This is a genomic window from Bradyrhizobium sp. CCGB01, from assembly GCF_024199795.1.
GTDB lineage: Bacteria > Pseudomonadota > Alphaproteobacteria > Rhizobiales > Xanthobacteraceae > Bradyrhizobium.
Genome location: NZ_JANADK010000001.1, coordinates 115,344 through 172,568, shown reverse-complemented (window position 1 = coordinate 172,568; position 57,225 = coordinate 115,344). Strand labels below are relative to the sequence as shown.

Below are 57,225 nucleotides of genomic sequence, written 5' to 3'. Positions count from 1 at the left end.
CGAACTGTGTGAGTAGGCCGCTCTTCGCGATGTACGAAACAGTGCGTCCCGGCTCTGCGCGGCAGCGTTCCACGCCGCCGCGCGTCCGGGACATGAAAGCGCATACCCCGTCCACCAATTGACGGCTTGCAATTTCCGCCGGTCTCTGGCGGTAAAGAGCGATGCTCTCGACCCAAAACTCCTCATTCCGCGAGGCGTATCAGGCAGAGGTCGCGTCCGGCGCGATCGAGCCCGATGCTGCGCAGGCCGAAATCGCCGAAGCCTATGCGGCGCTCGACCAGCGGCTCGCGAATTACAAGCCGCAGCGCAAGCAGGGCCTGCTCAGTCGCCTGTTCAGCAGCGACAAGGACGAGGCGCCGCACGGGCTCTACATTCATGGCGAAGTCGGCCGCGGCAAGACCATGCTGATGGACCTGTTCTTCCAGCACTCGACCGTCGAGCACAAGCGCCGCGCGCATTTCCACGAGTTCATGGCTGAAGCGCATGAGCGGATCTACGATTATCGTCAGGGCATCTCGCGCGGCGAGATCGCCGATGGCGACGTCATCGCGCTGACTGCGAACGCGATCTTCGAGGAGAGCTGGCTGCTCTGTTTCGACGAATTCCACGTCACCGACATCGCGGACGCGATGATCCTGGGGCGCCTGTTCGCAAAGCTGTTCGAGCTCGGCACCGTGGTGGTCGCGACCTCCAACGTCGCGCCCGACGATCTCTACAAGGGCGGCCTGAACCGTTCGCTGTTCCTGCCCTTCATCAAGCAGATCACCGACCGCATGGACGTGCTGCGGCTCGATGGGCGCACCGATTTCCGCCTGGAGAAGCTTCAGGGCGTGCCGATGTGGCTGACGCCGGCCGACGGCGATGCGGACGCCGCGCTCAACCGCGCCTGGTCGAAGATGACCGGCAACGCCAGATGCAAGCCGCGCGATATTTCGATCAAGGGCCGCATCCTGCACGTGCCGTGCTCGGCCCATGGCGTGGCGCGCTTTACCTTCGCCGATCTCTGCGAGAAGCCGCTCGGGGCATCCGACTATCTCAGGCTCGCGCACGACTATCACACCATCCTGGTCGACCATATTCCAGTGATGGATCTGTCCCAGCGTAACGCGGCCAAGCGCTTCATCACGCTGATCGATACGCTCTATGACAATGCCGTGAAGCTGATGGCCTCGGCCGATGCCAACCCGATCTCGCTCTACCTCGCGCACGAGGGCAACGAGGCCAACGAGTTCAAGCGGACGGCGTCGCGCCTGATCGAAATGAGCTCGGAATCCTATCTGGCGCTGCCTCACGGCCGCAAGGATTCCACCGCCAGCGGCTCCACCAAGGGCCTGGTGGAGACTTAAGTCCTATTTGCCAGCGCTGTCATTTTGGGACGCGCGAGCCCCGGAATCCATTTCGCCGCCATTGTTGGCGCCCGATGGATTCCGGGTTCGCGACCTTCGTCGCTCCTGGGAATGACAGGGATGCGCTCGAATGCTCGGCAAGCCCGACAATTGGGCATCCGGCGACTTGAACGGGGGAAGCGAAAGGGATAACCACCCGTCTCAGTTTTCCCCTCCTTACGTGTCTAAAGGACAGGTTCACATGGCGCGCGACAAGATTGCTTTGATTGGCTCAGGTCAGATCGGCGGAACGTTGGCTCATCTCATCGGCCTGAAAGAACTGGGCGACGTGGTGATGTTCGACATCGCCGAGGGCGTGCCGCAGGGCAAGGCGCTCGACATCGCGCAGTCCTCGCCGGTCGACGGCTTCGACGCGCACTACACCGGCGCGAACTCCTACGAGGCGCTCGACAACGCCAAGGTCTGCATCGTCACCGCCGGCGTGCCGCGCAAGCCCGGCATGAGCCGCGACGACCTCCTCTCCATCAACCTCAAGGTCATGGAGCAGGTCGGCGCCGGCATCAAGAAATATGCCCCCGACGCGTTCGTCATCTGCATCACCAACCCGCTCGACGCGATGGTCTGGGCGCTGCAGAAGGCTTCGGGCCTGCCGCACAAGAAGGTCGTCGGCATGGCCGGCGTGCTGGATTCGGCGCGCTTCCGCTACTTCCTGGCCGACGAGTTCAACGTCTCGGTCGAGGACGTCACCGCCTTCGTGCTCGGCGGCCACGGCGACACCATGGTGCCGCTGGTGAAGTACTCCACCGTCGCCGGCATTCCGCTGCCCGACCTCGTCAAGATGGGCTGGACCTCGCAGGCGCGCCTCGACGAGATCGTCGACCGCACCCGCAACGGCGGCGCCGAGATCGTCAATCTGCTCAAGACCGGCTCGGCCTTCTACGCCCCGGCCGCTTCGGCAATCGCGATGGCCGAGAGCTATCTGCGTGACAAGAAGCGCGTGCTGCCCTCGGCCGCGTACCTGAACGGCGAATACGGCGTGAAGGACATGTATGTCGGCGTGCCCGTCGTGATCGGCTCCAAGGGCGTCGAGCGCGTCGTCGAGATCGAACTCGCCGGCAAGGACCGCGAGGCCTTCGACAAGTCGGTCGGCGCCGTGCAGGGCCTGGTCGACGCCTGCAAGAAGATCGCACCCGATCTTCTCGGCCGCTAAGGTCAAACAATCCCCGCCGAAGACCGAAACCGGTCTTCGGCGGTTTCACTTCCGGGGCCCGGCCGACCACCAGTTGCAGGCTTGGCGGGCCTCCGGTTCGGCAGTCCAGAGATCGATGTCAAAGAATCCGGGTTGCAGTTCCTGTGGTATATGGTATGCCAGCCACAAGACTGAGGTGGGCCCAAGAGGTCACCGCCCGCGGGTTCAGGGAGCGACCATATGAATATCCATGAATATCAGGCCAAAGCGCTGCTGAGCGAGTTCGGCGTAGCGATCTCCAAGGGCGTGCCGGTCCTGAAGCCCGCCGATGCGGAGGCTGCCGCCAAGGCGCTGCCGGGTCCGGTCTGGGTGGTGAAGAGCCAGATCCACGCCGGCGGCCGCGGCAAGGGCAAGTTCAAGGAAGCCAGCGCCGGCGACAAGGGCGGCGTCCGCATCGCCAAGTCGGCCGCCGAGGTCTCCGAATTCGCCAAGCAGATGCTCGGCGCCACGCTGGTGACGATCCAGACCGGCCCCGCCGGCAAGCAGGTCAACCGCCTCTACGTCGAGGACGGCTCGGACATCGACAAGGAGTTCTATCTCTCGATCCTGGTCGACCGCGAGACCTCGCGCGTCTCGTTCGTCGTCTCGACCGAGGGCGGCGTCAACATCGAGGACGTCGCGCACAACAACCCCGAGAAGATCGTGACCTTCTCGGTCGATCCGGCGACCGGCATCATGGGCCATCACGGCCGCACCGTCGCCAACGCGCTGAAGCTCTCCGGCGATCTCGCCAAGCAGGCCGAGAAGCTCACCGCACAGCTCTACGCGGCGTTCGTCGCCAAGGACATGTCGATGCTGGAGATCAACCCGCTGGTCGTGACCAAGCAGGGCCAGCTCCGCGTGCTCGACGCCAAGGTCTCGTTCGACGACAACGCGCTGTTCCGTCACCCCGAAGTGCTCGCGCTGCGCGACGAGACCGAGGAAGACGCCAAGGAAATCGAGGCGTCGAAATACGACCTCAACTACGTCACGCTCGACGGCAACATCGGCTGCATGGTCAACGGCGCCGGTCTCGCCATGGCGACGATGGACATCATCAAGCTCTACGGCATGGCGCCGGCCAACTTCCTCGACGTTGGCGGCAGCGCCAGCAAGGAGAAGGTCGCGGCCGCCTTCAAGATCATCACCGCCGATCCCAACGTGAAGGGCATCCTGGTCAACATCTTCGGCGGCATCATGAAGTGCGACGTGATCGCCGAAGGCGTCACCGCCGCCGTGCGCGAGGTCGGCCTCAGCGTGCCGCTGGTGGTTCGCCTCGAAGGCACCAATGTCGAGCTCGGCAAGAAGATCATCCGTGAATCCGGCCTGAACGTGGTGCCGGCCGACAATCTCGACGACGCCGCGCAGAAGATCGTGAAGGCCGTCAAGGGAGGCTGAGGCCATGACCCAGGACCATCTCGCCGCATCATCTCCGCTTGCAGAGCATGCGCGCCTCGCCGCGTTCGCCGGCGAATGGAATGGCGAAGAGGTGGTCTTTCCGTCGCGCTGGATGGAGGGTGGCCCTGCCACCTCTCACATCGTCGCGCGCATGGATCTCAATGGCTTCTACCTGATCCAGGACACGGTGCAGACGCGTAACGGCAAGCAGAGCTTCGCCACCCACGGCATCTTCACCTACGACCGCGACGACCGGACCTACAAATTGTTCTGGCACGATTCGCTCGGCTACACGCCGCCCTCGCCCGCTTCCGGCGGGTGGGTCGGCAAGACCCTGACGCTGGTGCGCGGCTCGCTCCGCGGCAATGCGCGCCACGTCTACGAGATCATCGACGACAATTCCTACTCGTTGAAGATCCAGTTCTCGCCGGACGCGGAAGGCTGGGCCGACGTGCTCACCGGCGTCTACCGCCGCATCCACTGACCTCTCACTCGTTAGTTCGCGAAAGCAGACCTCATGTCCATCCTGATCGACAAGAACACCAAGGTCATCTGCCAGGGCTTTACCGGCAAGAACGGCACCTTCCATTCCGAAGCCGCGATTGCCTATGGCACCAAGATGGTCGGCGGCACCTCGCCGGGCAAAGGCGGCTCGACGCATCTGGGCCTGCCGGTGTTCGACACCGTGCGCGATGCGCGTGAGAAGACCGGCGCCGATGCGTCGGTGATCTACGTGCCGCCGCCGGGCGCGGCGGACGCGATCTGCGAAGCCATCGACGCCGAGATCCCGCTGATCGTCTGCATCACCGAAGGTATTCCCGTGGTCGACATGGTGCGCGTGAAGCGCTCGCTGGCCGGCTCCAAGTCGCGCCTGATCGGGCCGAACTGCCCGGGCGTCATGACCGCCGGCGAGTGCAAGATCGGCATCATGCCGGCCAACATCTTCAAGACCGGCAGCGTCGGCATCGTCTCCCGCTCCGGCACGCTCACTTACGAAGCTGTGTTCCAGACCTCCCAGGAGGGCCTCGGCCAGACCACCGCGGTCGGCATCGGCGGCGACCCGGTCAAGGGCACCGAGTTCATCGACGTGCTGGAGATGCTGCTGGGCGACCCCAAGACCGAATCGATCATCATGATCGGCGAGATCGGCGGTTCCGCCGAGGAGGACGCCGCCCAGTTCCTCAAGGACGAGGCCAAGCGCGGCCGCAAGAAGCCGATGGTCGGCTTCATCGCCGGCGTCACCGCACCTCCCGGGCGCCGCATGGGCCATGCCGGTGCGATCATCTCGGGCGGCAAGGGCGACGCCGGTTCCAAGACCGACGCGATGAAATCGGCTGGAATTACAGTCTCGCCGTCGCCCGCCCGCCTCGGTCATACGCTTGCCGAAAAATTGAAGGGCTAATTCACTCCTTCGTGCTTTTCCGGGCGAAGTTTCGCAGCAAATAGGATAAATGGTGCCTGTCGCGCTGGGCCTCTGCCGGGGAGCTCAGCGCCAGCGCCGTTTGTTATGCGCGAACCAAAATCGCCAGGAACTCAAGTATGTCTCGCCAGGACGCGAACGCAGCCTTTGCCCTCTCTTCCTTTTTGCAGGGCACCAACGCCACCTACATCGACGAAATCTACGCCCGCTACGAGAAGGACCCGTCCTCGGTCGACGCCGAGTGGCAGGAATTCTTCAAGAGCCTCAACGACCAGCCCGGCGATATCAGCAAGAACGCCGAAGGCCCGTCCTGGGAGCGCGCCAACTGGCCGCTGACCCCGCAAGACGATCTGACCTCCGCCCTCGACGGCAACTGGGCTGAAGTCGAGAAGGCGGTTGGCGCCAAGATCGCCGCCAAGGCGCAGGCCAAGGGCGGTGACAAGGCCGCCGGCCTCTCCTCCGCCGACGTGCTCCAGGCCACGCGCGACTCGGTCCGCGCGCTGATGCTGATCCGCTCCTACCGCATGCGCGGCCACTTCCACGCCAAGCTCGATCCGCTCGGCATCGAAGCCCCGCGCAACCGCGAAGAGCTCGATCCGCGCACCTATGGCTTCAGCGAGGCCGATTTCGACCGGAAAATCTTCCTCGATCATGTGCTGGGCCTCGAATACGGCACGCTTCGCGAGATCACCGCGATCTGCGAGCGCACCTACTGCCAGACGCTCGGCGTCGAGTTCATGCATATCAGCAATGCCGCGCAGAAGGCCTGGATCCAGGAGCGCATCGAGGGTCCGGACAAGGAGATCTCGTTCACCCGCGAAGGTCGCCGCGCCATCCTGATGAAGCTGATCGAAGCCGAAGGCTTCGAAAAATTCTGCGACACCAAGTTCACCGGCACCAAGCGCTTCGGTCTCGACGGCGGCGAATCGCTGATTCCCGCGCTCGAGCAGATCATCAAGCGCGGCGGCAATCTCGGCGTGAAGGAGATCGTGCTGGGCATGCCGCATCGCGGCCGCCTCAACGTGCTGACCCAGGTGATGGGCAAGGCCCACCGCGCGCTGTTCCACGAGTTCAAGGGCGGCTCGGCCAATCCCGACGCGGTCGAAGGCTCCGGCGATGTCAAGTATCACCTCGGCGCGTCCTCGGACCGCGAGTTCGACGGTAATCGCATCCATCTGTCGCTGACCGCCAACCCCTCGCATCTCGAGATCGTCGATCCCGTCGTCCTCGGCAAGGTCCGCGCCAAGCAGGACCAGCACGGCGATCCGCCGGACATGCGCATCTCGGTGCTGCCGCTCCTGATGCACGGCGACGCCGCGTTCGCGGGGCAGGGCGTGGTCGCGGAATGCTTCGGCCTGTCGGACCTGAAGGGCTACCGCACCGGCGGCTCTGTCCACTTCATCGTCAACAACCAGATCGGCTTCACCACCTATCCGCGTTACTCGCGTTCCTCGCCCTATCCGTCTGATGTGGCGAAGATGATCGATGCGCCGATCTTCCACGTCAACGGCGACGATCCGGAAGCCGTGGTGTTCGCGGCCAAGGTCGCGATCGAGTTCCGGCAGAAGTTCCACAAGCCTGTCGTCATCGACATGTTCTGCTATCGCCGGCATGGCCATAATGAGGGCGACGAGCCGGCTTTCACCCAGCCGGTGATGTACAAGCGGATCGCGGCTCACCCGTCCACGCTGGAGCTCTACGCCCGCCGCCTGATCGGCGAAGGCGTGCTGACCGAAGGCGAGGTCGACAAGGCCAAGGCCGACTGGCGCGCGCGGCTCGACGCCGAGCTCGAAGCCGGCTCCGGCTACAAGCCCAACAAGGCCGACTGGCTCGACGGCAAGTGGTCCGGTTTCAAGATCGCCGACCAGGAAGAAGATGCACGACGCGGCGTCACCGGCGTCGACGTCGCCGAGTTGAAGGAGATCGGCCGCAAGATCACCAAGGTGCCGGACGGCTTCCGCGCCCACCGCACCATCCAGCGCTTCCTCGACAATCGCGCCAAGGCCATCGACACCGGCGTCGGCATCGATTGGGCGACCGGCGAAGCATTGGCGTTCTGCACACTGCTCAACGAGAACCACCATGTCCGCCTGTCGGGCCAGGACTCCGAGCGCGGCACCTTCTCGCAGCGCCACTCGGTCCTGATCGACCAGGAAGACGAGAGCCGCTACACGCCGTTCAACCATCTCGGCCACGAGCAGGGCCATTACGAGGTCATCAACTCGCTGCTGTCGGAAGAAGCCGTGCTCGGCTTCGAATACGGCTATTCGCTCGCGGAGCCGAACACGCTGACGCTGTGGGAAGCCCAGTTCGGCGACTTCGCCAACGGTGCGCAGGTCGTGTTCGACCAGTTCATCTCCTCGGGTGAGCGCAAATGGCTGCGCATGTCCGGCCTGGTCTGCCTGCTGCCGCACGGCTATGAGGGCCAGGGACCGGAACACTCCTCGGCGCGTCTGGAGCGTTATCTGCAGATGTGCGCCGAAGACAACATGCAGGTGGTCTATCCGACCACGCCGGCGAACTACTTCCACGTGCTGCGCCGCCAGCTTCATCGCGAGATCCGCAAGCCGCTGATCCTGATGACGCCGAAGTCGCTGCTGCGTCACAAGCGGGCGGTGTCGCGTCTCGAGGAGCTGGCGAAGGGCACGACCTTCCACCGCATCCTCTATGATGACGCCCAGATGCTGCCGAACGAGGCGGTCAAGCTCGTCCCCGACGAGAAGGTCCGCCGCATCGTGCTCTGCTCCGGCAAGGTCTATTACGACCTCTACGAGGAGCGTGAGAAGCGCGGCATCGACGACATCTACCTGATGCGCGTCGAGCAGCTCTATCCGGTGCCGTTGAAGGCGCTGGTGGCCGAGCTGTCCCGCTTCAAGAAGGCTGAAGTGGTGTGGTGCCAGGAAGAGCCCCGCAACATGGGTGCTTGGCACTTCATCGAGCCCTATCTGGAATGGGTGCTGAACCAGGTGCACGGCGTGAGCCGGCGTCCGCGTTATGTCGGCCGCGCCGCTTCCGCCGCGACCGCCACTGGTCTGATGTCCAAGCATCAGGCGCAGTTGAAGGCGTTCCTGGACGAAGCACTGAGCTGAAGTTTTTGAACTGCGTCATGCTCCGCCCCGGCGCGCACTTGCGCACAAGGGCGGGGCATCCAGTACGTCGCGACTGCAAACGTCCCGGCTCGCTGGATGGCCTGCTTTTCGCTGGCCGATGACACCTGAGAATTCCCGACCGCACTGGCGATCTCCTTAAGGAAAAGACCATGACTGAAATTCGTGTGCCGACGCTCGGCGAATCCGTCACCGAGGCCACCATCGGCCGCTGGTTCAAGAAGGCCGGCGATCCCGTCGCCGTCGACGAGCCCTTGGTGGAGCTCGAGACCGACAAGGTCACCATCGAAGTCCCGGCGCCCTCCGCAGGCACGCTGAGCGAGATCATCGCCGCCGATGGCGCGACCGTTGCGGTCGGCGCGCTGCTTGGCCAGATCACTGACGGTGCCGGCGCTGCGAAGCCCGCCGCCGCGCCCGCCAAGCCCGCGGCTGCCGCTCCTGCTGCGGCTGCTGCCGCGCCGGCTCCCGCTGCGGCGAAGGCGCCGCCGGCCGACGCCCCGCTCGCCCCGTCCGTGCGCAAGCTCTCGGCCGAGACCGGCATCGACGCCTCGACCGTTCCGGGCTCCGGCAAGGACGGCCGCGTCACCAAGGGCGACATGCTCGCCGCGATCGAGCGTGCGGCGTCCGCGCCGACCCCGGTCAACCAGCCTGCCGCCGCCGTGCAGGTTCGCGCGCCGTCACCGGCCGATGACGCCGCCCGCGAAGAGCGCGTCAAGATGACCCGGCTGCGCCAGACCATCGCGCGCCGCCTCAAGGACGTGCAGAACACCGCGGCCATGCTCACGACCTTCAACGAGGTCGACATGACCAACGTCATGGCGCTGCGCGCCCACTACAAGGATGCGTTCGAGAAGAAGCATGGCTCGAAGCTCGGCTTCATGGGCTTCTTCACCAAGGCCGTCGTGCAGGCGCTGAAGGACATCCCGGCCGTCAACGCCGAGATCGACGGCACCGATCTGATCTACAAGAACTACTATCACATCGGCGTCGCCGTCGGCACCGACAAGGGCCTCGTCGTCCCCGTCGTGCGCGACTGCGACCACAAGTCGATCGCCGACATCGAGAAGGGCATCGCCGATTTCGGCCGCCGCGCGCGTGACGGCCAGCTCAAGATCGACGAGATGCAGGGCGGCACCTTCACCATCACCAATGGCGGCATCTACGGCTCGCTGATGTCGACCCCGATCCTGAACGCGCCGCAGTCCGGCATCCTCGGCATGCACAAGATCCAGGAGCGGCCGATGGTCGTCGGCGGCAAGATCGAGGTCCGCCCGATGATGTATCTGGCGCTGTCTTACGATCACCGCGTGATCGACGGCAAGGAAGCCGTCACCTTCCTGGTTCGCGTCAAGGAGAGCCTGGAAGATCCGGCGCGTCTGGTGCTCGATCTCTGATCCCTGATGCTCTGCGAGCGCCGTCGCTCTCTCGCGCGACGGCGCGTGTCGAACAATGGAGGCGCGCGTGACGGATAAGGTCGTTGTCATCACCGGCGGCAGCCGCGGCATTGGGCGGGCGACTGCGATCGCGGCGGCCGCGCGCGGCTATCGCGTCGTGGTCGGCTATGCCAGCAACAAGCAGGCCGCCGACGAGGTCGTCGCGCAGATCGCGGCGAGCAACGGCAAGGCCATCGCGGTGAAATGCGATGTCGCCGAAGAAGGCGATATCGTCGAGCTGTTCAAGCAAGCGGACAAGTTCGGTACGCTTGGCGCGCTCGTCAACAATGGCGGCATCGTCGGCAAGAGTGGCGTGCGCGTCGACGAGATGTCGGCCGAGCGCATCCAGCGCGTCATGGCGGTCAACGTCACCGGCTCCATCCTCTGCGCCCGTGAAGCCGTGAAGCGGATGTCGACCAAGCATGGCGGCAAGGGCGGCGTCATCGTCAATCTGTCATCGGTTGCTGCCAAGCTCGGCGCGCCGAATACCTATGTCGACTATGCGGCGTCCAAGGGCGCGATCGATTCCTTCACCACCGGCCTGGGCTACGAGGTCGCGGGTGAAGGCATTCGCGTCGCGGGCATCCGCCCCGGCCTGATCGACACGGAAATCCATGCCGCCGGCGGCGAGCCCGACCGTGCCCATCGTCTGGCCCATATGGTGCCGATGAAGCGCGTCGGCACCGCCGACGAAATCGCCAACGCCATCGTCTGGCTGATGTCGGACGAGGCGTCCTACGTCACCGCAGCCACTCTCGATGTGTCCGGCGGACGCTGACGCGCCGCGCGGACGCTGACACATTCTCATCACGCTAAACTTACGGGACTTCCTCTCATGGCTACCTACGATCTCGTCGTCATCGGCACCGGACCTGGCGGTTATGTCTGCGCGGTGCGCGCAAGCCAGCTCGGCATGAAAGTCGCCGTGGTCGAAAAGAACGCCACGCTCGGCGGCACCTGCCTCAATGTCGGCTGCATGCCGTCGAAGGCGCTGCTGCACGCGTCCGAGATGTTCGAGGAAGCCGGGCATTCCTTCGCCAAGATGGGCGTGTCCGTCTCCGCGCCGAAGCTCGAATTGCCGGCGATGATGAACTTCAAGCAGCAGGGCATCGACGGCAACGTCAAGGGCGTCGAGTTCCTGATGAAGAAGAACAAGGTCGATGTGCTCAAGGGCACCGGCAAGATCTTAGGCACCGGCAAGGTCGAAGTCTCCGCCGATGGCAAGTCGCAGGTGATCGAGACGAAGAACATCGTGATCGCGACCGGCTCGGACATCGCGCGTCTCAAGGGCATCGAGATCGACGAGAAGCGCATCGTGTCGTCGACCGGCGCGCTGTCGTTGGAGAAAGTGCCCGGCAGAATGCTGGTGATCGGCGCCGGTGTGATCGGGCTTGAGCTCGGCTCGGTGTGGCGCAGACTCGGGTCCGAAGTCATGGTCGTCGAATTCCTCGATCGCATCCTGCCCGGCATGGACGGCGAGATCGCGAAGCAATTCCAGCGCATCCTGGAAAAGCAGGGATTTGCGTTCAAGCTCGGCTCCAAGGTCACGGGTGTCGAGAACAATGGGAAGGCGCTGCTCGCAAAGATCGAACCGGCTGCCGGTGGCGCGGCCGAGACGATCGAAGCCGACGTCGTTCTCGTCTGCATCGGCCGCGTGCCGTACACGGATGGGCTCGGCCTGAAGGAAGCCGGCGTGGCGCTCGACAATCGCGGCCGCGTGCAGATCGATCCGCATTTCGCCACCAGCCTCAAGGGCGTCTACGCCATCGGCGACGTCGTCGCCGGGCCCATGCTCGCGCACAAGGCCGAGGATGAAGGTGTCGCCGTCGCCGAGATCATCGCGGGCCAGTCCGGCCACGTGAACTACGACGTTATCCCAGGCGTCGTGTATACCACGCCGGAAGTGTCCTCCGTCGGCAAGACCGAGGAGGAGCTGAAGCAGGCGGGTGTGGCTTATACCGTCGGGAAGTTTCCCTTTACCGCCAACGGCCGCTCCAAGGTCAACCAGACCACCGACGGCTTTGTGAAGATTCTCGCAGATGCGAAGACCGATCGCGTGCTCGGCGTGCACATTATCGGCCGCGAAGCCGGCGAAATGATCCACGAAGCCTGTGTTCTCATGGAGTTCGGCGGCAGTGCGGAAGATCTCGCCCGCACCTGCCACGCGCATCCGACCCGCTCGGAGGCCATCAAGGAGGCCGCGCTTGCGGTCGGCAAGCGGGCGATCCATATGTAGGCGGCGCCCAGCGCCAAATCGGGCGGGACATCACATGCTACGCCGCCTACTTCAACCGGTCTGGGTCCTGCTGGCGATCATCTTCCTGATCGAAGCTTGGCTGTGGGACCATCTCGAGCCGGTCGTCGCGCGGGTTGTCGCAATCATCCCGCTCGCCCGGTTCAAGCAATGGCTGTCGGAGCGTGTCGATGCGCTGTCGCCGGCGATGACGCTGATCGTCTTCGCCGTCCCGATCATCCCGCTGTTTCCGCTCAAGCTGGTGGGGCTGTGGCTGCTCGCGCACGAGTACTGGACCAGCGCGGTCTTCACCATCCTGTTCGCAAAGCTGCTCGGCGTCGGCGTCACCGCCTTCGTGTTCGACGTGACGCGCGACAAGCTCATGGAGATGCAGTGGTTCGAGCGGGTCTATGATCTCGTGATGAAGCTGCGCGCCAAGGCCGCCGAGCTGGTCGACCCGATCAAGCGGCGCGTCCGCGAGCTGATCGCCGGCAACGGCGAAGGCTGGTCCTCCCGCACGCTCCGCCTGATCCAGCGCTTCCGCAAGAGCGTGCACGAGGCGCGCTGACACATACTCAGTGTCATTGCCCGCGAAGGCGGGCAATCCAGTTGTCCAGAGACGTCAATCAAACACCGAGAAGCCGCGGCGTACTGGATGCCCCGGTCAAGCCGGGGCATGACACTGTCTGTGTGGCTTCAAGCGCCCCGCATCAGCTCAATGCAAATGCAGCAGATGCGGCCACCACAGGCCGAGCGCGGTCATGAACAGGCCGGCGAGCGTCAGGATGCCGCCGACATAAGCGAGCGCGATCATGCCGGTGATGATGGTGGCCGAGGCCAGCACGATGCCGATCTGGAAAGCGGCGGACGCCAGCTCGAAGTGATGGTATTTCGCGGTCGCCTCGTCGCGCACGTGCTCGGCGTGCTTGGCCTTCTCGGCGAGCTGCTCGGTGCCTTCGCCGGTCTCCGGCTCGGAGCGGTAGCGTTGCGCGGTCTTGGTCCAGTCGTCGACCTGCTTCTGCACCGTCGCCTTCATGGCGTCGTCGGTCGTGGCGCCCAGCGTGAGCTTGCCCTGCTCGGCCGCGGTGATCACCACGGTGCGGCGGATGCTCTTGGCCTGGAAGAAGGCCCAGAGATTGGCCGCCTCGACGTTCTTGCTGATCGATTCGGTCTGGGCGCCCTTGCCGAGCGTTTCCGAGATCGCCAGGAACAGCGCCAGAATCGCGATCAGGAGCGCGATCTTCTTGTTCGAGCCGGACGCGTGTTCGGCGTGCTCGGCGTGCTCCATGCTTTCGTGTGCGCTCATGATTCCCCTCCGGTCTCGGTTCCTCACGATTGACCGAACCGCGGGCGCCGCGCAAGAGGGACGCGCGTTATGACAGCTTCATGTCAGGCTTCAGCGCCGCGGATGCGCGCTCGCATAGACCTCGAGCAGCCGCTCGGAATCGATTCCGGTGTAGATCTGCGTGGTCGAGAGCGAGGAATGACCGAGCAATTCCTGGATGGCGCGTAAGTCCCCGCCGCGCGAGAGCAGATGCGTGGCGAAGGAATGGCGGAGCGCGTGCGGCGTCGCGCTGTCGGGCAGGCCGAGTGCGCCGCGCAGCCGCTCCATCGCCAGCTGGATGATGCGCGGGCTGAGCGGGCCGCCGCGCGCGCCGAGGAAGATCGGGCCCTCGGGAGGCAGCGGATAGGGGCACATCGCGACGTACTCTTGCACCAGCTCGAGCACGTTCTGCAGCACCGGCACCATGCGGGTCTTGTTGCCTTTGCCGGTCACGATCAGCACGTCGCCCTCGCCGGGACGCGGCACCTCGCGGCGCTTCAGGCCGAGCGCTTCGGAGATGCGCAGGCCCGATCCATACAGCAGCGCCATCACCGCGGCATCGCGCGCCAGAACCCAGGTCTCGCGTTCCTCGCCGGCGCGCTCGTCGGCGTCCGCAAGGCGCTTTGCCGATGCCATCGGCAGCGGCTTCGGCAGGCTCTTCGCAACCTTTGGCGCGCGGATCGCGGATAACGCGCCGACCTTGCCCTTGCCTTCGCGCTCGAGGAAGCGGCCGAACGAACGCAGGCCCGCCAGCGCGCGCATCAGGCTGCGGCCGGCAATGTCGTCGGCGCGGCGCATCGCCATGAAGGCGCGGATGTCGGTGGCTTCCAGCGCGGCGAAGCGCGCCAACGTGACGCGTTCGCCCCAATGGGAGCAGAGGAAATCCAGGCACTGCCTGAGGTCGCGGCCATAGGCCTCCAGCGTCTTCGGCGACAGCCGCCGCTCGGCGCCGAGATGCGACAGCCAGCGCGTCATCTCCTGCGCGATGTCAGGATCGGCGCTGGCGAGCTCGATTTTTGGGGCGGCCGCTTTGCTCATGCGCTCTGGACGTAATGATTCCGCACAGTATATCGCATCACACCCCTTTACTGTTCGCTAAGGCCGCCCCGGGGCGCTAGCCTCGAGGTCTCCAGGTTCCGATTCTCCCTCCAAGACACTTCATGGATCACTCGTCGCGCAGCAACGCCGCCCCCGCCAACGCGACCCGCATGGTCGACGTGCTGGTGCCGGTCGCGCTCGACCAGACCTATTCCTACAAGGTACCGCGCGGGATGGAGCTGAAGGCGGGCGATCTCGTCGGCGTGCCGCTCGGCCCGCGCGAGGTGCTCGCCGTGGTCTGGGCCGAAAACGCCAATCCCGATCCGCGCCTGCACAACCGCCTCAAGGAGGTCAACGAAAAGCTCGACATCCCGCCTTTGAAGCCCGAGTTGCGTTCCGTGGTCGACTGGGTCGCCAATTACACGCTGAGCCCGCGCGGCATGGTGCTGCGCATGTGCCTGCGGATGGGCGAGAATCTCGGCCCCGAGCGGGTGCGCGCCGGCGTGCGCCTGGTCGGCGATCCGCCGCGGCGGCTGACGCCGGCGCGGCAGCGCGTGATGGAGGTGCTGTCGGACCGGCTGCTGCACGGCAAGTCCGAGGCGGCCAAGGAAGCGGGAGTCTCGGCCGGCGTGATCGACGGCCTCGTCGACGAAGGCACGCTGACGGTCGAGCCGATGCCGCCGCCTCCGCCGCCGCCCGCGCCCGATCCGGAATTCGGCCGGCCGGATTTTTCGCCGCTCCAGCGCACCGCCGCCGATACGATGCGTGCGCTTGCCGCCAACGGCACGTTCCACGTCGCGCTGCTGGACGGCGTCACCGGCTCCGGCAAGACCGAGGTTTATTTCGAGGCGGTCGCGGAAGCGATCCGTCGCGGAAAACAGTCGCTGATCCTGATGCCGGAGATCGCACTGACCGGCCAGTTCCTCGACCGTTTTGCGCAGCGTTTTGGCGTGCGCCCGATCGAATGGCATTCGGAACTGACGCCGCGCACCCGCGCGCGCAATTGGGCTGCGATCTCTGAAGGCACCGCCCCGGTCGTGGTCGGCGCGCGCTCGGCGCTGTTTTTGCCTTACGCCAATCTCGGGCTGATCGTGGTCGATGAAGAGCACGACCAGGCCTACAAGCAGGACGAGGGCGTGCATTATCACGCCCGTGACATGGCGGTGGTGCGGGCGCATATCGCAAAGATTCCGATCGTGCTGGCGTCCGCGACGCCGTCCGTCGAGTCCGAGGTCAATGCGCGCAAGACCCGCTATCAGCGCATCGCGCTGCCCTCGCGCTTCGGCGGCCAGCACATGCCGCATATCGAGGCCATCGACATGCGCCGCGAGCCGCCCGCGCGCGGCCGCTTCATCTCGCCGCGCCTGGCCTCCGAAATCAGAACGGCGATCGAAAAGCGCGAGCAGGCGCTGCTGTTCCTCAATCGCCGCGGCTACGCGCCGCTGACGCTGTGCCGTGCCTGCGGCCATCGCTTCGCCTGCACCATCTGCGATGCCTGGCTGGTCGATCACCGTTTCCGCCAGCGCCTCGTCTGCCATCACTGCGGCTTCTCGATGCCGCGCCCGCAGACCTGCCCGCATTGCGCAGCGGAGGAATCGCTGGTCGCGGTCGGGCCCGGTGTCGAGCGCTTGCAGGAGGAGGCGGCCGCGCTGTTCCCGGACGCACGCACCATGGTGCTGTCGAGCGATCTCATCACCTCGATCGAGACCATGCGCTCGGAACTTGCCGAGATCGCGGAGGGCCGCGTCGACGTCATCATCGGCACGCAGCTCGTCGCCAAGGGCCACAATTTCCCGCGGCTCAACCTCGTCGGCGTGGTCGATGCGGATCTCGGCCTCAGCAATGGCGATCCGCGCGCCTCGGAACGCACCTGGCAATTGCTCAACCAGGTGATCGGCCGCGCCGGGCGCGAGCAGGGCCGCGGCGTCGGCTATCTCCAGACCCACCAGCCCGATCATCCCGTGATGAAGGCGCTGATCGCCTGCGACCGCGAGGCCTTCTACGACAGCGAGATCGACCTGCGCGAGCGCACGCTCTATCCGCCGTTCGGCCGGCTCGCGAGCCTGATCATCTCGGCAGGCGACCGTCCGAGCGCCGAAGGACTTGGCCGCCGTCTCGTTGCGCTCGCACCGCGCGACGAGCGTGTGGTGGTGCTGGGTCCGGCGGAGGCGCCGCTCGCGGTCATCAAGGGCCGCTACCGCTTCCGCATCCTGGTGAAATCGGCGCGCGGCTTCGACCTGTCGGACTATCTGCGCAACTGGCTCGCCGTCTGCCCGAAGCCGAAGGGCAATCAGAAGCTCGAAGTGGACGTCGACCCGCAGAGCTTTTTGTAGTTCTCCCCCGTCATTGCGAGCGAAGCGAAGCAATCCAGACAGCCTCCGCGGAAAGACTCTGGATTGCTTCGCTTCGCTCGCAATGACGGAAGAATAGAAAAACCCGCCGTCCCCCAAGACGGCGGGTTTGTTTTACCCGCTGATCCCGTCGCTCACAGGTCCATGCGGACGCTGACGGGAACTGCGGTGAGGCGCATCTCGCGCCTTAGGAGACGACCTCCGCGGTGACGCGGCCGACGCCGGCACCGGTGAGGCCGATGGCGCGGGCAGCGCCCGTGGAGAGATCGAGAACCCGGCCGCGAATGAACGGACCACGGTCATTGATGGTGACGATGACGCTCGAGCTGCCATGGGTGACGCGCAGCTTGGTGCCGAACGGCAGCGAACGATGCGCCGCGGTCATGGCGTTCTGGTTGAAGCGCTGGCCCGAGGCAGTCCTGCTGCCGGATTCGTTGCCGTAGTAGGAGGCCATGCCAGAGAAGCTGCGGCCCGTGCCCGACGACGGCGTCATCGACGCATTGGCGTTGCGCCAATCGGAGGTCGTGTTGGTATCGTTCTGGGCGTGGTGGCGGTGATGATGGTGAGAATAGCGGTGGTGATGCCGGGATTTGGCAGAGGCTTCGGTGGCGGTTCCACCGACGACCAGGGTTGCGGCGATGAAAGCGATCGCCGTACGCGGCCGGGTCACGCCCAGCGTCTTCAAAGACAGCATTTATCAGTCCCTAAGCTAGTATTGCCACATATGTGGCAAGAGGAGCCCCTATCAGTTTGTGAGCGGGATCGCGTTTCGATTCCTAATGAGGCGTGAATTGGGCAGTAAATCTGTTCTATGTCGTCGTGTAATATCTTGTTACCGGCGGCCGATATTCAGCCGATGCTCCGCAGCCTTCGGCTTTAACGATTTGTTAATCTAAAGATTACTTTCGAATACTGTAGATCGAAGTTGTTGTTCCCGATATTTAGAATTGGGTAAGTATTCGGAAGGTGGAACCGACGGGATCGGAATCACGCCTCAGCGATCTGTGTTCATGGCGGCTATGCGCTGGGGGCAGGAACGAATGGGCGTCGGGCCGCCGCAATGCTCGCGGCAATTCCGTGTCGTGGCAGTTCGTTGACGCGGCGCCGTCGTCTGCGACGAACTGGCGACAGAAGGTCGTGCCTTTAATTTGGCGTCATGTTGCACGTGCGCGCCTGCTATGATAGCAAAGCCGCGATTTTAACGGATCCGGCACCTCCCGTGTCGGCCGAAAATCGAAGTCCCGCTTGAATTCCAAGGGCTTGGATCGCTTGGCGCCGCGTTGTGGCGACGGTTTTTCCCTTGCGAATTTGACAGCAAAAAGAGCGCGTCTGTGGCTGCAGAAGATACGTCCGTTTCAGGTGTGTCCGGTCGTTATGCAACGGCCTTGTTTGAACTGGCCCGCGACCAGAAAGTGGTCGACGAGGTCAAGGCCGATCTTGATAAATTCGAGGCCTTGCTGAACGAAAGCGCCGATCTGAAGCGCCTCGTCCGCAGCCCGGTTTTTGCGGCCGATGCCCAGTCCAGGGCCCTCTCGGCCGTGCTGGACAAGGCGGGCATCGCCGGCATCTCCGCCAACTTCCTGAAGGTCCTGACCGCCAACCGCCGCCTGTTCGCGGTGGCTGACGTCATTCGCGCCTATCGCGCCCTCGTCGCCAAGTTCAAGGGCGAGACGACGGCCGACGTCACCGTGGCGGAAGCGCTTTCGGACAAGAATCTCGACGCCCTCAAGGTTGCCCTGAAGTCGGTGACCGGCAAGGACGTCGCGCTCAACGTGAAGGTCGATCCCTCGATCATCGGTGGCCTCGTGGTCAAGCTTGGCAGCCGCATGATCGATAGTTCGCTTCGCACCAAACTCAATTCGATCAAGCACGCGATGAAAGAGGCAGGCTGATGGACATCCGCGCCGCGGAAATTTCCGCGATCCTCAAGGACCAGATCAAGAATTTCGGCCAGGAAGCTGAAGTTTCCGAAGTCGGACAGGTGCTGTCCGTCGGCGACGGTATTGCCCGCGTCTACGGTCTGGACAACGTCCAGGCCGGTGAAATGGTCGAGTTCGAGAACGGCACCCGCGGCATGGCGCTGAACCTCGAAACCGACAACGTCGGTGTCGTTATTTTCGGCGCCGACCGCGAGATCAAGGAAGGCCAGACCGTCAAGCGCACCCGCGCCATCGTGGACGCGCCGGTCGGCAAGGGCCTGCTCGGTCGCGTCGTCGACGCGCTCGGCAATCCCATCGACGGCAAGGGTCCGATCCAGGCCGACAAGCGCATGCGCGTCGACGTCAAGGCGCCCGGCATCATTCCGCGCAAGTCGGTGAACGAGCCGATGGCGACCGGCCTCAAGGCGATCGACGCCCTGATCCCGATCGGCCGCGGCCAGCGCGAGCTGATCATCGGCGACCGTCAGACCGGCAAGACCGCGATCGCGCTCGACACCATCCTGAACCAGAAGCCGCTCAACGCGCAGCCGGACGAGAACATCAAGCTGTATTGCGTCTACGTCGCGATCGGCCAGAAGCGTTCGACCGTTGCCCAGTTCGTGAAGGTGCTGGAAGAGCAGGGCGCGCTCGAATACTCGATCGTCGTCGCCGCCACCGCCTCCGACCCGGCGCCGATGCAGTACATCGCGCCGTTCACCGGCTGCACCATGGGCGAATACTTCCGCGACAACGGCATGCACGCCGTCATCATCTATGACGATCTGTCCAAGCAGGCCGTCGCCTACCGCCAGATGTCGCTGCTGCTGCGCCGCCCGCCGGGCCGCGAAGCCTATCCGGGCGACGTGTTCTATCTGCACTCCCGCCTGCTTGAGCGCGCGGCGAAGCTGAACAAGGACCAGGGTTCGGGCTCGCTGACGGCGCTGCCGGTCATCGAAACCCAGGCCAACGACGTGTCGGCCTACATCCCGACCAACGTCATCTCGATCACCGACGGCCAGATCTTCCTGGAAACCGACCTGTTCTTCCAGGGCATCCGTCCCGCGGTGAACGTCGGTCTGTCGGTGTCGCGCGTCGGTTCTTCGGCGCAGACCAAGGCCACCAAGAAGGTCGCCGGCAAGATCAAGGGCGAGCTCGCGCAGTACCGCGAAATGGCGGCGTTCGCGCAGTTCGGCTCCGATCTCGACGCCTCGACCCAGCGCCTGCTCAACCGCGGTTCGCGTCTGACCGAGCTGCTGAAGCAGCCGCAGTTCGCGCCGCTGAAGATGGAAGAGCAGGTCTGCGTGATCTGGGCCGGCACCAACGGCTATCTCGATCCGCTGCCGCTCAACAAGGTGCGCGCGTTCGAGGACGGCCTGCTGTCGCTGCTGCGCGGCAAGAACGCCGACATCCTCACCGCGATCCGGGACAGCCGCGATCTCTCCGACGACACCGCCGCCAAGTTGAAGTCGGCGGTCGAAGGCTACGCCAAGAGCTTCGCCTGATTGCTGCATGGCCGGGTCTTCCGGCCATGACCGCTTCGCGAGAGGCAAGACAACACGAAGCGTGCCCGGCGCCCGGCCGGGCATCGCGTTAGGGACAGGCTAGCGGTTCGATGTTGCGTCGAACCGCCGGGGTGAACGAAGAATGGCGTCACTTAAAGACATGCGCGTCCGCATCGCCTCCACCAAGGCGACGCAGAAGATCACCAAGGCCATGCAGATGGTCGCGGCGTCCAGATTGCGCCGCGCCCAGCAGGCGGCCGAGGCGGCGCGGCCCTATGCCGACAAGATGAGCGCGGTGATTTCCAATATCGCCAGCGCTGCCGCGGGTTCGCCCGGCGCGCCGGCGCTGCTGTCCGGCACCGGCAGGGACCAGGTCCACCTGCTGCTGGTCTGCACCGGCGAGCGCGGCCTGTCCGGCGCCTTCAACTCCTCGATCGTTCGCCTCGCGCGCGAACGCGCCCAGGCGCTGATCGCGCAGGGCAAGGAAGTCAAATTCTTCTGCGTCGGCCGCAAGGGCTACGAGCAGCTCCGTCGCCTGTTCGACAAGCAGATCGTCGAGCATCTCGACCTGCGCAGCGTTCGCCAGCTCGGCTTCGTCAACGCCGAGGACATCGCCAAGAAGGTGCTGGCCCGTTTCGACAACGGCGAGTTCGACGTCTGCACGCTGTTCTACGCGCAGTTCAAGTCGGTGATTGCCCAGATCCCGACCGCGCAGCAGATCATTCCGCTGGTCGTCGAGGAAAAGGCGGCGAACGCGGCGACGACGTCCTACGAATACGAGCCGGAAGAGGACGAGCTGCTGTCCGGCCTGTTGCCGCGCAATATCGCGGTCCAGATCTTCCGTGCGCTGCTGGAAAACAACGCCTCGTTCTACGGCGCGCAGATGAGCTCGATGGACAACGCCACCCGCAACGCGGGTGAAATGATTCGCAAGCAAACCCAGATCTACAACCGAACCCGTCAAGCCCAGATCACCAAGGAGCTGATCGAGATCATCTCCGGCGCCGAGGCGGTCTGACGCACGAACTAAACGACGGTCGTTCAAGTACAGAATTTCGAAGGAGAGCTTCATGGCTACAGCAGCTAACCCGGTCGGTCGCGTCACCCAGGTCATGGGCGCCGTCGTCGACGTTCAGTTCGAAGGCCACCTGCCGGCCATTCTCAATTCGCTGGAAACCAAGAACGGCAACATCCGCCTCGTGCTGGAAGTTGCGCAGCATCTCGGCGAGTCCACCGTGCGCACGATCGCGATGGACGTGACCGAGGGTCTGGTGCGCGGCCAGGAAGTGACCGACACCGGCCAGCCGATCGCGGTTCCGGTGGGCGACGGCACGCTCGGCCGCATCATGAACGTGATCGGCGAGCCGATCGACGAAGCCGGCCCGATCAAGTCCGAAGGCGTGCGCGCCATCCACCAGGACGCGCCGACCTACACCGACCAGTCGACCGAAGCTGAAATTCTCGTCACCGGCATCAAGGTCGTCGATCTCTTGGCTCCGTATGCGAAGGGCGGCAAGATCGGCCTGTTCGGCGGCGCCGGCGTCGGCAAGACCGTGCTGATTCAGGAGCTGATCAACAACGTCGCGAAGGCGCACGGTGGCTACTCCGTGTTCGCCGGCGTCGGCGAGCGTACACGCGAGGGCAACGACCTCTATCACGAGTTCATCGAGTCCAAGGTCAACGCCGATCCGCACAATCCGGATCCGAGCGTGAAGTCGAAGTGCGCGCTGGTGTTCGGCCAGATGAACGAGCCGCCCGGCGCCCGCGCCCGCGTCGGCCTCACCGGCCTGACCGTCGCCGAGCACTTCCGCGACCAGGGCCAGGACGTGCTGTTCTTCGTCGACAACATCTTCCGCTTCACCCAGGCCGGCTCGGAAGTGTCGGCGCTCTTGGGTCGTATTCCTTCGGCGGTGGGTTATCAGCCGACGCTCGCCACCGACATGGGCGCGCTGCAGGAGCGCATCACCACCACGCAGAAGGGTTCGATCACCTCGGTGCAGGCCATCTACGTTCCGGCCGACGACTTGACCGACCCGGCGCCCGCGACCTCGTTCGCGCACTTGGACGCCACCACGGTGCTGTCGCGCGCGATCTCGGAAAAGGGCATCTACCCGGCGGTGGATCCGCTCGACTCGACCTCGCGCATGCTCTCGCCGCTCGTCGTCGGCCAGGAGCACTACGACACCGCGCGTCAGGTCCAGCAGGTGCTGCAGCGCTACAAGTCGCTCCAGGACATCATCGCCATTCTCGGCATGGACGAGCTCTCGGAAGAGGACAAGCTGACGGTGGCCCGCGCCCGCAAGATCGAGCGCTTCCTGTCGCAGCCGTTCCACGTCGCCGAAATCTTCACCGGCTCGCCCGGCAAGTTCGTCGACCTCGCGGACACCATCAAGGGCTTCCGCGGCCTCTGCGAAGGCAAGTATGACCACCTGCCGGAAGCCGCCTTCTACATGGTCGGCACCATCGAAGAGGCAGTCGAGAAGGGCAAGAAGCTGGCGGCCGAAGCCGCCTAAGAGGCGAATAGCGAATAGGGAGTGGCGAGTAGAATCTATTCGCCATTCGCTATTCGCCAGTCGCCCGTTCGCTACTCACCATTCGCAGGTTTCCAATGGCCACCTTCCACTTCGATCTCGTCTCGCCGGAAAAGCTCGCATTCTCGGGCGAGGTCGACCAGGTCGACATCCCCGGCGTCGAAGGTGACTTCGGCGTGCTGGCGGGACATGCGCCGGTCGTGGCTGCGATCCGGCCCGGCATTCTCACCGTGACCTCCGGCGGCCGGCACGAGAAGATCATCGTGCTCGGCGGTATCGCCGAAGTCTCCGAAAAGGGCCTCACCGTGCTCGCCGACGTCGCGACGTCGCTGGCCGAACTCGACCGCATCCAGTTTGCTGCGACCGTCGCGGAGATGGAGGAAGGGTTGAAGGAGCACGAGGGCGACGAGCTCGACCAGGCCATCGCGCGGCTCGACCACTTCAAGAGCATCCAGCAGCAGCTCAACAGCACGGCTATGCACTAAGCCCCGGTGCACTGCTCCGGGGCTCAGGTTTCAAATTTCTGAACAGGTTCAGCGCTCGTCACGGAAGTGGCGGGCGCTGAAACTTTGTTGCACCGCGCCGCCGATAGCGGCATTCTGCCCTCGCGAATTTGTTCCGGGGCTGGTGACAGATGAAACGCAAGATCGCAGCGATTTTCGCAGCCGATATTGCCGGTTACTCGAGGCTGGTCGCGGAAGACGAAGAGGAGACGCTGCGGCGTCTCGCCTCCTATCGCGAGGTCGTCGACGATTTCATCGCCAAGGCCGGCGGACGCATCTTCAACACGGCGGGCGATGCCGTGCTCGCGGAATTTCCGAGCGCGGTCGATGCGGTGCGCTGCGCGATCGACATCCAGGAATCCTTGCGAACCCGCAACATGGCCTATCCGCCGAGCCGGCAGATGTCGTTCCGCATCGGCATCACCATCGGCGACGTGGTCGAGCGCGACGGCGATCTGCTCGGTGACGGCGTCAATATCGCGGCCCGGCTCGAAGGCCTCGCCGAGGTCGGCGGCATCTGCGTCTCCCGCGCCGTGCACGAGCAGGTCGCCAACAAATTGTCGGTGCACTTCGCCGATATCGGCGCGCAGGAGGTCAAGAACATCCCGACGCCGGTGCATGCCTACATGGTGGCGATGCGGCGCGAGGACGGCAGCTACGCGACGCCGCAGATCAAGAAGCCGGTCTCCAAGCTGGCCGCCGCACCCGTATGGATGTGGCCGCTGGTGGTTGCGGTGGTCTCGGTCACCGCCATCGGCGTTTCCGGCTTCCTCTACAACACCAAGCTCAAGCAGACGGCGAGCGTCGCCGCGCCGCCGGTCGCAACACCGAGTGCCGCGCCGAGCGCAATGACGGCGGCGCCGAGCCCGATGCCGACCCAGATGGCAAAGACGCCGATGATGCCGATGGCACCGGCGAATGCCGGCGCTGCGATGGCTCCGATGCCCGCACCGTCACCGTCCGCCTCGCCGATGGCCGGCAAGTTCAATGCCGACAGCGTGCCCTTCATCAACGAGCGCGTCCGCAGCTACCTCGCCGGCGACTATTCCACGGCCGGCGACTACAAGGCCTTCGCGCTCAATGTCGGCGGCTTCACCGGCTCGGCGCTGAACCAGCCGAACGAGGAGGCCGCGCGCAGCTCCGCGCTCGAGCAGTGTCAGAAGCGGGCCGATGCCGCGCAATCGCCACGACGCTGCGAGCTCTATGCCGTCGGCAACACGATGGTCTACGCGCACGGCAAGCCGCCGATGCCGCCACAGCCCTGGGTGCGGCACGACGCCATGACCGAGCGGCCGTTCGCCTCGAAGGATTTTCCGATCGTGCGCGAACCGCAGAAGGTCCGGCTCGAGAACATGTTCGTGCCGGCGGCGAAGTCCCGCTCGGTCGCGCTCGGACCGGGCGGACAATATTTCATGGTGCTCGGCGCATCATCCACTGAGGACGCGGCGCGGCGTTCTCTGGAATCGTGCGGCGCCATCGCCGGCGTCGCCTGCCTGGTCGTCGCGATCGACGACAATTTCGTCGTGCCGATCCCGACCCTGTTCAGGATCACCGGCTTCTTCAATGCCGCTTCCAGCGCCTCGATCGTGGCCGATGCGCGCGGTGAGGTGATGCGCAAGCTCACCGACGCCATGGGCTGGACCGCGGTCGCGGTCGGCACCGCGGGCCGGCCGGGCCTCGGCCTGAAAGCCGCCGACGAGCAGACCGCCGTCAATTCCGCGCTCGCCGACTGCGCCAAGCGCGACAGCGATTGCCACGTCATCGCGATCGGCCCGTTCACGGTGGGACCGATGAATTAGAATTGCGATGAGTTGAGACTCGAACCAGCGCGCCAACGAAGGTGCGTTCCCTCCCCCGAAAGAGGGGAGGGAATAAGAGAGTGGTGCGCCCCTCACACGCTCACACGTAAATTTCCGGCGAAAAATCCTCTAACGATTTCAACCCCATCTCTACTGTGCATGGGGTTGTTTTCGCAGGTTAGTTTCCGAACGGCGCAAACTCTCGCGCCACCGCGCGGTAAACGTCGCGGCGAAACGGCACCACGAGATCGGCGACGCGGTCGAGCCGCTCCCAGCGCCAGGCGTCGAACTCCGCGGGCTGTTCGTTGCGCGGCGTCAGCGGATCGATTTCGTCGTCCTTGCCGGTGAAGCGCAGCGCGAACCACTTTTGCCGCTGGCCGCGGAATTTCGCCAGCCGGTGCGTCTGCGGTCCGTCATAGGGAGGGAATTCGTAAGTCAGCCAGTCGGTCTCGCCGAGATAGTCAGCGCTCCTGACGCTGGTCTCTTCCCAAAGCTCGCGCAGCGCGGCGTCGCGCAAATTCTCGCCCTCGTCGACGCCGCCTTGCGGCATCTGCCAGTCGAGGCCCGGCAGGATGATCTCGGGTCCGTCGCCCTTGAAGCGGTGCCCGATCAGCACACGGCCATCGGCATTGAAGAGGGCTATCCCCACGTTGGGGCGGTAGGGCTTCTGATCGGTCACGAGCGTATCTTTCATCGTCATTCCGGGCGATGCATTAGCATCGAACCCGGAATGACGATTTGATTTATTCATCCGCCAGCGCGGAAAATTCCTTCACCACGCGCTCGTAGACCGGGCGCTTGAACGGGATGATCAGCCCCGTCAGGTTCTTCATCGGCTCCCAGCGCCAGCTCACGAACTCGGCCTTGTGGCCGCCACCGCCGGGCTTTTCGACGTTGATCTCGCTGTCCTTGCCGGTGAAGCGCACCGCGAACCATTTCTGGCGCTGGCCGCGATAGCGGCCCTTCCAGGCGCGCCCCGCGACCGTGCGCGGGATGTCGTAGATGAGCCAGTCCGGAACCTCGCCGAGCCGCTCGACCGAGCGCACGCTGGTCTCCTCGTAGAGCTCACGCCTGGCCGCATCCCAGGTGTCCTCACCGGGATCGACGCCGCCTTGCGGCATCTGCCAGACATGGGCGTCGTCGACATGCTCGATGCCGCCGGCGCGGCGGCCGATGAACACCAGACCCTTCTTGTTGATCAGCATCACACCGACGCAAGTCCGGTAGGGCAGATCTTCGTAACGCGCCATTCCGCCAGACCTCTCGCGTGCTTTTGGTGGGCATGCCGGCCCCGAGGGCCAGTGCGGTACCAATCCGTTGATTTAGCTGGATTTTGATTTCAGCATCGCGGTTGTCAATGGCACCAAAAGGATACCACGGTCGCTCAATGACTTGGTCCAGCTGCCGATCCGCTCGATCGAGACCGGCAGGGCGGAGGCGGTGCCGACCGCGACGCCGCGCTCGCGCGCCACCGATTCGAGCTTGTTCAGGGCGCGGTCGATCTCGGTCGGGGTCGGCACCACGTCGATCGCGATGTCGCCCTTGCCGAACGGCATCGCCTGGCTTGCCGCGGCCTGGGGCGCGATGCTGCGGGGCGAGGAGCCGTCGTCGAAGAAGCCGAGGCCGCGCTTGGCCGCATCGCGGATGATCGGCTGCATCGCGGCGTCGGTCGCGATGAAGCGCGCGCCCATGAAATTGGTGAGGCCGGCATAGCCCTGCATCCGGCTCAGGTGCCAGTACAGGCGGTCCATGTTCTGGTCGGCCGTGAGCGAGGTCAGCAGCGTCTGCGGGCCCGGATCGTTGTCCGGGAAGTCGTAGGGCTCCATCGGGATCTGGAGGAAGATCTCGTGGCGTTGCGCGCGGGCCCGCTCGGCCAGCTTGCCGGGATCGGCACCATAGGGCGTGAAGGCCAGCGTGACCGCCGGCGGCAGCCGCATGATCGCGTCGGTGGTCTTGGCCGCACCGACGCCGAGGCCGCCGATCAGGATCGCGACCACAGGCATTTTCGCCGCCTTGGCGCGATCGGCGTCCGCTGCGTAGACGTTGAACGGCTTCAGGTCCCCGGCAACGACCGGGATCATGCCGTAGCGCGATTTTTCCAGCAGTTTAGGGTCGATCCCGGCCATGACGGGCGGTGGAGCGGATGCGGCCGCAGCTTCGCCCTTGTCTGCGGCATCGCTGCCGCCGATCACCACGTCGTGGCGCGTGCCGGTGGAACCGTCGATCATGGTGACGGTCTTCTGCTCGCCCGCCTGCTTCGGCGTCTCCCTGGTCTCGTGCTTGCTCTCTTGCCTGCTGTCCTGACCATGGCCCGCGGCGGCGGCCGGCTTCTCGTCGGTGGCCTTGGGTTCACGGATCGCAATCCGCGTCATCGGCTCGCCGCCGAGCGGATCCTTGTTGAAGATGGCGAAGCCGGCGAAGGCGACCAGGAACAGGCCGAGCATGACCGCGAGGGCCTGCATGGCGGTGAACGGCAGCCGCAGCCGCCGTTTCCGGCGCGGCTTGTCCTGTCCGAGCGGGGCGCTCAGATCATCGGCCGTTTCAGTCATGCGCGATCCCGAATCACTCAACAATGACGATACCACGCCGGGGTCAAGCGACGGCAGGCCGGATAGGCCGGGGGTGTCGGCAGCTCCAAGCAAAAAGGGGCGGCTCCTGGAGCCGCCCCTTTCGCGAGATCGAGTGATGCGCCGGCTTAGTTCGCCGCTTTGGGCTTGTCGGTCGTGGCCTTGTTGTCGTTGCCCGGCGTCGGCGCCGCGGAAGCGCTGTTCTTGATGCCGTGGAGCAGGTCGTCGGCGAGCTTGAGCGCCTTGTCGTCCTTGGCGTCCGGCGGAACGTAGGACTGCGAGCCGGTCTTCTCGTCGCCGTCGTTCTTGAGATGGCCGCGCAGCGAAGCCTCGCCCTTGGTGTCGGTGCGCGACTTCAGCTCATCCGGCACGTCCTGCAGCACTTCGATGTCGGGCACGATGCCCTTGGCCTGGATCGACTTGCCCGACGGCGTGTAGTAGCGCGCCGTGGTCAGACGCAGCGCGCCGTTGCCCGAGCCGAGCGGAATGATGGTCTGCACCGAGCCCTTGCCGAACGAGCGCGTGCCGACGATGGTCGCGCGCTTGTGGTCCTGCAGCGCGCCGGCGACGATTTCCGACGCCGAGGCCGAGCCGCCATTGACCAGCACGATGACCGGCTTGCCCTTCGTAAGGTCGCCCGCATGCGCGGTACGGCGCTGGGTCTCCTCGGCATTGCGGCCGCGGGTCGAGACGATCTCGCCCTTCTCCAGGAACGAGTCGGAGACGGTGACCGCTTCCTCGAGCAGGCCGCCCGGGTTGTTGCGGAGATCGATGATGTAGCCCTTGAGCTTGTCGCCGATCTGATTCGAGAGGTTGGCGACCTCGCGCTTCAGGCCTTCGGTGGTCTGCTCGTTGAAGGTGGTGATGCGGATATAGGCGATGTCGTCGGCTTCGATGCGCGCGCGCACCGAGCGGACGCGGATGTTGTCACGCACCAAGGTGACGTCGATCGGATTGTCCTGGCCCTTGCGGATGATCTTGAGCTTGATCTTGGTGTTGACCGGACCGCGCATCTTCTCGACCGCCTGGTTCAGGGTCAGGCCCTGCACGGCTTCGTCGTCGAGATTGGTGATGATGTCGTTGGCCATGACGCCGGCGCGCGATGCCGGGGTGTCGTCGATCGGCGAGACCACCTTGATCAGGCCGTCCTCCATCGTGACCTCGATGCCGAGGCCGCCGAACTCGCCGCGGGTCTGCACCTGCATGTCACGGAAGCTCTTGGCGTCCATGTAGCTCGAATGCGGATCGAGCCCGGTGAGCATGCCGCTGATGGCGGATTCGATCAGCTTGGTGTCGTCGGGCTTCTCGACATAGTCCGAGCGCACGCGCTCGAAGACGTCGCCGAACAGATTGAGCTGGCGATAGGTGTCTGCGGTGGCGGCTCGCGCGCTGGAGCCCATGAAGACCGCGCGCGGCTGGGTCACGAACAGCGTCAGCGCCGCACCGGTGGCCGCGCTGAGGAGGATAACTGAAGTCTTGCGCATCATCCGCGAACCTTCTCGCCTTCATTTGCGGCCCACCATGGGCCTGGATCGATTGGAGTGCCGTCCTTACGGAACTCGACATACAGCACAGGTTGACTCGCGTTCGTGGCGAGAATGGAGGCGACTTGAGAAGTCGACCCCATGGTCGCGACCGGTTCGCCCGTGAGCACAAACTGACCGATGTTGACCGAAATGCGCTCCATCCCGGCGATCAGGACATGATACCCGCCCCCGGCGTTGAGGATCAAGAGTTGTCCATAGCTGCGGAACGGGCCGGCATAGACGACCCAGCCATCACACGGCGTCGTGACCTGGGCGCCGGGCCGACTTGCCAGCGAAATGCCCTTCTGGACACCGCCGACCCCGTCGGAACCGCCAAAGTCCCTGATCTTGTTACCGTTAACCGGAAGAGGCAGGAGCCCCTTGGCCGACGCGAAGGCGATCGCAGGGGTAGTCCGGGACCGGTCCTTGAAAGCGCCCGGACCGGGCTTAACGTTGGCGGCCGCGTTTGCAGCTGCCTTGGCCTCGGCCTGCCTTGCCGCCTCAGCCGCCTTCTCGGCCGCTTTGGCGGCGCTTTGCAGATCCTGCTCCATCTTGGCGATCAGCCCCTGGAGATCGCCGACCTGCCTCGAAAGCGCGATGGCGCGTGAATTCTCGGCGTCCAAGTCCTTTTCACGCGAGGACTGCTGGCGCTGGCGTTCGTCGACCAGGGCGGTGAGCCGGCTCTGGTCGTCGCGGACCTTGTCGCGGTCGGTGGCGAGCTGGTCGCGTTCCGCGGCGATGTTTTTGCGCAAGGCCACGAGCTCGCCGAGGTCGGCCGCGATCTTCTCGGCGCGGCCGCGCAATTCCGGCACCACGGCGCCGAGCAGCATGGCGGTGCGCAGCGATTGCAGCGCGTCTTCGGGCCGCACCAAAAGCGCCGGCGGCGTGCGCCGGCCGGCCCGCTGCAAGGCCGCCAGCACCTCGACGATGTCGGCGCGGCGCGACTCCAGCGAGCTGCGCATCTGCTGCTCGCGGCCGTTCAGCGCGCGCAGCCGCGCTTCGGCTTCGTCGATCTTGGTCTCGACGCCCCGCACATTGGCCGCGGTGTCGATCAGCTGCTGATTGAGCTGGGTGCGGTCCTGGCCGAGCGAGGTGATCTCGGCCTTGAGCTTGGCCTGGGCCTCTTCCGCGCTCTTCTGCCTTGCGCGGGCAGCCTCGAGCTCCTGCTCGCGCTGCTTGATCGCATCGGGCGAGACGGCCGCCGTCTGCGGCACCGGCGCTGCCGTCTGAGCTTGCGCGAGGCTTGCGCCCGTGACGCCCGCGATCAGCAGCAGGTTGAGGATCGGCGCTCGCATCGCTTTACGCAAAGGTGCTCGTTGTGGCGCGCATCACGCGCGGTGATAGGGATGGCCGGCCAGAATGGTGGCGGCCCGATAAAGCTGTTCCAGAAGCATGACGCGGACCATTTGGTGCGGCCAGGTCGCAGAGCCGAACGCGATCGCGAGCTTGGCCTTACGGCGCAATTCGGGCGAAAGTCCGTCGGCCCCTCCGATCACGAAGATAGTATGTCCGGCACCCTCGTCGCGCCAGCGCCCGAGGTGCCGTGCGAATACGGTGGAGTCGAGATTCTGGCCGCGCTCGTCCATCGCCACCAGGATCGATTTTTCCGGGATGTGCGCACTGATCGCGGCGGCCTCTTCGGCCATCCGGGTCGCGGTGTCGCGCGCGCGGCTTTCGGGAATTTCGTGGATGACGAGCTCGCGGAATCCGAGCTTGCGGCCGGCCTCGTCGAACCGCTCGAAATAGCGGTCGGCAAGTTCCCGTTCGGGGCCCTGCTTCAGCCGGCCCACCGCAATGACAGCAACGCGCATGATATCTTCAGGGTCGTGTTTTCAAGGCCGCGCGCAATATGCGCGCGCACGACGCTAGCATGCGCGTCAGCCGATTCGAAATCGGCCCAGCGAGCCTAGATCGCCTTCGCCGCCCCTGGGCCCTGCGTGTACAGCCTCTCGAGGTTGTAGAACTCGCGGACCTCGGGTCTGAACACGTGCACGATCACATCGCCGGAATCGATCAGCACCCAGTCGCAATTGGGCAAGCCCTCGACGTGGATGCTCTTGATGCCGTTTTCCTTGAGGCCCTTGGCGACGTTTTCCGCGATCGCGCCGACATGCCGGTTCACCCGGCCGGTGGTGACGATCATGTAGTCGGAGTACGCCGATTTGCCGCGAAGGTCGATGGTGACCGTCTCTTCCGCCTTCATGTCGTCGAGGCGGGAGAGGATCAGGCTCAGCGTCTTGTCGGCGTCGGGTTGCGCCTTCAAGGCCGCAGCTTTGGTCGATGTTTTACGCGTAGGCTTGGCAACCTTGGGTAAAACAGACTTGGACAATACAGATGTGGTCAGGGACCATTCCTTTCACTGTATCGCGAACGCCGAATCCAGCGCTCACCGGTTACACTACATCATGTGGGGTTAAGGGTTTCAATATGCCAGAGAGCCCGAAGCCCACACTCTGTCCGCAGACTCTGTCTCACTTCGTACCTTTCCAGCTCCCGTCCGGGTTCCGCAGGCCCGTTGAGGACAGATTCAGCTTCAATCCGCTCAGGAACACCCAGGCCGGCGCCCGCTGGTCCGCGAGCAATGCCGCCTTGTTCTCGGGCAGGCGGTAGCGCGCGAGCGCCTTGGCGGCGGGCGAGGCGAGGGCGCGAAAGCTCTGCGGCGGGCGATCGATCACTGCAATCGGCACCTGGGCGGCGATGCGCCGCCAGTCCTGCCAACGATGGAATTGAGCGAGGTTGTCGGCGCCCATAATCCAGACAAAGCGCAGGCCTCTGAAGCGGCGGCGCAAGGTGTTGATCGTGTCGATAGTATAGCGGGTGCGAATGACGGATTCGAGACAGCTCACCTCGATCCGGGGATCATCAGCGAGCTCGCGCGCGGCCTGCATGCGCTCGCCGAGCTCGTGCAGATTGCCGTTCTCCTTGAGCGGATTGCCGGGGGTCACCAGCCACCAGACGCGGTCGAGCTGCAACCGCTTCAGCGCGAACTGGCTGATCGCGCGATGGGCCTGATGCGGCGGATTGAACGAGCCGCCGAGCAGGCCGATGCGCATGCCCGATGTCGAGGGCGGGGCCGCTTGCGCGACGGAACGCGGCACGACGAAATTTTTGCTCAATGCCCCCGCCTCGCGACGTTACTTACGGCCGCGTCTGACCGGTGCCGTGAACGCGATATTTGAAGCTCGTCAGCTGCTCGGCGCCGACCGGGCCGCGGGCGTGGAAGCGGCCGGTGGCGATGCCGATCTCGGCACCGAAGCCGAACTCGCCGCCATCGGCGAACTGCGTCGAGGCGTTGTGCAACACGATCGCGGAATCGACCTCGCTCAGGAATTTCGTCGCAGCAGCCTCATCCGCGCTCACGATCGCGTCGGTGTGATGCGAGCCGTGGTTCTGGATATGCGCGATTGCGCCGTCGACACCGTCCACCACCTTCGCCGCGATGATCGCGTCGAGATATTCGGTGTCCCAATCGTCCTCGCTGGCGGGTTTTACGCGTGCATCGGCGTTCTGCACGGCGTCGTCGCCGCGCACTTCGCAGCCGGCCTCAATCAGCATCTCGACCAGCGGCTTCAGGTTTTTGCCCGCAGCGGCGCGATCGACCAGCAGCGTCTCGGCCGCACCGCAGACGCCGGTGCGGCGCATTTTTGCGTTGAGCACGATCGACTTCGCCATGGCGAGGTCGGCGCTGGCATCGATGTAGACGTGGTTGACGCCTTCGAGATGCGCGAACACCGGCACGCGCGCCTCCTGCTCGACGCGCGCGACGAGGCTCTTGCCTCCGCGCGGCACGATCACGTCGACGGCGCCGTTCAACCCAGACAGCATCATGCCGACCGCGGCGCGGTCGCGCGTCGGCACCAGCGTGATCGCAGCTTCGGGCAGGCCGGCTTCGCGCAGTCCCTGCACCAGGCATTCATGGATGGCGCGGCAGGAACGGAAGCTGTCGGAGCCGCCGCGCAGGATCACGGCGTTGCCTGACTTCAGGCACAGCACGCCGGCATCCGCCGCAACGTTCGGGCGGCTCTCGAAGATCACGCCGACGACGCCGAGCGGCACGCGTACGCGCTCGATGGTCATGCCGTTCGGCCGCTGCCAGCTTTCGGTGACGATGCCGACCGGATCGGCGATGCCGCGCACGATGCCGATGCCCTCGGCCATGCCTTCGACGCGCGCCGGCGTCAGCGTCAGGCGGTCGATGAAGGAGGAGGTGGCATTGCCGGAGGCGCGGGCCTCCGCGACGTCCTCGGCATTGGCGGCGAGGATCGCCGCAGCGTTGCTGCGGATCGCCCGCTCCATGGCCTCGAGCGCCCGGTTCTTCTGCTCAGGCGGCGCCAGCGCCAGCACGCGCGCGGCAGCGCGGGCGCGGGCGGCGAGATCGGACATCAGCGCCTGGAGATCGGCATTGCCGTCGACGGCTTTGAGGGGGGCGGCCATTGGAGTTTCAACCTTCTGCTAAGGCGGTGTCCTAGCACGGAAATCCCGCGTCTGCGAAGGGTCGGGAGGGTATGGCTGGTACCCCGGGTTGCGCTCAGGCTAGGCCACTGGCCCAACGAAAGGGCCGCAGCGGCCCTTACCCGCCCACCACCAGATCGTCGCGGTGGATCATCTCGGACCTCCCGCTGATGCCGAGGATCGCCATCACGTCCGGCGACGAGCGGCCCTTGATCCGTTCGGCGTCGTCGGCGTCGTAGGCGATCAGGCCGCGGCCGACCTCGCTGGTGTCGGGGCCGCGCACGATCACGGCGTCGCCGCGGGCGAACTGGCCCTCGACCTTGATCACGCCGGCGGGGAGCAGGCTGGCGCCGGCGCGCAGCGCGGCGACCGCGCCGGCATCGATGGTCAGCGTGCCCTTCGGCTCCAGCGAGCCCGCGATCCAGCGTTTTCGTGACGTGATGGGATTGGCCGGCGTCAGGAACCAGGTGCAGCGGCCGCCGTCGGCGATCGCCTGCAACGGATGCTCGATCTTGCCGGAGGCGATCAGCATATGCGTGCCGCCGGTGGTGGCGATCTTGGCCGCCTCGACCTTGGTGCGCATGCCGCCGCGCGACAGCTCGGACTCGGCATCGCCCGCCACCGCCTCGATCTCCGAGGAGATGCTGTCGACGACGGGAATGAGCTTTGCGTTCGGGTTGTTCTTCGGCGGGGCGTCGTAGAGCCCGTCGATGTCGGACAGCAGCACCAGCAAATCGGCGCTCGCCATGGTGGCGACGCGCGCGGCGAGGCGGTCATTGTCGCCGTAGCGGATCTCGTTGGTGGCGACCGTGTCGTTCTCGTTGATGACGGGGATCGCGCGCCACTCCAGCAGCTTTCCGATGGTGGAGCGCGCGTTGAGATAGCGCCGCCGCTCCTCGGTGTCCTGGAGCGTCACCAGGATTTGCCCCGCGCCGATGCCGTGGGCGCCGAGCACCTCCGACCAGATCCGCGCCAGCGCGATCTGGCCGACGGCAGCGGCGGCCTGGCTCTCCTCCAGCTTCAGCGGCCCGCGCGGCAGTTTTAGGCGGCTGCGGCCGAGCGCGATCGAGCCCGAGGACACCACGAGGACGTCGCGGCCCTCACGGTGCAGCTTGGCCATGTCATCGGCGAGCGCGGCCAGCCAGGACGCCCGCACCTCGCCCTTGTCGGAATCGACCAGCAGTGCGGAGCCGACCTTGACGACGATGCGGCGGAATTGACTGAGTTCGGGGCTGGCCATGGTGCGTGCAACGAATTGCTTTTGATTGGGAAGCGGCGGGGCGAAAAGACGGCCCCGATGAGGCCTGCTTTTGCAGCAGGACGATGGCCGGCGCAAGGCGGCCGGAATGGTAAACGGCGAAGGTCGGCCTTGTGTTGGGCGCCAGCCCGGCTCTAATGCCGCCAACCAATAATGGGCTGGAGAGGACGCGAATGGATCGCCGCAAATTCATGGCCGGATGTCTCGGTCTGCCGCTGCTGGCGCAGGCGGGCGAAGCGCAAGCGCAGGCCGGGCTGAGCAAGATCATCTTCCCGTTTGCGGCCGGGGCGGGCGGCGACACGCTGTGCCGGCTGATCGCGCAGGAGATGGCGCCGGCGCTGCAACGGACCATCGTGGTCGAGAACCGTACCGGTGGCGACGGTCTGATCGGCATCAAGGCGGTGAAGGGCGGCAGCCCCGACGGCAGCATGGTGCTGGTGACGACCGGTCCCACCATGTACCTGCTGCCGATGGTGGAGGCGACGCCGAGCTTCGATACCGCCAGGGATTTTGTGCCGGTCTCGCTGCTGGCGCGGTTCGAATTCGCGCTCGTGATCGGCCCGGGGATCGATGCCACTGACTTCAAGGGATTCGTCGCCTGGCTGAAGGCGCATCCGGACAAGACGTCGTTCGGCGTGCCGAGCAACGGCACCATTCCGCACTTCATGGGCTCCAAGCTCGAGAAGGATCTCGGCATTCCCCTGACCCGCGTGCCCTATCGCGGCAGCGCGCCGATCCTCAACGACCTCGTCGGCGGCCATATCTCGTTCGGCATCACGACACTGGCGGACGCGTTGCCGCAGCATCGTGCCAAGGGCGTGAAGATCATCGCGGTGTCGAGCGCGGAACGATCGCCCTTTGCGCCCGATGTCCCGACCCTGAAGGAGAGCGGCATCGATCTCGTCGCCGACGCCTGGTACGGCATGTGGCTCCCCGCCGGCAGCCCGCCGGAGTTTGCGAGCAAGCTCGGTGCCGCCGCAAGCGCCGCGCTTGCCAAGCCCGAGGTGAAGGAGAAGCTCACCGCGATCGGGCTGATCCCGGTCGGCTCAACTCCGGAGGCATTGACGAAGGAGCTCGCCGCGAACACCGCGTTCTGGCAGCCGATCGTGAAGGCGACGGGATACAAGATCGAGAATTGAGGTTTTCTCCCTCGCCCCGCTTGCGGGGAGAGGGTCGGGGTGAGGGGGAGTCTCCGCGGGGGCGGTGACAGTTGGGCTCGCGGAGAGTCCCCCTCACCCGCCGCGCGCGAGACGATGCTTCGCATCGCTCGGGCGCGTCGGCCTCTCCCCGCAGGCGGGGAGAGGCGAAGAGTACCTTCACATCTTCGCGCGCTGGGCGATGCCGTCTTTGATCGCGGCGAGCTCGGCTTCGTCCCAGATGCCGATAAGAACCCCGCCCTTTACCTGCAGCTGGTTGTCCGCATAGGCCGCGATCTTCTCGCGCGGCGTGGTGATGTGGTCGTTGGGATGCAGCGCCCAGTCGAATAGCTCGGCCTGTAGCCGCGCGATGACGCCGGCGCACTCCGGATCGTCGCCGCGATCCAGAAATTCTTCCGGATCGGTTTCGAGATCGTACAGCATCGGGCGGAAGCCGGAGGCGTGGATGTATTTCCAGCGGCCGTCGAACACCATGAAGAGGCGGCAGCGCTCGATCGGCTGGTTCAGCTTCAGCCGCACATCCTGCATGGCGTAGTCGTATTCGGAGAATGCGACCTTGCGCCAATCCGCTGGCGTCGGTCCGCGCAGCAGCGGCAGCAGTGAGCGTCCTTCGAGGACGTGGCCTGGCACTTTGCCGCCGAAATAATCGACGAAGGTCGGAGCGAGATCGATGCCTTCCACCAGCGCATCGCTGCGCGTGCCGCGCGTAGCGTCGGCCTCCTTCGAGGGATCAATGATGATCAGTGGAATCTTCGCCGACTGTTCGTGGAACAGGTCCTTCTCGCCCATCCAGTGATCGCCGAGGTAATCGCCGTGATCGGAGGTGAACACGATCATGGTGGTGTCCAGGAGACCGCGCGCCTCCAGGAATTTCATCAGCACGCCCATCTGGTCGTCGATCTGGGTGATCAGGCCCATATAGGTCGGGATCACCTTCTCGCGGGCATCGTCGCGCGCCATGTTGCGGGAGTAGCGCATGTCCATGTAGGCGCCGAACACCGGGTGCGGATTCTGCCGCTCGCGCTCGGAGCGGATCACCGGGATCATGTCATCCGTCGAATACATGCTGGCATAGGGTTCTGGCGCGATGTAGGGCCAGTGCGGCTTGATGTAGGACAGATGCAGGCACCACGGCCGGCCGTCGGTCTCGGCCTCGCTGATGAAGTCCATCGCGCGGCGCGTCATGTAGGGCGTTTCGGAATGCTCGTCCGGCACGCGCGCGGCCTTGTCGGCGTGCACGAGCAGCCAGCCGTTCTGCAAGGAGCCGTCTTCCGCCGCGCCGGAATTGGCCCAGTGCTCCCAGGGGTTCGTCGCTTCAAAGCCCTGCTGGCGCAGATACTCATCGTATTTCGGGCGCGGCCGTCCAGTCGGATGCAGGCCGTCGTCACGCTCATAGGGCTCGAACCCGCATTCGGCGACATGCACGCCGATCATCGATTCCGGCGGGATGCCGAGCGCCTTCATGCCTTCGAGATCGGGCGCCATGTGGGTCTTGCCGACCAGCACGTTGCGCACGCCGATCTTCTTGAGATGATCGCCGAGCGTGGGCTCGCCGACGCGCAGCGGCCAGCCGTTCCAGTGCGAGCCGTGCGAGCGCATGTAGCGCCCGGTGTAGAACGACATCCGCGACGGGCCGCAGATCGGCGACTGCACATAGGCCTTGCTGAACAGCACGCCGCGCTTCGCCATGGCGTCGATGTTGGGCGTCTTCAGCGTGGGATGGCCGGTGCAGCCGAGATAATCATAGCGAAGCTGGTCGCACATGATCCAGAGAACGTTCTTCGCGCGCGCCATGCCTCGCCCCTGTCGTTTCTTGATTGTTCGATGCTGCGCTATCGCGCTGGCGATGGCAAGGTTTCAGCGATGCGTGTGCCTGCAGCCATACACTCCACTGTCGTCCCCGCGAACGCAGGGACCCATAAACACAGAGAGTAATTTGACGAAGATCCGTCGTTCGGTATTACGACCGGCCGCAACCGACCGATCACGCGGTATGGGTCCCCGCGCCCCGTGCGCAATTGCGCACTAGGCGGGGACGACAGTAGAGAGATCAGGCCGACCACGGCTCCGCTTCGGCCGCGCTCTTGGCCTTGGCCGACACCGGGGCCTCGCCGATCACCTCGACAAGCGCGCGCAGCGCTTCCTTGACGCCATCGCCTGTCACGCCTGAGAGCAACAGCGGCGTCTTCTTGGCGGCGCGCTTCAAGCGGTCCTTCTGCTTCTTCAACTCGTCCGGCTCGACCGCGTCGATCTTGTTCAGCGCGACGATCTCGATCTTGTCGGTCAAGAGCCCGCCATAGGCGTCGAGCTCCTTGCGCACGGTCTTGTACGCCTTGCCGGCGTGCTCGCAGGTGGCGTCGATCAGATGCAGCAGCACGCGGCAGCGCTCGACATGACCGAGGAAGCGGTCGCCGAGACCGGTGCCTTCATGCGCGCCTTCGATCAGACCCGGAATGTCCGCGAGCACGAATTCGCGGCCGTCGGCATTCACGACGCCGAGCTGCGGATGCAGCGTGGTGAAGGGATAGTCGGCGATCTTGGGCCGCGCTGCGCTGACCTTGCTGAGGAAGGTCGACTTGCCGGCATTGGGCATGCCGACGAGGCCGGCATCCGCGATCAGCTTCAGCCGCAGCCAGATCCAGCGCTCCTCGCCGGTCTGGCCGGGATTGGCGTTGCGCGGCGCGCGGTTGGTGGAGGATTTGAAATGCGCGTTGCCGAAGCCGCCATTGCCGCCCTCGGCCAGCACGAATTTCTCGCCGACATCGGTGAAGTCGTGGATCAGCGTATCGCGGTCTTCGTCGAAGATCTGGGTACCGACGGGGACCTTCAGCACGATGTTCTTGCCGTTGGCGCCGTGGCGGTCCGAGCCCGAGCCGTTCTCGCCCTTCTGGGCCTTGAAATGCTGCTGGTAGCGGTAGTCGATCAGCGTGTTGAGGCCGTCGGCGACCTCGATGACGACATTGCCGCCGCGGCCGCCATTGCCGCCGGAGGGGCCGCCGAATTCGATGAACTTCTCGCGGCGGAACGCCACGCAGCCGTTCCCGCCGTCACCGGAGCGGATATAGACCTTTGCTTCGTCGAGGAATTTCATGGGCCATAGGTAGGGCAGGGGCGGGGATGCGGCAACCCGAACTTCTCCGTGAAAAGCAGGAAAATCGGCAAATTTCGGTGCTTGCTTAACCCCCCGATCCCGCTTCTGCCTCAATCCGGCGACGGTCGATCCTGGGCCCGCAATGCCTCGCCGGCCGGCAGCAGCACGCAGCGAAGCGGATGCTGACGGGCGGCCGCAAGGCTCTGGATTCTCGCGCGAAAGGCCGCAGCCTCGGTTCGGGGAAATATCCCGCAGGAGCCGCGCTTGCGCGAATGGGTGGAAAACATCACCGCGGTCGCGCGCTCGCGGCTCATCTGGAAGACGTTTTCAAGAACCGAGACCACGAATTCCGAGGGCGTATAGGGGTCGTTCAGAAGCACGACCTCGAGAGAAGGCGCCCCGCTATCGGCTTCGCCATCTGCCTTCGCGCCTTTGGCAATGCCATGGCTCAAATAGACGAGGGCATCGTAACGGGTTGCGCCCTGGGCCTGAAGGAAGCGCCCGACCGGCTCGGCGAAGAGCTCGATGAGCATATCGGCGCCCGTCACGACCTGCCGTTCGGACAGTTGCGCCTCGTTGAAGGCGAGCTGAAGCACATGGCCCAGGCCTGTCGCAGCCGGTGCATCGCCTGAAGGGTTTCCGGTCGTTGCGCCGGCGGCCTCGAGATCCCGTCGCAAGCGCGCCAGGTCGATGCTGCAAGCCAGCATCACCGGCGATGCGTCGTCATCGTCGATCAAGGCGATCAGCAGATCCTGCGGGTCGGGATGCGCGCGGCCCCGCGCCCGGGCGGTCGACGTCGCGCGCTGGAGCGAAAGCTTAAGTGTCTCGGAGCAGGGCGGAAGCAATGCCATTGCGGGCCATCATTGTACGGTCGGGGTGTGCACGGGCTTTGTCGGCACTTTGCTCGCGGCGGTTCATGCCGAGCCCACGCCGATCCCGCCTCGTCCGCCGGCGCCGCGAGGTGGCTCAGCCCGGCCGTCTCCGGATCAGGAATTTCTGCATCCCCTCCAGCACCAGCTCCTTGCGCTGGTTGAACACGGTGCTTTTGAGCGTCACCGCGCCGGTCGTGCGACCCGGCACCAGCTCCGTGACCTCGAGCGCGGGATAGATGGTGTCGTCGGCGAAGACGGGTTTGAGGAACCGGCTCGATTGCTCGAGGAAGCCGACCAGGGAGTCCTCGACCATGAACGGAAACAGGCCCGCGCCGGGAGCCGTGTGGATCAAGGTCTGGAAGCCGTGGGCGAGCAGGTGCGGCATGCCGCGGCTGCGGCAATATTCCACGTCGTAATGCACGGGGTGAGTGTCGCCGCTCGCGGTCTGGAACGCCGCGAACACCGCCGAGGTCTGGGTGCGGCTCGGCAGCACGAAGCGCTCGCCGACCACGAAATCCTCAAACCAGCGTTGCGCGGGGATCATGCGATGCTGTGTCGGGTCGAAGTCGGTCATGTCCTGGCTCTTTTCCTGGCTCTTTGGTTGGGCTGACGCCTATCGCTATCGCGCCGCGAAGAGTGCGACAATCCGTTCAATCGGCAGATGCGGGCTTGTCCGCCGCGTCCACGTGATTAAAACGGCGCCAATGCCCCTCTTCAAGAATCTCTCCGCCTATGACGACCGCTCGGCGCGACTGGCCGGCATTGCACTGATGGTGCTGTCGATCTTCATGTTCTCGTTCGGCGACGCCATGGGCAAGTTCCTGGTCGGGACGTATTCGGTCGGGCAGCTGCTGTTCCTGCGTGCCTGCGCCGCGCTGCTGCTGCTGTCGCCGCTGGTCTGGCGGCAACGTCACCAGTTCCTGCATCTGGAGCGGCCGCGCTTGCAGCTGTTTCGCGTCGTGCTGTCGACGCTGGAAGTGGCCGCCTTCTTCCTTGCCACCGTCTATCTGCCGCTTGCCGACGTCATCACCTATTATCTCGCCGGCCCCATCTTCGTCACCGCGATGTCGGCGATCTTCCTGGGCGAGAAGGTCGGCTGGCGGCGCTGGACGGCCATCCTGATCGGCTTCTGCGGCGTCTTGATCGCGTTGCGGCCGTCGGCGCAGACGGTCAGCCTGCCGGCGCTGATCGCGCTCGGCGGCAGCCTGTCCTTTGCGACGCTGATGCTGATCACGCGCAGCCTGCGCAAGACACCCGATATCGTGATGGCGTCGTCGCAATTCGTCGGCACGTTTTCGCTCGGTGCGGTGCTGTCCGCGTTCCACTGGGTGCCGCCGACCCCTGGCAGCCTGATGATCTTCGCGCTGGCGGGTTGCGTCTCGGTGACGGCGCTGTTCTGCGTCAACCGCTCGCTCAAGCTGGCGCCGGCCAGCGTCGTGGTGCCCTATCAATATTCAATGATCGTCTGGGCCGTGATCTTCGGCTTCGTAGTGTTCGGCGACGTGCCGTCCATCGCCACCATCATCGGCGCCGCCATCATCATCGGCGCCGGGTTCTACATCTACTTGCGGGAGCGTGATCTCGGGCGTGAGAGTGTCGAGGTGAATCCGCCGGCGTAGCTCCGCTGTCGTCCCGGGGCGCGCGTAGCGCGAGCCCGGGACGACAGCGGGCGCCTACCTCACGCGCCGCGCGCTGCTCCAGCTCTTCAGCGACGACCACACGCCGCGTGAGAGGCGGAAGCAGTCGACCGGCGTGGACGAGCCCAGCGCCAGGAAGCGATGCAGCTGGACGCCGCTCCACTGGAAGCCGCACTTCTCCAGCACGTTGCGCGAGGCCGGATTGGTGACGCGCGCACCGGCATAGAGATGCTCATCCTCGAACTCCTCGAAGAAGAAGTCGATCGCGCCCCGCGCGGCCTCGGTGGCAAAGCCCTGGCCCCAATGCTCGACGCCGAGCCAGTAGCCGAGTTCGGCATTGTCGGGCGTGGAGCAGTCGATGCCGACCATGCCGACCGGCCCGGTGTCGTGCTCGATCAGGAACACGGTCTCGCTGCCGAGCACGGCGGTGGCGCGGATGAATTCGACGGCGTCGTCCTGCGAATAGGGGTGCGGAAGGCGGCGGGTGTTTTCCGCGACACGGCGGTCGTTGGCGAGGTGGGCGATGGTCCTGACGTCGGCGAGAGTCGGCCGCCGCAAGGTCAGCCGCTCGGTGGCGACGACGCTGGGTCTCGCCTCCCGCAAGGTCACGCTCGAGAAATCCTGCAACATGTCCGGCTCCGTCAAAGTCACTAAGTGAAAAGTGAGCTAGTCAAACGAAAGGGGAGGCCGGTTTCCCGCCTCCCCTGGAGCCTTAGATCTCTGTGATCTGGACTCCGCCGGTTCGGTAAGGGACCCGGCGGACTCCAAATTTGGTCCACCGTCTATTCGGCCGCCTCTGCAAGCGGGAGCACCGATACGAAGGTGCGGCCGTTGGCTTTGGCTTGGAACGTGACGCGACCCTCGATCTTGGCGAACAGAGTGTGGTCCGTGCCCATGCCGACATTAAGGCCGGGATGCCAGGTGGTGCCGCGCTGACGCGCAATGATGTTGCCGGGAATCACGACTTCCCCGCCGAACGCCTTGATGCCGAGGCGCTTGCCCTTTGAATCGCGACCGTTGCGCGATGAACCGCCTGCTTTTTTGTGAGCCATGGCTCGTCTCCAAAATCCTGCGTACTTCTAGATCAATTCCTTGACGGAATCATTTCACAATTTCCCACGCATCAATTTGTGATTGCGCGTGATCAAATTATGCGGCGTCGGCTTCCTTTGCCGGCTCCTTCGCCACCTTCTCCTTCTTCGGACGCGGGCCCTTGGTGGGCTTGGCGCCGTCCGTCAGGATCTCGGAGATGCGCAGAACCGTGATCTCGTCGCGATAGCCGCGCTTGCGGCGCGAATTCTTGCGGCGGCGCTTCTTGAACGCGATGACCTTGGGGCCACGCTTGTGGTCGAGCACCTCGACCGCAACGGAGGCGCCTGCCACCGTCGGAATGCCCAGGATCGGCGTGTCGCCGCCGACCACCAGAACTTCATTCAACTGTATGATCGAGCCGACTTCGCCTTCGATCTTGCCTACTTCGAGAACATCATCCGGCACGACGCGGTATTGCTTGCCGCCGGTTTTGATGACTGCGAACATCGTTTTTTCTCCGTGTTCAAATCCCGGCCTCGCGACGGGAATCGTCCGGGCCGGCTTTTTGTCAGTCGCTATGGGTTTATGCGAGTTTTGTGCGGGCGGGAGTTATCCCTTTGAAAACCCACGCAAAAACAAGCGGCGCGAGAAACGCCCCGCGCCGGTCGTGGGACTTATAGCCGCCGATCGCCGAGAGTCAAGGAAAAGCGGGCGGAAAAGGCCCGGATTTGAAGGATTTGAGCCCCTTCCGGCGCATCGGCCGAATCTGCGGCCGGCTTGCAACCAACGGGTTCCCGCGCCGTTGTCCCGGCCGGAACAGGTAAGCGGGCAAGGGCTCCCATGGCAACAGACGAACTGGTCAAGACGACGGGCATCGCCCATCACGGCGCCGCGCGGCTGCCTTCGGTGGACGTCGACAGTTTCAATATCGAGATGAAGGACGAGGACGGTTTTCTCGGCGATCGCGCCAGCAAGGGCGCATTCCGCGAGATTCTCGACCGCTGGCGCAAGCCGCTGCGCAAGACCGGCGAGGATCCGTTCGGCAAGGAGCCGTCGGAGAACATCAGCAAGAAGACGCTGGACGCCATCCTAGTCGGCGACGACACCGAGGCCTCGGCGGTGGTGCACAGCGCGATCGAGGATTTCGCCCAGGAGCTCGCCTATGTCACGCGGCGTTTCCTCAAGACCAAGGCCTGGGCCAAGACCGAGCGCATCGTGGTCGGCGGCGGCTTCCGCGATTCCAGGCTCGGCGAGCTCGCGATCGCGCGCACCGAGATCATCCTCAAGGCCGAGGACTTCAAGATCGACATGATGCCGATCCGCCATCACCCCGACGAAGCCGGCCTGCTCGGCGCGCTGCATCTGGCGCCGTCCTGGATCTTCGAGGCCCATGACAGCATCCTGGCCGTCGACATCGGCGGCACCAACATCCGCTGCGGCCTGGTGGAAACCAGCTGGAAGAAGGCAAAGGACCTGTCGAAGGCCAAGGTGGTGAAATCCGAGCTGTGGCGTCATGCCGACGACGAGCCGACCCGCGAGGGCGCGGTGAAGCGGCTCATCAAGATGCTGAAGGGGCTGATCACCGAGGCCGGAAACGAGGGCTTCAAGCTTGCGCCGTTCGTCGGCATCGCCTGTCCCGGCGTGATCGACGCGGACGGCTCGATCGAGAAGGGCGCGCAGAACCTGCCGGGCAATTGGGAGAGCAGCAAGTTCAACCTGCCGGCGAGCCTGATCGAAGGCATTCCTGAGATCGGCGAGCACGACACCGCGATCCTGATGCACAATGACGGCGTGGTTCAGGGCCTCTCCGAAGTGCCGTTCATGCAGGACGTCGATCGCTGGGGCGTGCTCACCATCGGCACCGGGCTCGGCAATGCCCGCTTCACCAACCGCCGCAAGGACAACGGAAAAGACCGGGATTCTACTGAGAACGGGAAGAAAAAGAGCAAGGCGGACAAGGAGTAACCTTGACTGGTTAGGTTAAGGACCGGTTTGCGTTGCAGCGCCCCGGCCGCACGCTAGGGTCGAATCGTCGCCTCACCTGGCCGGCGAAGCCGCCCTTCCCAGCCAGTATTTTAATGAGCGGCACGGGACCGCCAGTGTTTACCGCGTCTGGCGGTCCCACCCCCGGAGCTTCCGCTCCCACGCCCGTGAAGTCCTGCGGATCATACTGGCACAAACTGCACTGGCCGGTCGCGCTCTCGCGCCTAAAATGCCTGCCATGAGCAACGATCTCTTGTTTCGTATCGCTGTGGTCGGGCTCGGGACCTTGCCGGTTCTTTTCACGGCCCTGGCCGTGTTTGGCGGCTGAGACGCCTGATCTTTCTCGGCCGCGTTCAGCTCCAGCCGATGCGCTGAAAGAACGCCCCGATCTCCGCGGCCGCGCGGTCGGGATCTTCCCGATGCGGGAAGTGTCCGACGTCCGGAAACATCTTGAGATCAAGCTCGCTGAACGTCTCGCCCAGCCGGTCGGTCCAGGCATAGGGAAACAGCGGATCGTGCTCGGCCCAGCGCACGCAGGTCGGCACATTGATCGGCGGCGCTTGCGGCGCCTCGCCCTTCATCATCGCAACACGCCCGGCATGTGAGGCGCGATAATGCGCAAAGCCGCCGGCGAGGTTGCCGTCTTTGAAGAAATTGTCGGCGAAGGCGTCGAGGACATCGTCGAAGGCGTTCTTGCGATGCGCCCAGCCCTTGAGGAAGTGGCTGATATAGAGCCGGCAGTTGTCCCGGCTCGCACCGACAAGCGCAGGCGCCATCTCCATCTGGTGGAAGGACTGGTACCAGATGTGGTTGAGCCTATCAGGCGCCGCCATGCGCGGCCCGATGCCGGGATAGACGAAATCGAAGAAAAACAGCCCGGCTAGCCGCCCCTCGGCCTGCCGGGCCAGCGGCTGCATCACCGCGCCGCCGACGTCGTGGCCGACGACGCCGAATCGGTCGATGCCGAGCCCGTCCATCAGCGCCAGCATGTCCGCCGCATGGCTGTCCGGCCCAAAGGGCCCGTCCGGCTTGGCGCTGTCGCCGAAGCCGCGCAGATCGGGCGCGATCAGCATGAATCGGTCCGAAAGCCTTGATATCACCGGCTCCCAGGTCAGCCAGAATTCCGGCCAACCATGCAGCAAAAGCAGCGGTTTTCCGCTTCCAGCGCGAGCCACGTGGAATTTGGCGCCGTTAGCCTCGATCGTGAGATGCTCCATGGCGGTTCCTCCGGGCTGAAGAACGGCGGGTGAAAGAGGCAGCGGATTTTCCCCTTTCGCGCCTTGTCTGGCCAGCCATCCTCGCCTATTAACGCCCCCAACCACAGGGGCCCTGCTCCTATATGGCGCCTTCAGGAGAGGTGGCAGAGTGGTTGAATGCACCGCACTCGAAATGCGGCATAGGTGCAAGCCTATCGGGGGTTCGAATCCCTCCCTCTCCGCCACGCGTCCGAAGAGCTAGGGAAACCCCGGCAAAACAAGGCTATGTCGCAGGCTTGGGTGAAACGGTGTGTAGCACCCTTGTGGAGCACCCAGCATACATCGCTCTTGCGTCCGTCACCCAGCCGAATCCTTGCTTGACTTTTCGGTCTTCGAATCCTTGGCCCTTGGGCACGCCCCGGAAGGCCCGCCGGTTCCAATGCGCCGCGGGTTTGCGAGTGCGTAGGATTCGCTTAGAGCAACCCTTTTTAAGGTCGAATCCTTTACGCCAAAACGATCTGCGATTGGGTGGAGGAGCCGCCAGAACCCAAGCTACGCCAGGTTCATTTCTGTTCGTCCGCTCAAACGTTGAGCGCACTCAAGTCTTATCCAAGGTTCGATTCACTTAGGGAGCGCTAACAATATCCCTCGACCTTCGCAGCGCTTCTCGAACTTTTCTCCGACGCGAAAATCGTTGTCACAAGGCCCTTCGGGTTGCTGGAGCAGCGCATTTGCAAGCGCTCACCGCTTCATTCATTGGGAATAGCGACCCATCGCGCCAACATCTCCGAAATCGCCTGCCTAATTGCGCCAAAGCCCGGCAGTCGTTCGCCGGTCTCTTCATCCCATGTAGAGCCGTCGATTGACCTCGATCATCACGGCTTGGACCCTCGGCTCGCGCTGATAGTGCTTTGCAGGAACCAGGGCGCCGGCAAAGGGACGATCGATGAGCACGGAAAATCCGGCAGCGGACGCTGCGGCAACCAGCTCATCGCGAACGTGCGGGTATATGCCAATTGTCCGTTCCGATACAAATATCCGGCCGAGCCGGGTCTTGGTCCGGTTCATGCGGCAGAGGTCGCGATGAGAAGCTGTGGCAATCGACGATGATGCAGCTCCTCCCCCCCGGCAATCAGCTGCGCCGCCAAATCTGTGAGCTTCTTATGATGGGGACGGTACCAGGTCTCGATGACTCGGGCCCGCTCGGCTGCTGTCAAATGCTCGCGCAGAGGCCGCCCATCCGTTGTCTTCACGTAGACGGCGCCCATGCCCCGCACTGCCATCGGTTCGTCGGCGTCGTCGGGAAATCGTTCGACGTCGCAGATCAGGCGGCTGACGGGAAATACCACCCGCGCAGCCTTGATTGGCGTGAGTGGGAACAGGTCGTCCGTGAATGCATCTGTCATACCAAGCAACTCGAGCGACAGCGTTCCGTCATCAGGAGCAAGTTGCGCTCTTTCATCAGGCGGAATGAGCCCGAAGCTATGGGGGATGTGAAGGAGGAGATTTGGCGATGGCATGCCCCGCACTCCTCAGGTCCGCGATTTGGGAACGGCCAACGACCGTTCAGCATCCTCGACTGCCCGATCGAATTGTTCCTCGAGATGCAGGGAGGCCCCCCCGCAAGCCCTGAACAACCTTCCTGGCCCAATCGATATATTCGAGGCGGCGTTTGACTGACCAGTCGGGAGAGGGCGCGAACGCAATCGCGCGCAAGTTACTGGCCTTGTCGGCGAGCTTGATGAGTTTCGCGGCGTCGGTCTTTTTCGGCGCGTGCTCGACTTGACGCCGCTTACGCTCTGCCTTGTCCAGCGACTTATCATCGGTCACTTCCGCGACGGTCGCGGCAACCCTGGCTCCAAACTCTCTTGCAAGGAGCTCGTAGGGAAGTTCCTGATCTTCGATGGCATCGTGCAGGAGGGCCGCAATCACCAGCTGTAGGGCTCTTGAGCTGCGCCTTTGCGTCGCTGGTGAACGTGCCACCGCGCGGCAGCGTCAGCAGCTCTTAACACAGCAATCCATTCCTTCATGACGATCCTGGAGCTCCTAGCTTTGATTGGTTTGCCGTCCGACCGACTTCGCCTTTAGGCGCGTTGACCTACAAATCACAGCGTGTCAGTCAGCAAAGGCCCAAGCAACATTACGAATCACAAGAAACATGGCCGAGGATAACAAACCATTTTGTGGAGCTCTGATCGAGACCGACTGGGATTTTGATGCCTCCACAGCCGCCGCTGCGCTGTCTTACTTCACAGGCCAAATCGTCGTCGGTTACGACCCCGACCGACGGCGTTGCAGAGGAAGTCGGGGAGCCAAATTGGGGAAGATTCCCAGCGCCATGTTCCATTACATCCCCGAAGCTCGTGGGTTCGACTATCGGGAGGGCCGTTTGCCGCCAGCCGGCGTGCAGTCTGAGTACGCGCGCTGAGCAACACATTAAATAACGAAGCTACGGGGCGAGAGGTTCAGCAAAGTGGGTCGAGGTTTTCGTAGGAATCGCCACAAGTACTCGGCGGGTGGGAAGTCGTCCAAGATCGTACAAGCGGCAACGGGTAGCTCTTATGAACTGGGCCATCTTGGGGTGTTCGCGCGCAGCTATCCACCAAGGTCTGATCGTGATCGTGCCATCTTGGCAATACGTGGCTTGTCGGCAGACAGAAGATCACCTGATCAATGGTGGATGTTGGGTGAATACCTCGTCTTCAATGGCCTTTTGGATGAAGACGAGTCGCTCATCAACGAGGGCATTGATGCGTTGACTGAGGGAGCAAACCTGCCAAATCCCAGCATCGCGTGTTTGATGGATCTCGGATGGATCCTAAGTAGCAGAGGTTTGGACTCGCTTGCCCTGCCGTACCTTCAGAAGGCATCCGAACTTGCGCCAGACTCAAGGGACGTTCTTTCCTTGAAGGCCTTGGCCGAGATCGGCGCGGGCAAACGCGAAGCGGCAATACGGTCCTTAGCCCTTGCCGTTGACTTACCAAACGCTACGCGGTCCGACCGCGAACGGCTTTCGGCGTTGCAGGAAGGTGAGGACCTGAGAGCACTGCGAAAGCAGGCGATCCTTCGCAAGATTGGCTTCGGCGATCCTGATCTAGCCCGGCATCCGCCGACGGAACAGGCCAAAGCGGCGGTCCACCTGCTTAAGGCCGTCCATGATCGCGATCTCGCAGATATCTCTGCCGCCTACCATCTAGCTTACGCTCGCTACGTCGCGGGCCAGTTGAGCCAGGCGAAGCCTCTCCTCGATAGTGTAGTTGCTGCCGATCCCGATAAAGACGAAGCGTGGACCATTCTTGGTCTGATCGCGAAAAAGACTGGGGATCCCGACGGCGAACTGGCCATGTATCGCAAGGCGATCGAGGCGAACCCGCGCAGCGCACTCGCACTGATGAATTTCGCCTCGCGTACAATGCATGAGGATGTCGTAAGAGCGCGCAATTACCTTCAAACAGCCATCGACGAAATGGGGCCAGACAGCCCACACTACGCCTGCGCCCTACATTTGATGGGCAACAGTTTTGCCTATCTCGAACAGGACTACTCAACCGAGATTGAATACCACAAGAAGGCGGTGGCGCTTGAACCCGGCAATGGGCTCTATCGGGACAATTTGATCCTAGCCTTTCTTTCGGCGGGGCGTCCGATCGATGCGCGAAGGCTCTGGAAGGAAACTAAGCAGATTCCCAGTGTGCACCCGCTCATAAAGGATGAGCTCATTGCGGCGTTCTGCGACGAAACACTGGACCCGCGCGAATACTTAGTGATCGTCGGCGCGGTGGGAGAGCACATTGGGGCACCTGGCAGGCGCGTGTTGCTCAATCGTGCCTGGCGACGGCGCTCGCACGCCGAACATTCCGAACAGCTCGAGTTTCTGTCGGGTCTAGCCACGATGGCAGTCAGGCTGGCGACGATGAACTGGCTCTCCAGGCCTGGCGGGATGCAGCTCCGTTCGATGCCGAGGGCATTCTAAGCGTCAACGAGGCGGTCGCGCTCGATCGTCTGGGTAGAACTGCGGAAGCCCTAACCCTTATCGAGTCGAGACCCCCGGCGGGCGAGCGGTTTCACACCGTTCTGGGAAATATTCGGAATCAGGCCGGGTTGCGAGCAGCCGCAATCGAGGCCTACCGGAAAGCAGTCGAGACCGAACGGCCGTTCGTCCTGCCCTTCCTAAATGCGTTCGAATGCATCAAGGACCTGCGCGAACCTTCGTTGGCGGAGCACTTCGTCTCCGCTCTTATGGATAGATGGGACCCCTCGCCGCAGCGCTCGATCCTGCTTGCCGAAGGACACATGCTGGCGGGTCGGCCAGCTACGGCGGCGGACTTCGCATCTGAGGCTCTAGTCCATGATGGGAGGGTCATTCCACCCGAAGACGTGCACTCGATCCTGCACGATCCCGATGACCAATCCCTCTTTCTTTCGCCGAGCGCGGATATCCACAAGCTTTATGCCCTCGCACTGCTGCAGTCAAAGCGATTCCAGCAATTGTCCGAACTGGTGAGCGCAGTGTTCGAATGGCCACGCTGGGATGACGGAGATTGGCGAATCTTGAACGCGGAAATCGCTCGAGCGGCTGGTTGCTCAAAGGACATTCCAGTGCTCCTGGAAGGAATGGAACAGCAAGTACCAGCTCAGATTTCATTGGCGTTAGTGGCGCTTGAGAACGACGATCCGGATGCGGCTGAGCGGCTTGCGATGCCTGTGGCGGGCGGCTCGGATGCTGATGGTTACTCGCATCCTGAAGGGCGGCCTGATGCCTTAGCACACGCTGTCCTATCCGCGGTTGCCCGCTGGCGCGGCGAATTGCAGATGGCTCGCCAAAGCGGGCACGAAGCGATGCGACGTGATCCATCTTGCGTTCTCGCGCGCGCCGTCTACGTCAATGCGTTGGTGGATCTGGGCGAAGATGACGAGGCAGAAGCCGTTCTGGTCGACGCACTGCGGCGCCGCCCGTCTGAACCTCGGACACTCCGTCTGACGGTCGAAACACTCGTTGGCCTCTCGCGGCTCGACAGAGCTACCGAAATACTTGCCGGGCATCGGCCGGGGCTCCTGGAGTACGGTAGCGAGGACCTCGGATATCGGCTCGGTGAGCTTGTGGCAGCTGGCAAGTTGGCCGCCACCGCGCTTCCCGCGTCGCAAACACGCGCGGCCGAAACCGAATGGCCCTGGATCCTAGCACTGGGCCCTCCCCTCTCGGGGTGGCTCGCAGGTGCTCACCACAGCCTCACAAACCTTGCTGAGCTTAAGATTGCGCTGGCTATGTTCACCGCGAAGGTGGCCGAGAAGCTCCTCGTGGACCGTCTGCTAATTCCATTCCGCGATGCAAACGCCAGAGGGCCGCTTGCGCCCGATGATCGGTTTCGGGACGTCGATGCTTTTCTTGCAGGCGGGCGTCCGCCGTCCATGGGTGGGATCGTACGTCTCCTCCGACACACTGCAAGGCCGTTTTCTTCCGCGGATCCGGCCGTACTTAAATCGTTTAGGACGCACATTCGCTCAGCCAACTGGCGGGGACGAGACCTCCTGCAGAGCCGCGGCTTTTTCGACAGGCTTCAGAATCTTGCCAACGTGAGAAATGACAGTGCGCACGTAAACGAGCCCAGCGCGGATGAGGTCGTTAATGCCATCTCCATTGTTATTGACCAAGGCCGACCTGGAGATCTTTTTAAGGCGCTCGGGATGGAGTTGCTGGACTATTAACCAGAAGTACCATCCGGGCGACGTTCGCATTAATGCGCGCTCGCGCGCGCTTGTCAGGGCAACCAACTGTTCCCGCTAAACTTGTCCACTTCCCTGCATGCCCGTATTGCCTGAAATAGCCATTTTGTCCATTATGCGCACGCTGGGGCATTCCCGAATGAAGACAATTTCCGCGAAAGACGCGAAGAACGGTTTTGGCCGTCTGATCGACATTGCGCGTGCCGGGCCGGTCACGATCGAAAAGCACGGCAGGGGGGTGGTCGTGGTGATGTCGGTGTAGGAATACGAACGGCTGAAAGCGGCGAAAGCGCCTGCGGCGGCGCCAGTGCGTCACGCAGAACGAGGAGCGTGACCGGAGATTTCTTGGCCGGATAAGGAAAGCTAAGCGACAAAATGGATCAAGCAACGCATAACAGAATCGTGTCGTTCATCTGGGGTATTGCGGATGATGTCCTGCGCGACCTATTCAAGCGTGGAAAGTACCCCGATGTTATTCTGCCGATGTGCGTGTTACGTCGTCTCGATGCCGTGCTGGAGCCCACCAAGAAGGCTGTCGTCGACACGAAGAAAATGCTTGATGAAGCACACATCACCGAGCAGCGTGCCGCCCTTTGCGAAGCCGCCGGTCAAGCGTTCTACAACACGTCGAAATTCACGCTCCGCGATCTCAGATCACGCGGTAGCCAGCAACAGCTTCTTGCGGATTTCGAGGACTACCTGAATGGCTTTTCGCCGAACGTTCAGGACATTCTCGACAACTTCAAATTCCGCAATCAGATACCCACGCTGTCGAAGGCGGATGCTCTCGGCGCCCTGATCAACAAATTTCTGGACCCGGAAATCGACCTCTCTCCCGTTGGGATCGATAACCATGCCATGGGCACGGTGTTCGAGGAGCTCGTTCGCAAATTCAACGAGGAAAACAATGAGGAAGCGGGCGAGCATTGGACACCGCGCGATGCTGTCCGCCTTATGGCTAATCTCGTGTTTCTGCCGATCAAGGATCAGATCAAGGCGGGCACGTATCTTCTTTATGACTGCGCCTGCGGCACCGGCGGAATGCTGACCGTCGCTGAGGAAACGCTTACGGCCATCGCCGAGAAACGCAAACAGGATGTCAGGTGCCTTCTGTACGGGCAGGAGATCAACCCTGAAACCTATGCAGTCTGCAAGGCTGACATGCTGCTAAAAGGCGAAGGTGAGAGCGCCGAGCACATCGTCGGCGGCGCGGAGTGGTCAACCCTTTCGCATGATGCCTTTCCGGCGCGGGAATTCGATTTCATGCTGGCCAATCCTCCATACGGAAAAAGCTGGAAAAAGGACCTTGAAGCCATGGGCGGGAAGGAGGGTATCCGCGATCCACGTTTCAAGGTGATGCACGATAACGAAGAACTCTCGCTCATCACCCGATCCAGCGACGGTCAGATGTTGTTTCTCGCCAACATGGCCTCAAAGATGAATCATAACTCGGCCTTGGGAAGCCGGATTGCCGAGGTTCATAACGGATCGTCGCTATTTACCGGCGATGCGGGACAGGGCGAAAGCAACATTCGGCGCTGGATTATCGAAAACGATTGGCTGGAATCCATCATCGCATTGCCGCTCAACCTCTTCTACAATACCGGAATCGCGACCTATGTGTGGGTCCTGAGCAACAAGAAGCTCAATGAGCGCAAGGGCAGGGTGCAACTCATCGACGCGACGCAGCGTTTCAAGCCCTTGCGAAAGAATCTCGGGAAGAAAAATTGCGAACTGTCGCCCGAAGACATCGAGCATATCAGTCGCCTATTCCTCGATTTTAAGGAGACGCCGGAATCCAAAATCTTTCCTAGCGCTGCTTTCGGCTATTGGAAAGTAACGGTTGAGCGCCCGCTACGCTTGCATAGCCAGCTTTCATTGCGGTTGATTGAGCCGCTCCGCTTTGCGTCCGGCGATGAAAATATCCGCGCGGCGCTGTACGAGGAGTTTGGCGACGCCCTGTTTGTGGACTTCAGAAAAATCTCCGAAAAACTTGAGAAACGCCTGTCGGAATGGGGCGCGGACGACGAGGATGATGATAGTGAGGACAGAGGCAGTACAAAGAAAGGCCTGCCGGAAAAGAAAAGAAAGAAACTGCTCGACGCTGATACTTGGGCGCGTGATGCGCGCCTCGTTGAAACCGCTACAGCCTTGCGCGAGGCGATGGGGGATCATCTTTTTGAAGATCACAACGTCTTCTGCAGGCACGTCGACGCCGCGCTGAAAGTCGCCGGTGTTAAGCTCTCAGCTCCCGACAAGAAACTGATCTTGAGGGCCGTGAGCTGGCGGGTTGAAACGGCCCCTCGGGTCATTGCGAAGTCCCACAAGCCGGGCAAAGCCGAGGCCGACCCGCTGCGGGGGCTGTTCCAGGCAACGGTCGAAGGCAAGCCCGTTGTCGTCGAATATGAGCCGGATCCCGAGCTGCGCGACACCGAGCAGGTACCTTTGCTCGAAGAAGGCGGTATCGAAGCATTCATCCGCCGCGAAGTCTTGCCCTATACCCCGGATGCCTGGATCAAGGATGACGCGACCAAGATCGGCTACGAGGTGAGCTTCACCCGCCACTTCTACAGACCGAAGGCGCTGCGTACCCTCGAGGAAATCCGCACTGACATCATTGCCGCCGAACGTGAGGCAGAGGGATTGCTTGATGATTTGTTGGGAGTGGCTGCAGAATGATTGCTCGTCTCAACCCTTATCCCAGCCATCAATCGTCAGGTCTGCCTTGGGTAGGAGATGTCCCAGATCATTGGGATCTCGTTCCCAATCGTGGCCTTGTGCGAAAAAGAAAGGTGCTTGTTGGACAGCGGCACAGCGATTACCGATTGCTGTCTTTGACCAAGCAGGGCGTGATCGTGCGTGACATCTCAACTGGAAAGGGAAAGTTCTCGTCGGACATAGGCAGCTCGCAAGAGGTGCGAAAAGGTGATCTCGTCTTTTGCTTTTTTGATGTGCCAGAAACCCCGCGTACAGTCGGTCTGTCTTCTCACGACGGAATGATAACTGGCGCATACACCGTTCTCGAAATGGTCGAGGCGTCGAAGGCGCAGTACTTCGAGCTTTTCTATCGTGCGATGGATGATCGGAAGCTTCTCAGTCCTTTGTATTCTGGTCTAAGAAACACGATTCCCCTTGAAAGATTTATGGGCGCGAAGACGCCCCAACCGCCCCCAGAGGAGATGGCGGCAATCGTACGATTCCTGAACTACGCGAACGCGCGGTTGGAAAAGGCGATCCGCGCGAAGCAGAATGTTGTTTTGTTGTTGAACGAGCAAAAGGACGCCATCATCCATCGTGCCGTCACGCGCGGATTTGATGTCGACGTGCCACTTAAGCCCTCAGGCGTCGATTGGCTTGGTAATATTCCGCAGCATTGGAAGGTTAGCAGGATCAAGTATCTGCTTCGAGAAGTGGACGAGCGCTCGACAACCGGGGCCGAGCCATTGTTGTCGATGCGGATGCACCATGGACTTGTCCTCTTCTCCGAGCATTTCTCTAGACCACCTCAAGCGGCATCGCTGGTCGGATTCAAAATCGTGCGGCCAGGCCAGTTTGTGGTTAATAGGATGCAAGCGGGCAATGGGCTGATCTTCGCCTCAAGGCTAACTGGGCTAGTTAGCCCGGATTATGCGGTGCTTGATCCCATTGGCGATGCAAATGTGGAGTTCCTCGGTGAACTTTTCCGCAGTCGGACTGTAAGGGCGAAGTTTCGTGCTGAATCGAAAGGACTTGGTACCGGCACTTCGGGCTTTCTGCGACTATACAGCGACAGGATGGGTGGAATTCATGTAGCGCTTCCGCCGCGGGACGAGCAGTCCGCGATAATGGCGAGACTGGACTCGGAGCTGTTCGGTTTGAACTCCACGATCTCTCGCCTTGAACGCGAGATCGAACTCTTGCGCGAGTATCGCACCCGGCTTGTCGCCGATGTCGTGACGGGCAAGCTTGATGTGCGTGAGGTTGCAGCACGGCTTCCAGAGGAGAGTATGCCGGAGGAGGCAGCCGTGGGCGACGACGAGTTCATCGAGGGTGATGAGTCCGATGACGTGGAGGCCGCTGCTTGACGACTGATACCAGCGAGAAAGGCCTCGAAACTATTATTATGCTTCACATGACTGGCGAAGACGGACTTGCCGTTGCGCCAGACGCAGCTGCGGCAAAGATGCCGCCCTTTGGCGGAACGGGGTATGTCGCCGGTAGTCCCAAGAGCTTCGACCGGGCGCATGCGATTGACGTTACGCAGCTCTTTGCTTTTTTGCGGACCACACAGCCGAATTCTTTCAAGAAGCTTGGGATCGCCGATCCGGATGATCCGAAGGACATCATCCGCCTCAAGTTTCTTGCGCGCCTGTCGTCCGAGCTTGGCAGCAAGCGAGGCGTCATCGATGTATTGCGCAAGGGCATCGACCACGGGCCGGTGCATTTCGATCTGTTCTATGGTACGCCTTCGCCAGGGAACGAGAAGGCGGCGGCGCTGCATGCGCTGAACCGTTTCTCGATCACACGACAGCTTGCCTATAGCATGGATGAAACCCGCCGGGCGCTTGACCTGTGCCTGTTCATCAACGGCCTGCCGATTGCGACGTTTGAGCTGAAGAATAGCCTCACCAAGCAGACCGTGGAGGACGCTATTGCGCAATATCGGCGCGACCGCGATCCGCGCGAGCGGCTATTTGAGTTTGGCAGGTGTATTGTTCACTTCGCTGTCGATGACACCGAAGTCATGATGTGTACGGAATTGAAGGGCAAGGGTTCGTGGTTTCTGCCGTTCAATAAGGGGTACAATGACGGTGCGGGAAACCCACCAAACCCGCAGGGCCTCAAGACCGACTATCTCTGGAAGAATGTTTTGACGCCCAACGGTCTGACCGACATTATCGAAAACTTTGCGCAGATCGTCGAAGAAAAGGACGAGCGCACGGGCAAGAGAAAGCGCAGGCAGGTTTGGCCGCGCTACCACCAGCTTGGCGTCGTGCGTAAGGCACTTTCTGCTGTTCGGGAGAACGGCGCTGGCAAGCGCTACTTGATTCAGCATTCCGCTGGAAGTGGTAAGTCGAATTCCATCGCTTGGCTGTCGCACCAATTGATTGGTATCCGGCGCGGCGGGAAGGATGTTTTCGATTCGGTGATTGTTGTCACCGACCGCCGCATTCTGGATGACCAGATTCAAAAGACCATCAAGCAGTTCATGCAAGTGGGGGCGACCGTTGGACACGCGCAGCATTCGGGCGACCTTCGCAAGTTCATCGAGCAGGGCAAAAAGATCATCGTTTCGACGGTGCAGAAATTCCCCTTTATCCTCGACGAAATCGCGGCGGAAGCCGGAAAGACATTCGCCATCTTGATTGATGAGGCGCATTCAAGCCAGGGTGGGAAGACCTCGGCGGCGATGAGTGAGGCGCTCGGCAAGGGGGAGCAAGAGGACGATAGCGAGGACACCGAGGATACAGTGAACGAGGCGCTGGAAAAGCGCATGGCCGCGCGCAAACTGCTCGCCAATGCGAGCTATTTTGCCTTCACCGCGACGCCCAAGAACAAGACGCTGGAAATGTTCGGCGAGGCATTGCCGCCGGATGCAGAAGGAAAGGTGAAGCACCG

The 57,225-nt window shown here is 63.5% G+C and carries 52 protein-coding genes and 1 tRNA gene (2 of these 53 running past the window's edge); 29 read left to right on the top strand and 24 right to left on the bottom strand.

Annotated features, from left to right (window positions below):
• From thpR to NLM25_RS00660, 11 genes are all read left to right on the top strand, one after another.
• A protein-coding gene (gene thpR / locus NLM25_RS00710) for an RNA 2',3'-cyclic phosphodiesterase (protein WP_254115048.1) crosses the window boundary here: on the top strand, window positions 1–16 show its final stretch. The gene continues 521 nt to the left of window position 1, outside the view; only the last 16 of its 537 coding nucleotides appear in the window; the start codon falls outside the window, past its left edge; its stop codon occupies window positions 14–16.
• Window positions 17–161: 145 nt separating this feature from the next.
• The gene (gene zapE / locus NLM25_RS00705) at window positions 162–1,346 is read left to right on the top strand and encodes a cell division protein ZapE (protein WP_254135674.1); all 1,185 of its coding nucleotides are present in this window, start codon (window positions 162–164) and stop codon (window positions 1,344–1,346) included.
• A 241-nt stretch (window positions 1,347–1,587) separates the two neighbouring features.
• Entirely contained in the window at window positions 1,588–2,556 is a 969-nt protein-coding gene (gene mdh / locus NLM25_RS00700) for a malate dehydrogenase (RefSeq protein WP_008145224.1), read from the top strand.
• 219 nt (window positions 2,557–2,775) lie between these two features.
• Window positions 2,776–3,972, top strand: a complete 1,197-nt coding sequence (sucC, locus tag NLM25_RS00695; RefSeq protein ID WP_254115050.1) for an ADP-forming succinate--CoA ligase subunit beta — start codon at window positions 2,776–2,778, stop codon at window positions 3,970–3,972.
• Window positions 3,973–3,976: 4 nt separating this feature from the next.
• Window positions 3,977–4,456: a DUF1579 domain-containing protein gene (locus NLM25_RS00690; RefSeq protein ID WP_254115051.1), complete on the top strand. Its 480-nt coding sequence runs from the start codon at window positions 3,977–3,979 to the stop codon at window positions 4,454–4,456.
• 33 nt (window positions 4,457–4,489) lie between these two features.
• The gene (gene sucD, locus NLM25_RS00685; RefSeq protein WP_254115052.1) at window positions 4,490–5,374 is read left to right on the top strand and encodes a succinate--CoA ligase subunit alpha; all 885 of its coding nucleotides are present in this window, start codon (window positions 4,490–4,492) and stop codon (window positions 5,372–5,374) included.
• 137 nt (window positions 5,375–5,511) lie between these two features.
• Window positions 5,512–8,481: a 2-oxoglutarate dehydrogenase E1 component gene (locus NLM25_RS00680; protein WP_254135673.1), complete on the top strand. Its 2,970-nt coding sequence runs from the start codon at window positions 5,512–5,514 to the stop codon at window positions 8,479–8,481.
• A 170-nt stretch (window positions 8,482–8,651) separates the two neighbouring features.
• The gene (gene odhB, locus NLM25_RS00675) at window positions 8,652–9,893 is read left to right on the top strand and encodes a 2-oxoglutarate dehydrogenase complex dihydrolipoyllysine-residue succinyltransferase (RefSeq protein WP_254115054.1); all 1,242 of its coding nucleotides are present in this window, start codon (window positions 8,652–8,654) and stop codon (window positions 9,891–9,893) included.
• 55 nt (window positions 9,894–9,948) lie between these two features.
• A complete protein-coding gene (locus tag NLM25_RS00670; RefSeq protein ID WP_254135672.1) occupies window positions 9,949–10,710 on the top strand; it encodes an SDR family oxidoreductase in 762 nt (253 codons plus the stop codon).
• A 57-nt stretch (window positions 10,711–10,767) separates the two neighbouring features.
• Entirely contained in the window at window positions 10,768–12,168 is a 1,401-nt protein-coding gene (gene lpdA, locus NLM25_RS00665; protein ID WP_254135671.1) for a dihydrolipoyl dehydrogenase, read from the top strand.
• A 34-nt stretch (window positions 12,169–12,202) separates the two neighbouring features.
• Window positions 12,203–12,733: a hypothetical protein gene (locus tag NLM25_RS00660; protein ID WP_254135670.1), complete on the top strand. Its 531-nt coding sequence runs from the start codon at window positions 12,203–12,205 to the stop codon at window positions 12,731–12,733.
• 147 nt (window positions 12,734–12,880) lie between these two features.
• Here the strand turns inward: NLM25_RS00660 and NLM25_RS00655 are convergent, their stop codons facing one another.
• Window positions 12,881–13,471 carry a DUF4337 domain-containing protein gene (locus NLM25_RS00655; protein ID WP_254115058.1) on the bottom strand — a complete coding sequence of 197 codons (591 nt, stop codon included), beginning with the start codon at window positions 13,469–13,471 and terminating at the stop codon, window positions 12,881–12,883.
• Between the two features lie 90 nt (window positions 13,472–13,561).
• Complete coding sequence (locus tag NLM25_RS00650) at window positions 13,562–14,527, bottom strand: tyrosine recombinase XerC (RefSeq protein ID WP_254135669.1); 966 nt, start codon at window positions 14,525–14,527, stop codon at window positions 13,562–13,564.
• A 122-nt stretch (window positions 14,528–14,649) separates the two neighbouring features.
• Between NLM25_RS00650 and NLM25_RS00645 the strand changes: the two genes are divergently transcribed.
• Window positions 14,650–16,860 carry a primosomal protein N' gene (locus NLM25_RS00645; protein WP_254135668.1) on the top strand — a complete coding sequence of 737 codons (2,211 nt, stop codon included), beginning with the start codon at window positions 14,650–14,652 and terminating at the stop codon, window positions 16,858–16,860.
• Window positions 16,861–17,065: 205 nt separating this feature from the next.
• Here the strand turns inward: NLM25_RS00645 and NLM25_RS00640 are convergent, their stop codons facing one another.
• Window positions 17,066–17,572 carry a septal ring lytic transglycosylase RlpA family protein gene (locus tag NLM25_RS00640; protein WP_254135667.1) on the bottom strand — a complete coding sequence of 169 codons (507 nt, stop codon included), beginning with the start codon at window positions 17,570–17,572 and terminating at the stop codon, window positions 17,066–17,068.
• Between the two features lie 637 nt (window positions 17,573–18,209).
• On the opposite strand from NLM25_RS00640, the gene NLM25_RS00635 reads away from it, so the two are divergent.
• The 6 genes from NLM25_RS00635 (at window position 18,210) to NLM25_RS00610 (ending at window position 25,132) form a co-directional block, all read left to right on the top strand.
• The gene (locus NLM25_RS00635) at window positions 18,210–18,770 is read left to right on the top strand and encodes a F0F1 ATP synthase subunit delta (RefSeq protein WP_254115062.1); all 561 of its coding nucleotides are present in this window, start codon (window positions 18,210–18,212) and stop codon (window positions 18,768–18,770) included.
• Entirely contained in the window at window positions 18,770–20,299 is a 1,530-nt protein-coding gene (atpA, locus tag NLM25_RS00630) for a F0F1 ATP synthase subunit alpha (RefSeq protein WP_254115063.1), read from the top strand. Before NLM25_RS00635 ends, atpA begins: the two co-directional genes overlap by 1 nt.
• 142 nt (window positions 20,300–20,441) lie before the next feature.
• On the top strand, window positions 20,442–21,317 hold the full coding sequence (locus tag NLM25_RS00625) for a F0F1 ATP synthase subunit gamma (protein WP_254115064.1): 876 nt from the start codon (window positions 20,442–20,444) through the stop codon (window positions 21,315–21,317).
• 52 nt (window positions 21,318–21,369) lie between these two features.
• Entirely contained in the window at window positions 21,370–22,812 is a 1,443-nt protein-coding gene (gene atpD, locus NLM25_RS00620) for a F0F1 ATP synthase subunit beta (protein WP_254115065.1), read from the top strand.
• A gap of 95 nt (window positions 22,813–22,907) precedes the next feature.
• Entirely contained in the window at window positions 22,908–23,315 is a 408-nt protein-coding gene (locus NLM25_RS00615) for a F0F1 ATP synthase subunit epsilon (protein WP_254115066.1), read from the top strand.
• Between the two features lie 149 nt (window positions 23,316–23,464).
• Entirely contained in the window at window positions 23,465–25,132 is a 1,668-nt protein-coding gene (locus tag NLM25_RS00610) for an adenylate/guanylate cyclase domain-containing protein (protein WP_254135666.1), read from the top strand.
• Between the two features lie 178 nt (window positions 25,133–25,310).
• On the opposite strand, the gene NLM25_RS00605 is transcribed toward NLM25_RS00610, so the two are convergent.
• The 10 genes from NLM25_RS00605 to proB all read right to left on the bottom strand — a co-directional run bounded on the left by NLM25_RS00605 (window position 25,311) and on the right by proB (window position 34,917).
• On the bottom strand, window positions 25,311–25,811 hold the full coding sequence (locus NLM25_RS00605) for an RNA pyrophosphohydrolase (protein ID WP_254124124.1): 501 nt from the start codon (window positions 25,809–25,811) through the stop codon (window positions 25,311–25,313).
• Between the two features lie 64 nt (window positions 25,812–25,875).
• Entirely contained in the window at window positions 25,876–26,382 is a 507-nt protein-coding gene (locus NLM25_RS00600; RefSeq protein ID WP_254135665.1) for an RNA pyrophosphohydrolase, read from the bottom strand.
• Window positions 26,383–26,454: 72 nt separating this feature from the next.
• Window positions 26,455–27,681, bottom strand: a complete 1,227-nt coding sequence (locus NLM25_RS00595) for a divergent polysaccharide deacetylase family protein (protein ID WP_254135664.1) — start codon at window positions 27,679–27,681, stop codon at window positions 26,455–26,457.
• 146 nt (window positions 27,682–27,827) lie between these two features.
• Window positions 27,828–29,186 (bottom strand): S41 family peptidase, encoded by a 1,359-nt coding sequence (locus NLM25_RS00590; RefSeq protein ID WP_254115070.1) that lies wholly within the window; start codon window positions 29,184–29,186, stop codon window positions 27,828–27,830.
• Window positions 29,183–30,520, bottom strand: a complete 1,338-nt coding sequence (locus NLM25_RS00585; protein ID WP_254115071.1) for a murein hydrolase activator EnvC — start codon at window positions 30,518–30,520, stop codon at window positions 29,183–29,185. The genes NLM25_RS00590 and NLM25_RS00585 overlap by 4 nt, the downstream gene beginning before the upstream one ends.
• A 33-nt stretch (window positions 30,521–30,553) precedes the next feature.
• Window positions 30,554–31,036: a 23S rRNA (pseudouridine(1915)-N(3))-methyltransferase RlmH gene (gene rlmH, locus NLM25_RS00580; protein ID WP_254135663.1), complete on the bottom strand. Its 483-nt coding sequence runs from the start codon at window positions 31,034–31,036 to the stop codon at window positions 30,554–30,556.
• A 95-nt stretch (window positions 31,037–31,131) separates the two neighbouring features.
• The gene (gene rsfS, locus NLM25_RS00575; protein WP_254115073.1) at window positions 31,132–31,488 is read right to left on the bottom strand and encodes a ribosome silencing factor; all 357 of its coding nucleotides are present in this window, start codon (window positions 31,486–31,488) and stop codon (window positions 31,132–31,134) included.
• Window positions 31,489–31,696: 208 nt separating this feature from the next.
• The gene (locus NLM25_RS00570) at window positions 31,697–32,341 is read right to left on the bottom strand and encodes a nicotinate-nucleotide adenylyltransferase (RefSeq protein ID WP_254135662.1); all 645 of its coding nucleotides are present in this window, start codon (window positions 32,339–32,341) and stop codon (window positions 31,697–31,699) included.
• 22 nt (window positions 32,342–32,363) lie between these two features.
• A complete protein-coding gene (locus NLM25_RS00565; RefSeq protein WP_254135661.1) occupies window positions 32,364–33,659 on the bottom strand; it encodes a glutamate-5-semialdehyde dehydrogenase in 1,296 nt (431 codons plus the stop codon).
• A gap of 136 nt (window positions 33,660–33,795) precedes the next feature.
• Window positions 33,796–34,917 (bottom strand): glutamate 5-kinase, encoded by a 1,122-nt coding sequence (gene proB / locus NLM25_RS00560; RefSeq protein WP_085348678.1) that lies wholly within the window; start codon window positions 34,915–34,917, stop codon window positions 33,796–33,798.
• 191 nt (window positions 34,918–35,108) lie between these two features.
• Here proB and NLM25_RS00555 point away from each other — a divergent pair, with 191 nt between their 5' ends.
• Complete coding sequence (locus NLM25_RS00555) at window positions 35,109–36,074, top strand: Bug family tripartite tricarboxylate transporter substrate binding protein (protein ID WP_254135660.1); 966 nt, start codon at window positions 35,109–35,111, stop codon at window positions 36,072–36,074.
• A 177-nt stretch (window positions 36,075–36,251) separates the two neighbouring features.
• Here the strand turns inward: NLM25_RS00555 and NLM25_RS00550 are convergent, their stop codons facing one another.
• The 4 genes from NLM25_RS00550 to NLM25_RS00535 form a co-directional block, all read right to left on the bottom strand.
• Entirely contained in the window at window positions 36,252–37,886 is a 1,635-nt protein-coding gene (locus tag NLM25_RS00550; RefSeq protein WP_254135659.1) for an alkaline phosphatase family protein, read from the bottom strand.
• A 256-nt stretch (window positions 37,887–38,142) separates the two neighbouring features.
• Window positions 38,143–39,183, bottom strand: coding sequence for a GTPase ObgE (gene obgE, locus NLM25_RS00545; RefSeq protein WP_254135658.1), 1,041 nt, complete (start codon window positions 39,181–39,183; stop codon window positions 38,143–38,145).
• A gap of 110 nt (window positions 39,184–39,293) precedes the next feature.
• Window positions 39,294–40,034, bottom strand: coding sequence for an ATP-dependent Clp protease adaptor ClpS (locus NLM25_RS00540; protein ID WP_254135657.1), 741 nt, complete (start codon window positions 40,032–40,034; stop codon window positions 39,294–39,296).
• Between the two features lie 115 nt (window positions 40,035–40,149).
• On the bottom strand, window positions 40,150–40,629 hold the full coding sequence (locus tag NLM25_RS00535; protein WP_254115080.1) for a MaoC family dehydratase: 480 nt from the start codon (window positions 40,627–40,629) through the stop codon (window positions 40,150–40,152).
• Window positions 40,630–40,759: 130 nt separating this feature from the next.
• On the opposite strand from NLM25_RS00535, the gene NLM25_RS00530 reads away from it, so the two are divergent.
• Complete coding sequence (locus NLM25_RS00530) at window positions 40,760–41,674, top strand: DMT family transporter (RefSeq protein WP_254115081.1); 915 nt, start codon at window positions 40,760–40,762, stop codon at window positions 41,672–41,674.
• A gap of 54 nt (window positions 41,675–41,728) precedes the next feature.
• On the opposite strand, the gene NLM25_RS00525 is transcribed toward NLM25_RS00530, so the two are convergent.
• The 3 genes from NLM25_RS00525 to rplU form a co-directional block, all read right to left on the bottom strand.
• The gene (locus NLM25_RS00525; RefSeq protein WP_254135656.1) at window positions 41,729–42,322 is read right to left on the bottom strand and encodes a GNAT family N-acetyltransferase; all 594 of its coding nucleotides are present in this window, start codon (window positions 42,320–42,322) and stop codon (window positions 41,729–41,731) included.
• A 152-nt stretch (window positions 42,323–42,474) separates the two neighbouring features.
• Complete coding sequence (gene rpmA / locus NLM25_RS00520; protein ID WP_008137923.1) at window positions 42,475–42,744, bottom strand: 50S ribosomal protein L27; 270 nt, start codon at window positions 42,742–42,744, stop codon at window positions 42,475–42,477.
• Window positions 42,745–42,841: 97 nt separating this feature from the next.
• Entirely contained in the window at window positions 42,842–43,231 is a 390-nt protein-coding gene (gene rplU / locus NLM25_RS00515) for a 50S ribosomal protein L21 (protein ID WP_254135655.1), read from the bottom strand.
• A gap of 333 nt (window positions 43,232–43,564) precedes the next feature.
• Here rplU and NLM25_RS00510 point away from each other — a divergent pair, with 333 nt between their 5' ends.
• Window positions 43,565–44,689 (top strand): ROK family protein, encoded by a 1,125-nt coding sequence (locus NLM25_RS00510; protein ID WP_254135654.1) that lies wholly within the window; start codon window positions 43,565–43,567, stop codon window positions 44,687–44,689.
• Window positions 44,690–45,060: 371 nt separating this feature from the next.
• On the opposite strand, the gene NLM25_RS00505 is transcribed toward NLM25_RS00510, so the two are convergent.
• On the bottom strand, window positions 45,061–45,924 hold the full coding sequence (locus NLM25_RS00505; protein ID WP_254135653.1) for an alpha/beta fold hydrolase: 864 nt from the start codon (window positions 45,922–45,924) through the stop codon (window positions 45,061–45,063).
• Window positions 45,925–46,058: 134 nt separating this feature from the next.
• On the opposite strand from NLM25_RS00505, the gene NLM25_RS00500 reads away from it, so the two are divergent.
• A tRNA-Ser gene (locus NLM25_RS00500) sits at window positions 46,059–46,148 on the top strand.
• A gap of 595 nt (window positions 46,149–46,743) precedes the next feature.
• Here NLM25_RS00500 and NLM25_RS00495 read toward each other — a convergent pair.
• From NLM25_RS00495 to NLM25_RS00485, 3 genes are read right to left on the bottom strand one after another with little or no spacing between them, the layout of a single operon-like run.
• Window positions 46,744–46,971 carry an N-formylglutamate amidohydrolase gene (locus NLM25_RS00495; RefSeq protein WP_254135652.1) on the bottom strand — a complete coding sequence of 76 codons (228 nt, stop codon included), beginning with the start codon at window positions 46,969–46,971 and terminating at the stop codon, window positions 46,744–46,746.
• On the bottom strand, window positions 46,968–47,423 hold the full coding sequence (locus NLM25_RS00490; RefSeq protein ID WP_254135651.1) for an N-formylglutamate amidohydrolase: 456 nt from the start codon (window positions 47,421–47,423) through the stop codon (window positions 46,968–46,970). The genes NLM25_RS00495 and NLM25_RS00490 overlap by 4 nt, the downstream gene beginning before the upstream one ends.
• Before the next feature lie 46 nt (window positions 47,424–47,469).
• Window positions 47,470–47,835, bottom strand: a complete 366-nt coding sequence (locus NLM25_RS00485; protein WP_309143576.1) for an HD domain-containing protein — start codon at window positions 47,833–47,835, stop codon at window positions 47,470–47,472.
• A 226-nt stretch (window positions 47,836–48,061) separates the two neighbouring features.
• Between NLM25_RS00485 and NLM25_RS00480 the strand changes: the two genes are divergently transcribed.
• The 7 genes from NLM25_RS00480 to NLM25_RS00450 all read left to right on the top strand — a co-directional run.
• Window positions 48,062–48,331 (top strand): hypothetical protein, encoded by a 270-nt coding sequence (locus tag NLM25_RS00480; protein ID WP_254135650.1) that lies wholly within the window; start codon window positions 48,062–48,064, stop codon window positions 48,329–48,331.
• Window positions 48,332–48,547: 216 nt separating this feature from the next.
• The gene (locus NLM25_RS00475; RefSeq protein ID WP_254135649.1) at window positions 48,548–49,876 is read left to right on the top strand and encodes a tetratricopeptide repeat protein; all 1,329 of its coding nucleotides are present in this window, start codon (window positions 48,548–48,550) and stop codon (window positions 49,874–49,876) included.
• 128 nt (window positions 49,877–50,004) lie between these two features.
• The gene (locus NLM25_RS00470) at window positions 50,005–51,609 is read left to right on the top strand and encodes a M48 family metallopeptidase (RefSeq protein WP_254135648.1); all 1,605 of its coding nucleotides are present in this window, start codon (window positions 50,005–50,007) and stop codon (window positions 51,607–51,609) included.
• Window positions 51,610–51,766: 157 nt separating this feature from the next.
• On the top strand, window positions 51,767–51,889 hold the full coding sequence (locus NLM25_RS00465) for a type II toxin-antitoxin system Phd/YefM family antitoxin (protein WP_254135647.1): 123 nt from the start codon (window positions 51,767–51,769) through the stop codon (window positions 51,887–51,889).
• Between the two features lie 113 nt (window positions 51,890–52,002).
• Window positions 52,003–54,306: a class I SAM-dependent DNA methyltransferase gene (locus NLM25_RS00460; protein ID WP_254135646.1), complete on the top strand. Its 2,304-nt coding sequence runs from the start codon at window positions 52,003–52,005 to the stop codon at window positions 54,304–54,306.
• A complete protein-coding gene (locus NLM25_RS00455; RefSeq protein WP_254135645.1) occupies window positions 54,303–55,691 on the top strand; it encodes a restriction endonuclease subunit S in 1,389 nt (462 codons plus the stop codon). The genes NLM25_RS00460 and NLM25_RS00455 overlap by 4 nt, the downstream gene beginning before the upstream one ends.
• Window positions 55,688–57,225 carry the 5' portion of a type I restriction endonuclease subunit R gene (locus NLM25_RS00450; RefSeq protein WP_254135644.1) on the top strand. The gene runs 1,480 nt beyond the window's last position, so only the first 1,538 of its 3,018 coding nucleotides appear in the window; its start codon is at window positions 55,688–55,690; the stop codon falls past the right edge of the window. The genes NLM25_RS00455 and NLM25_RS00450 overlap by 4 nt, the downstream gene beginning before the upstream one ends.

Coding starts and splice junctions, on each gene's coding strand:
- zapE (WP_254135674.1), top strand. CDS start 162: ATGCTCTCGACCCAAAACTCCTCATTCCGCGAGGCGTATCAGGCAGAG.
- mdh (WP_008145224.1), top strand. CDS start 1,588: ATGGCGCGCGACAAGATTGCTTTGATTGGCTCAGGTCAGATCGGCGGA.
- sucC (WP_254115050.1), top strand. CDS start 2,776: ATGAATATCCATGAATATCAGGCCAAAGCGCTGCTGAGCGAGTTCGGC.
- NLM25_RS00690 (WP_254115051.1), top strand. CDS start 3,977: ATGACCCAGGACCATCTCGCCGCATCATCTCCGCTTGCAGAGCATGCG.
- sucD (WP_254115052.1), top strand. CDS start 4,490: ATGTCCATCCTGATCGACAAGAACACCAAGGTCATCTGCCAGGGCTTT.
- NLM25_RS00680 (WP_254135673.1), top strand. CDS start 5,512: ATGTCTCGCCAGGACGCGAACGCAGCCTTTGCCCTCTCTTCCTTTTTG.
- odhB (WP_254115054.1), top strand. CDS start 8,652: ATGACTGAAATTCGTGTGCCGACGCTCGGCGAATCCGTCACCGAGGCC.
- NLM25_RS00670 (WP_254135672.1), top strand. CDS start 9,949: ATGGAGGCGCGCGTGACGGATAAGGTCGTTGTCATCACCGGCGGCAGC.
- lpdA (WP_254135671.1), top strand. CDS start 10,768: ATGGCTACCTACGATCTCGTCGTCATCGGCACCGGACCTGGCGGTTAT.
- NLM25_RS00660 (WP_254135670.1), top strand. CDS start 12,203: ATGCTACGCCGCCTACTTCAACCGGTCTGGGTCCTGCTGGCGATCATC.
- NLM25_RS00655 (WP_254115058.1), bottom strand. CDS start 13,471: ATGAGCGCACACGAAAGCATGGAGCACGCCGAGCACGCCGAACACGCG.
- NLM25_RS00650 (WP_254135669.1), bottom strand. CDS start 14,527: ATGAGCAAAGCGGCCGCCCCAAAAATCGAGCTCGCCAGCGCCGATCCT.
- NLM25_RS00645 (WP_254135668.1), top strand. CDS start 14,650: ATGGATCACTCGTCGCGCAGCAACGCCGCCCCCGCCAACGCGACCCGC.
- NLM25_RS00640 (WP_254135667.1), bottom strand. CDS start 17,572: ATGCTGTCTTTGAAGACGCTGGGCGTGACCCGGCCGCGTACGGCGATC.
- atpA (WP_254115063.1), top strand. CDS start 18,770: ATGGACATCCGCGCCGCGGAAATTTCCGCGATCCTCAAGGACCAGATC.
- NLM25_RS00625 (WP_254115064.1), top strand. CDS start 20,442: ATGGCGTCACTTAAAGACATGCGCGTCCGCATCGCCTCCACCAAGGCG.
- atpD (WP_254115065.1), top strand. CDS start 21,370: ATGGCTACAGCAGCTAACCCGGTCGGTCGCGTCACCCAGGTCATGGGC.
- NLM25_RS00615 (WP_254115066.1), top strand. CDS start 22,908: ATGGCCACCTTCCACTTCGATCTCGTCTCGCCGGAAAAGCTCGCATTC.
- NLM25_RS00610 (WP_254135666.1), top strand. CDS start 23,465: ATGAAACGCAAGATCGCAGCGATTTTCGCAGCCGATATTGCCGGTTAC.
- NLM25_RS00600 (WP_254135665.1), bottom strand. CDS start 26,382: ATGGCGCGTTACGAAGATCTGCCCTACCGGACTTGCGTCGGTGTGATG.
- NLM25_RS00595 (WP_254135664.1), bottom strand. CDS start 27,681: ATGACTGAAACGGCCGATGATCTGAGCGCCCCGCTCGGACAGGACAAG.
- NLM25_RS00590 (WP_254115070.1), bottom strand. CDS start 29,186: ATGATGCGCAAGACTTCAGTTATCCTCCTCAGCGCGGCCACCGGTGCG.
- NLM25_RS00585 (WP_254115071.1), bottom strand. CDS start 30,520: ATGCGAGCGCCGATCCTCAACCTGCTGCTGATCGCGGGCGTCACGGGC.
- rlmH (WP_254135663.1), bottom strand. CDS start 31,036: ATGCGCGTTGCTGTCATTGCGGTGGGCCGGCTGAAGCAGGGCCCCGAA.
- NLM25_RS00565 (WP_254135661.1), bottom strand. CDS start 33,659: ATGGCCGCCCCCCTCAAAGCCGTCGACGGCAATGCCGATCTCCAGGCG.
- proB (WP_085348678.1), bottom strand. CDS start 34,917: ATGGCCAGCCCCGAACTCAGTCAATTCCGCCGCATCGTCGTCAAGGTC.
- NLM25_RS00555 (WP_254135660.1), top strand. CDS start 35,109: ATGGATCGCCGCAAATTCATGGCCGGATGTCTCGGTCTGCCGCTGCTG.
- NLM25_RS00550 (WP_254135659.1), bottom strand. CDS start 37,886: ATGGCGCGCGCGAAGAACGTTCTCTGGATCATGTGCGACCAGCTTCGC.
- obgE (WP_254135658.1), bottom strand. CDS start 39,183: ATGAAATTCCTCGACGAAGCAAAGGTCTATATCCGCTCCGGTGACGGC.
- NLM25_RS00540 (WP_254135657.1), bottom strand. CDS start 40,034: ATGGCATTGCTTCCGCCCTGCTCCGAGACACTTAAGCTTTCGCTCCAG.
- NLM25_RS00535 (WP_254115080.1), bottom strand. CDS start 40,629: ATGACCGACTTCGACCCGACACAGCATCGCATGATCCCCGCGCAACGC.
- NLM25_RS00530 (WP_254115081.1), top strand. CDS start 40,760: ATGCCCCTCTTCAAGAATCTCTCCGCCTATGACGACCGCTCGGCGCGA.
- NLM25_RS00525 (WP_254135656.1), bottom strand. CDS start 42,322: ATGTTGCAGGATTTCTCGAGCGTGACCTTGCGGGAGGCGAGACCCAGC.
- rpmA (WP_008137923.1), bottom strand. CDS start 42,744: ATGGCTCACAAAAAAGCAGGCGGTTCATCGCGCAACGGTCGCGATTCA.
- rplU (WP_254135655.1), bottom strand. CDS start 43,231: ATGTTCGCAGTCATCAAAACCGGCGGCAAGCAATACCGCGTCGTGCCG.
- NLM25_RS00510 (WP_254135654.1), top strand. CDS start 43,565: ATGGCAACAGACGAACTGGTCAAGACGACGGGCATCGCCCATCACGGC.
- NLM25_RS00505 (WP_254135653.1), bottom strand. CDS start 45,924: ATGGAGCATCTCACGATCGAGGCTAACGGCGCCAAATTCCACGTGGCT.
- NLM25_RS00495 (WP_254135652.1), bottom strand. CDS start 46,971: ATGAACCGGACCAAGACCCGGCTCGGCCGGATATTTGTATCGGAACGG.
- NLM25_RS00490 (WP_254135651.1), bottom strand. CDS start 47,423: ATGCCATCGCCAAATCTCCTCCTTCACATCCCCCATAGCTTCGGGCTC.
- NLM25_RS00480 (WP_254135650.1), top strand. CDS start 48,062: ATGGCCGAGGATAACAAACCATTTTGTGGAGCTCTGATCGAGACCGAC.
- NLM25_RS00465 (WP_254135647.1), top strand. CDS start 51,767: ATGAAGACAATTTCCGCGAAAGACGCGAAGAACGGTTTTGGCCGTCTG.
- NLM25_RS00460 (WP_254135646.1), top strand. CDS start 52,003: ATGGATCAAGCAACGCATAACAGAATCGTGTCGTTCATCTGGGGTATT.
- NLM25_RS00455 (WP_254135645.1), top strand. CDS start 54,303: ATGATTGCTCGTCTCAACCCTTATCCCAGCCATCAATCGTCAGGTCTG.